Source organism: Butyricimonas sp. RTP31003st1_G1_RTP31003_210430, from assembly GCF_040920905.1.
GTDB classification, from domain to species: Bacteria; Bacteroidota; Bacteroidia; order Bacteroidales; family Marinifilaceae; genus Butyricimonas; species Butyricimonas paravirosa.
In genome coordinates this window covers 1-57671 of record NZ_JBCOSQ010000007.1, presented here as the reverse complement: position 1 = coordinate 57671, position 57671 = coordinate 1, and the positions used below count along the sequence as shown (strand labels likewise).

Annotated in this window: 46 protein-coding genes and 1 tRNA gene; 23 read left to right on the top strand and 24 right to left on the bottom strand. The window is 44.3% G+C overall.

Features of this window, described 5'->3' with window-relative positions:
* Positions 1 to 125: 125 nt before the first annotated feature.
* From AB5542_RS03695 to AB5542_RS03660, 8 genes are all read right to left on the bottom strand, one after another.
* Positions 126 to 734, bottom strand: a complete 609-nt coding sequence (locus AB5542_RS03695) for a response regulator transcription factor (RefSeq protein WP_087420514.1) — start codon at positions 732 to 734, stop codon at positions 126 to 128.
* Positions 721 to 1425 carry a hemerythrin domain-containing protein gene (locus AB5542_RS03690; protein ID WP_229128239.1) on the bottom strand — a complete coding sequence of 235 codons (705 nt, stop codon included), beginning with the start codon at positions 1423 to 1425 and terminating at the stop codon, positions 721 to 723. Before AB5542_RS03690 ends, AB5542_RS03695 begins: the two co-directional genes overlap by 14 nt.
* 201 nt (positions 1426 to 1626) lie before the next feature.
* Entirely contained in the window at positions 1627 to 3693 is a 2067-nt protein-coding gene (locus AB5542_RS03685) for a cation:proton antiporter (protein WP_410518804.1), read from the bottom strand.
* Between the two features lie 11 nt (positions 3694 to 3704).
* Entirely contained in the window at positions 3705 to 5609 is a 1905-nt protein-coding gene (locus AB5542_RS03680; RefSeq protein ID WP_279037474.1) for a dipeptidyl-peptidase 3 family protein, read from the bottom strand.
* Positions 5606 to 6463 carry a hypothetical protein gene (locus AB5542_RS03675; RefSeq protein ID WP_279037476.1) on the bottom strand — a complete coding sequence of 286 codons (858 nt, stop codon included), beginning with the start codon at positions 6461 to 6463 and terminating at the stop codon, positions 5606 to 5608. Before AB5542_RS03675 ends, AB5542_RS03680 begins: the two co-directional genes overlap by 4 nt.
* A gap of 3 nt (positions 6464 to 6466) precedes the next feature.
* A complete protein-coding gene (locus AB5542_RS03670; protein ID WP_279037478.1) occupies positions 6467 to 7141 on the bottom strand; it encodes a TrmH family RNA methyltransferase in 675 nt (224 codons plus the stop codon).
* Between the two features lie 184 nt (positions 7142 to 7325).
* Positions 7326 to 7595 (bottom strand): HU family DNA-binding protein, encoded by a 270-nt coding sequence (locus tag AB5542_RS03665; protein ID WP_027202174.1) that lies wholly within the window; start codon positions 7593 to 7595, stop codon positions 7326 to 7328.
* 145 nt (positions 7596 to 7740) lie between these two features.
* Entirely contained in the window at positions 7741 to 9285 is a 1545-nt protein-coding gene (locus AB5542_RS03660) for an NAD(P)/FAD-dependent oxidoreductase (RefSeq protein WP_279037479.1), read from the bottom strand.
* A 163-nt stretch (positions 9286 to 9448) separates the two neighbouring features.
* On the opposite strand from AB5542_RS03660, the gene AB5542_RS03655 reads away from it, so the two are divergent.
* The 3 genes from AB5542_RS03655 (at position 9449) to AB5542_RS03645 (ending at position 12464) form a co-directional block, all read left to right on the top strand.
* Positions 9449 to 10204, top strand: a complete 756-nt coding sequence (locus AB5542_RS03655) for an SDR family oxidoreductase (RefSeq protein WP_279037482.1) — start codon at positions 9449 to 9451, stop codon at positions 10202 to 10204.
* Between the two features lie 330 nt (positions 10205 to 10534).
* A complete protein-coding gene (locus AB5542_RS03650) occupies positions 10535 to 11704 on the top strand; it encodes an ATP-binding protein (protein WP_279037485.1) in 1170 nt (389 codons plus the stop codon).
* Positions 11705 to 11741: 37 nt separating this feature from the next.
* On the top strand, positions 11742 to 12464 hold the full coding sequence (locus AB5542_RS03645; RefSeq protein WP_270544857.1) for a hypothetical protein: 723 nt from the start codon (positions 11742 to 11744) through the stop codon (positions 12462 to 12464).
* A 221-nt stretch (positions 12465 to 12685) separates the two neighbouring features.
* Here the strand turns inward: AB5542_RS03645 and pbpC are convergent, their stop codons facing one another.
* The 14 genes from pbpC to AB5542_RS03575 form a co-directional block, all read right to left on the bottom strand.
* Positions 12686 to 15064, bottom strand: coding sequence for a penicillin-binding protein 1C (pbpC, locus tag AB5542_RS03640; protein WP_229128238.1), 2379 nt, complete (start codon positions 15062 to 15064; stop codon positions 12686 to 12688).
* Positions 15065 to 15074: 10 nt separating this feature from the next.
* Positions 15075 to 16031 (bottom strand): methionyl-tRNA formyltransferase, encoded by a 957-nt coding sequence (gene fmt, locus AB5542_RS03635; protein WP_087420524.1) that lies wholly within the window; start codon positions 16029 to 16031, stop codon positions 15075 to 15077.
* Positions 16024 to 17481 (bottom strand): LptF/LptG family permease, encoded by a 1458-nt coding sequence (locus tag AB5542_RS03630; RefSeq protein WP_118302109.1) that lies wholly within the window; start codon positions 17479 to 17481, stop codon positions 16024 to 16026. The genes fmt and AB5542_RS03630 overlap by 8 nt, the downstream gene beginning before the upstream one ends.
* A 77-nt stretch (positions 17482 to 17558) precedes the next feature.
* Complete coding sequence (locus AB5542_RS03625; RefSeq protein WP_118258286.1) at positions 17559 to 17936, bottom strand: START-like domain-containing protein; 378 nt, start codon at positions 17934 to 17936, stop codon at positions 17559 to 17561.
* Positions 17937 to 18021: 85 nt separating this feature from the next.
* Entirely contained in the window at positions 18022 to 19371 is a 1350-nt protein-coding gene (locus AB5542_RS03620; protein ID WP_087420527.1) for a YihY/virulence factor BrkB family protein, read from the bottom strand.
* A gap of 108 nt (positions 19372 to 19479) precedes the next feature.
* Positions 19480 to 21918 (bottom strand): TlpA family protein disulfide reductase, encoded by a 2439-nt coding sequence (locus AB5542_RS03615; protein WP_279037494.1) that lies wholly within the window; start codon positions 21916 to 21918, stop codon positions 19480 to 19482.
* Between the two features lie 11 nt (positions 21919 to 21929).
* Complete coding sequence (locus AB5542_RS03610) at positions 21930 to 23405, bottom strand: PKD-like family lipoprotein (RefSeq protein ID WP_279037496.1); 1476 nt, start codon at positions 23403 to 23405, stop codon at positions 21930 to 21932.
* Positions 23406 to 23438: 33 nt separating this feature from the next.
* A complete protein-coding gene (locus AB5542_RS03605) occupies positions 23439 to 24149 on the bottom strand; it encodes a DUF4843 domain-containing protein (protein ID WP_279037498.1) in 711 nt (236 codons plus the stop codon).
* Positions 24150 to 24158: 9 nt separating this feature from the next.
* Positions 24159 to 25565: a RagB/SusD family nutrient uptake outer membrane protein gene (locus AB5542_RS03600; protein ID WP_279037501.1), complete on the bottom strand. Its 1407-nt coding sequence runs from the start codon at positions 25563 to 25565 to the stop codon at positions 24159 to 24161.
* 28 nt (positions 25566 to 25593) lie between these two features.
* Entirely contained in the window at positions 25594 to 28926 is a 3333-nt protein-coding gene (locus tag AB5542_RS03595; RefSeq protein WP_279037503.1) for a SusC/RagA family TonB-linked outer membrane protein, read from the bottom strand.
* A gap of 122 nt (positions 28927 to 29048) precedes the next feature.
* Entirely contained in the window at positions 29049 to 30206 is a 1158-nt protein-coding gene (locus AB5542_RS03590) for a FecR domain-containing protein (RefSeq protein WP_279037506.1), read from the bottom strand.
* Between the two features lie 76 nt (positions 30207 to 30282).
* On the bottom strand, positions 30283 to 30852 hold the full coding sequence (locus AB5542_RS03585; protein ID WP_229128236.1) for an RNA polymerase sigma factor: 570 nt from the start codon (positions 30850 to 30852) through the stop codon (positions 30283 to 30285).
* Positions 30853 to 30971: 119 nt separating this feature from the next.
* Positions 30972 to 32252, bottom strand: coding sequence for a cysteate synthase (locus tag AB5542_RS03580; RefSeq protein WP_279037508.1), 1281 nt, complete (start codon positions 32250 to 32252; stop codon positions 30972 to 30974).
* Between the two features lie 183 nt (positions 32253 to 32435).
* Entirely contained in the window at positions 32436 to 33533 is a 1098-nt protein-coding gene (locus tag AB5542_RS03575; protein ID WP_279037511.1) for a hypothetical protein, read from the bottom strand.
* Positions 33534 to 34113: 580 nt separating this feature from the next.
* Between AB5542_RS03575 and AB5542_RS03570 the strand changes: the two genes are divergently transcribed.
* Positions 34114 to 34767, top strand: coding sequence for an ATP-binding protein (locus AB5542_RS03570; RefSeq protein ID WP_279037514.1), 654 nt, complete (start codon positions 34114 to 34116; stop codon positions 34765 to 34767).
* 11 nt (positions 34768 to 34778) lie between these two features.
* Positions 34779 to 35084: an STAS-like domain-containing protein gene (locus AB5542_RS03565; protein WP_124318322.1), complete on the top strand. Its 306-nt coding sequence runs from the start codon at positions 34779 to 34781 to the stop codon at positions 35082 to 35084.
* Between the two features lie 408 nt (positions 35085 to 35492).
* Here the strand turns inward: AB5542_RS03565 and AB5542_RS03560 are convergent.
* Positions 35493 to 35565, bottom strand: a tRNA-Arg gene (locus tag AB5542_RS03560).
* A gap of 186 nt (positions 35566 to 35751) precedes the next feature.
* On the opposite strand from AB5542_RS03560, the gene AB5542_RS03555 reads away from it, so the two are divergent.
* From AB5542_RS03555 to AB5542_RS03490, 14 genes are all read left to right on the top strand, one after another.
* Positions 35752 to 36540: a M48 family metallopeptidase gene (locus AB5542_RS03555; protein ID WP_118302100.1), complete on the top strand. Its 789-nt coding sequence runs from the start codon at positions 35752 to 35754 to the stop codon at positions 36538 to 36540.
* Positions 36541 to 36732: 192 nt separating this feature from the next.
* Entirely contained in the window at positions 36733 to 39504 is a 2772-nt protein-coding gene (locus tag AB5542_RS03550) for a TonB-dependent receptor (protein WP_279037521.1), read from the top strand.
* A gap of 18 nt (positions 39505 to 39522) precedes the next feature.
* Positions 39523 to 40722, top strand: a complete 1200-nt coding sequence (locus tag AB5542_RS03545) for a DUF4876 domain-containing protein (protein WP_279037524.1) — start codon at positions 39523 to 39525, stop codon at positions 40720 to 40722.
* Positions 40723 to 40746: 24 nt separating this feature from the next.
* On the top strand, positions 40747 to 41949 hold the full coding sequence (locus AB5542_RS03540) for a DUF4876 domain-containing protein (RefSeq protein ID WP_279037526.1): 1203 nt from the start codon (positions 40747 to 40749) through the stop codon (positions 41947 to 41949).
* A 19-nt stretch (positions 41950 to 41968) separates the two neighbouring features.
* Positions 41969 to 43489, top strand: coding sequence for a DUF6850 family outer membrane beta-barrel protein (locus tag AB5542_RS03535; protein WP_288215112.1), 1521 nt, complete (start codon positions 41969 to 41971; stop codon positions 43487 to 43489).
* Between the two features lie 19 nt (positions 43490 to 43508).
* Positions 43509 to 44393: an ABC transporter ATP-binding protein gene (locus AB5542_RS03530; protein WP_340279021.1), complete on the top strand. Its 885-nt coding sequence runs from the start codon at positions 43509 to 43511 to the stop codon at positions 44391 to 44393.
* Between the two features lie 20 nt (positions 44394 to 44413).
* Positions 44414 to 45082, top strand: a complete 669-nt coding sequence (locus tag AB5542_RS03525) for a hypothetical protein (RefSeq protein ID WP_288215114.1) — start codon at positions 44414 to 44416, stop codon at positions 45080 to 45082.
* 20 nt (positions 45083 to 45102) lie between these two features.
* Positions 45103 to 46305, top strand: a complete 1203-nt coding sequence (locus AB5542_RS03520; RefSeq protein ID WP_288215115.1) for a DUF4857 domain-containing protein — start codon at positions 45103 to 45105, stop codon at positions 46303 to 46305.
* Between the two features lie 20 nt (positions 46306 to 46325).
* On the top strand, positions 46326 to 46871 hold the full coding sequence (locus tag AB5542_RS03515) for a hypothetical protein (RefSeq protein WP_288215116.1): 546 nt from the start codon (positions 46326 to 46328) through the stop codon (positions 46869 to 46871).
* Between the two features lie 151 nt (positions 46872 to 47022).
* A complete protein-coding gene (gene nudC, locus AB5542_RS03510; RefSeq protein WP_288215117.1) occupies positions 47023 to 47856 on the top strand; it encodes an NAD(+) diphosphatase in 834 nt (277 codons plus the stop codon).
* 26 nt (positions 47857 to 47882) lie between these two features.
* Positions 47883 to 48734, top strand: a complete 852-nt coding sequence (locus tag AB5542_RS03505) for an urea transporter (protein ID WP_368242984.1) — start codon at positions 47883 to 47885, stop codon at positions 48732 to 48734.
* A gap of 283 nt (positions 48735 to 49017) precedes the next feature.
* Positions 49018 to 49794, top strand: a complete 777-nt coding sequence (locus AB5542_RS03500) for a class I SAM-dependent methyltransferase (protein ID WP_288215119.1) — start codon at positions 49018 to 49020, stop codon at positions 49792 to 49794.
* A gap of 549 nt (positions 49795 to 50343) precedes the next feature.
* Entirely contained in the window at positions 50344 to 50931 is a 588-nt protein-coding gene (locus tag AB5542_RS03495) for a phosphoglycerate mutase family protein (RefSeq protein WP_288215120.1), read from the top strand.
* A 25-nt stretch (positions 50932 to 50956) separates the two neighbouring features.
* Complete coding sequence (locus tag AB5542_RS03490) at positions 50957 to 51532, top strand: GrpB family protein (RefSeq protein WP_368242983.1); 576 nt, start codon at positions 50957 to 50959, stop codon at positions 51530 to 51532.
* On the opposite strand, the gene AB5542_RS03485 is transcribed toward AB5542_RS03490, so the two are convergent.
* Positions 51510 to 52118 carry a MarC family protein gene (locus AB5542_RS03485; RefSeq protein WP_087420553.1) on the bottom strand — a complete coding sequence of 203 codons (609 nt, stop codon included), beginning with the start codon at positions 52116 to 52118 and terminating at the stop codon, positions 51510 to 51512. The genes AB5542_RS03490 and AB5542_RS03485 overlap by 23 nt on opposite strands.
* 128 nt (positions 52119 to 52246) lie before the next feature.
* Here AB5542_RS03485 and AB5542_RS03480 point away from each other — a divergent pair, with 128 nt between their 5' ends.
* From AB5542_RS03480 to AB5542_RS03465, 4 genes are all read left to right on the top strand, one after another.
* On the top strand, positions 52247 to 52642 hold the full coding sequence (locus AB5542_RS03480) for a hypothetical protein (protein WP_118302087.1): 396 nt from the start codon (positions 52247 to 52249) through the stop codon (positions 52640 to 52642).
* A gap of 68 nt (positions 52643 to 52710) precedes the next feature.
* Positions 52711 to 53331, top strand: a complete 621-nt coding sequence (locus AB5542_RS03475; protein ID WP_288215122.1) for a DedA family protein — start codon at positions 52711 to 52713, stop codon at positions 53329 to 53331.
* A gap of 15 nt (positions 53332 to 53346) precedes the next feature.
* On the top strand, positions 53347 to 56283 hold the full coding sequence (locus AB5542_RS03470) for a calcium-translocating P-type ATPase, PMCA-type (RefSeq protein WP_288215123.1): 2937 nt from the start codon (positions 53347 to 53349) through the stop codon (positions 56281 to 56283).
* A 20-nt stretch (positions 56284 to 56303) separates the two neighbouring features.
* Positions 56304 to 57671, top strand: a 1368-nt coding sequence (locus tag AB5542_RS03465) for a cation:proton antiporter (RefSeq protein WP_368242982.1), incomplete at its 3' end; no start/stop codon positions are given.

Here is a 57671-nt window from a genome sequence, read left to right as displayed (position 1 = left end):
TTGGCAAAATTCTTTCAATGGCTTACGTTGAAAAGAAAAAAATCATATTATTATTAACATTACAAAGATCAACAATTCCACCCTTTCCCGCAATCCCTTATAATGGGGATATTTCAATCAAAATATCACTCCACCTCATTAATATCGATGAGATTGTTCAGAATAGCGTACACCGTAAGCCCGGAAACAGACTTTATCCCGGTTTTCCGGATGATATTTTTCCGGTGAGTAATCACGGTGTGTACCGATATATGATGCAAATCCGCAATCTCCTTGTTAATCTTCCCTTTCGCAAGGGAAATCAAAATCTCTTTCTCTCGTTCGGAGAGTTCATTCTTATCAAGCAAATCAGCCGGGGCACTTAACGCATCGATTGAATGTAGTAACTTCTGGGCAATCTTATCACCATCATCGGCAATATCAATCGTCGTGTGATATTGTTTCAGAATCTCAGGATCGATATACTGGTAAACTAACGCCACGAAAGCCGTATCCTTCACCCCTTCAAACAACTCTTCCAGATGCTGCCGTTTTTTCAGCTCCACGGCCGAGGGGTTAATGATGATAATATCCGGATTCAAATGATTAATCCTCTCCAGACAATGAAAACAATCGGCAATAACCGCTACCACCTCAAACTCATTCCTCATTTCGATCAACTTCCTCAGTCCGGTTGAAATAATCATTGACGGCTCAATAATAACAATCTTGTAACTTTTATTATTGTTTTGCATACCGTTGCTCTAATTTCATTACTAAAGGAATAAGTATTTTATCCTCAATCAAAGAATGTTTACTCAAATCCTCTTCCAAGGCAAAGATCCCGAATAACACCCGGATACGCATATCCGATAAAGTATCTCCCGGCAAATATTTCATGATGATATTCTTCAAGTCATTCAGTTTATCATCAATATTACTATGATTTTCCCGGAACACCCCGATCTCGTAATCTCCCGGACGAGCGCCCTTCACCATATTCGAGATATAAGGGAAGACCGTCACTTCCTCGTAATCAAAATGACGAATCACCTCATTCTTGTATTCATTGAAAAAAAGATTCAATATTTGCTGATGTTGTTGTTCGCACCCTTCAGAAATCTCTTTTAACTGCTCCTGTATAGAAAGCATCCGATTTTCCAAGTAATAAGAATGAGAATTTTTCAAGTAAGCAATCAACTGGTCCACGTTCCCCCCTATTCCCTCGATCTCTTTCTCCGTCGGCAAGTATTGCTCGTTGCTGTACACGTTACAAATCATCAGGAATAACGTACACGAAACATGATTCGCCTCGCAACATTCCCGGACTGTTTTATCCCCGAATCCCAGATTTATTCCAAACCGATGTAACAGTAACAACAGTGAATAATCGGCATGAATGACGTCCGCCAGTTTCATATCCGCGGAAAATAGATGTGAATTCATATCCTTATTTTTACCGCAAATATTGGAAATAATTGATTCAACACCAAGTTTATTCATTAGTTTATAGAATTATTTATGATATTTCAAGCTTTCAAAATTACAAATACATCCTGAAAACCCACATCCTCAAAATCGGGTAAAAACACGCAGTCCACTCCCCAATTATAGGGAGTGGACTGCGTGTTAAATTTTACTTTTCAACTATACCAAATACCGATTATTCGTCTCTCCCGCCTGTATCGGGTAAACCAACACGAAACTATTGGATTGGAAATACTTGTTCAAATAATTGGGAATCCTACTCATATTTGCATGATAAGACAGCCGCTCCCGACGACTCATCACCACCCACAACGTATCGTCACTCTTTATTTCCCGGGACATGATCAAGAAATCATCCCAATCATCAAAGGACGAAAATTCTGCCTCGATCGGCCTTTTTTTATACATCTCCTTCAAGTACACCATCGTGTCTTCTGATGCGTAGAACACGGCCTTCGCACCCGAATTATGGATAATATTCCATACCTTATTCACCCACATCGGGAATCCGACCTCTTTTTCCGCCCGGGCCGGAACCACCACCAGATGACGTTTCACCGTGGCAATAGGTTGTATGGGGCGATAAATTAATGTAGTCACGTTACTCTGCCCCAGAATCGCCTCGGTCATATTCCCCAAGAAGGAGGACACGACACCTTTTCCCTGATGTAATCCCAAAACCAAATCCGTAATACCCTGCTCTTTAATCACGCTGATAATAGCATTCGCCACGTTCAGATCGTACCGCAACAAATCCTGTAACACGTTATCCGTGGCCGAAGCCGTCGTGACGGCCATATTCAACACCTTCTTGGATTGCTTGAAGGCTTTATCGTCCGATGCCTGATTATTAATCACATTCAAGGCAAAAAGCCCGTTCTTATTCTTCTTCGACTTGATTGCCGTACTCAAATTCACCAGCTCGGTCACGTTCTTCTCGTAGGACACCGGAATCAGGATGCGTTCCTGATGTTCCCCGCTTCCCTCTTTCTCTTCCGACACGTCATTCATCGCGATATTATGCGCCCCTTTCTGCGCGGAGAAAGATGCCATCGTGCAAGTGACCAGAATCATCAAAATCGTACCGTTCAACACGCTCTCGTTCAACAGACGAATCGGTTCTCCCGCCGGGGTCTCTCCCAGAATCACGTTATACCCCACCATCACGGCTGCCAAAGTTGCCGCTGCCTGTGCATTACTCAATCCGAAAATCACCCGCCGCTGGTCCACCGACATCCGGAACGTCTTCTGCGTGAGCCAAGCCGCCACGAATTTAGCCACGGTAGCCACCACGATCATCACCGCCCCCACTTTAATCGTGTCCCAATTGGTAAAGAACGCCCGGTAGTCGATCAACATTCCCACCCCTATCAAAAAGAAAGGAATAAAGATCGCGTTCCCCACGAACTCCACCCGGTTCATCAAAGGAGAAGTCGAAGGAATCAGACGGTTCAACGCCATCCCCGCGAGGAAAGCCCCGATAATAGACTCCAGTCCGGCCAATTCCGCCAAGTAAGCCCCCAAGAAAACCATGACCAGCACGAATATATATTGTGACACGTTATCCTCACACCGTTTGAAAAACCAACGTCCCACGATCGGGAACACGATCATCACGAAAGCAAAAAAGAGGATAATTGCCGCCCCCAGCCTGTACCAAAACCAATCATCCACATCCCCCACGGCCATCTCCACGATCACCGTCAACACCAACAGCGCCAAAGTATCCGTGATCATCGTCCCTCCCACGGTAATTCCCACGGCCTTATCCTTCGTGATCCCCAGTTTACTGATAATCGGGTAAGCAATCAATGTATGGGAGGCAAACATACTCGCCAGCAATATAGAAGTCAACATGGAGAAATTCAACACGTAAAGCCCGACAAGCGTTCCCAAGGCCATCGGCACCAAAAAAGTGTACATCCCGAAGGTCAAACTCTTCCATTTATTCTTTTTAAAATCCCCCAGATCAATCTCCAGCCCCGCCAAGAACATGATATACAAAAGCCCGGCTGTTCCCGAAAGAATAATACTACTATCCCGCAACACCAAGTTAAAACCATTCGGCCCGATAATTGCCCCGGCAATAATCAATCCCAACAAATGGGGAATCCTCAACTTATTCAACAATAAAGGAGCCGCCAAGATAATTACCAAAATCAACAGGAACTTCAAAACCGGGTCCGTCAACGGCAGGGTTATCGCGGCCAGTGTTATTTGCAACATAAACATCATTATTATTTATTATCCCCGTATTCCAGCATCTGTGCCAGAAAATCTGTCGGGTATTCTATTTTCACATCAACCACTTTTCCTTCTTCCTCCACCAATCTATATTTCGGATTAACAAACCCGGCATATGGAGCCACGTTCAGTTTTTGATAACGTTCCAGCACTTCCTGATGCAACACGGGATCAATCCGTACCCCGTAATTCTCGATCAAATTTCTAGCCCCCTCGAAATCACCTTCCGATTTCACCCGTTGCACCTCGGCCAATAATCTCCCGAACAGTTTCCGCAAAGCCTCGTAATCCCGGATCGTGAAATACGTCTTTCCATCCCGACTTACCCGCTCGATCACGTTATCCGCTTTGCCTTTTTCGTAAACCCAAGAGGCTATTAGCTGGCGATTACGCATGTGCGACTCTTCCAAATTATTTCCGAACTTCACCCGGGTCAACTGAACCACCAAACCGTTGCGGATATAATTGCAATACTCGCTCTTTGCCACCTCCAACGAGGGAATTACCCCCAACTCCACCAGTTTCGGGTCCATCACGTAATACAACGCGAACAAGTCCGCACGGGCCTCTTCTATCGTGGAATAATAATTTTTCAACGCCTCCTGTCCCACGCCCGGTAGCATCTTTCCGGAACCGTGTCCCAGACATTCATGCAAATCGGTATGCACGTTTCCCCCGACATACCCGTACGTTCTCACCAATTCCTTCTCCTCGTCCGAATAGGCAAACTCGTCCAGTACCCCGGAATTCAGTGAAGCCCGGTCGTACGCGTACGTGATATTATCCAGTGTTACCGACTTACTGCCATAACGTTCCCGAATCCATTCGGCATTCGGCAAATTAATCCCGATCGGAGTTGCCGGATGGCAATCCCCTCCCAGCATGGCAGCCTGTACCACTCTCGCCGTAATACCTACCACCTCACTCTTCTTGAAACGCTCATCAATCGGTGCATTCCGTTCAAACCACATGGCATTATCCGCCAATTTACGTGTACGCTTGCAGGCCTCTTCGTCCATAATCTGAACCACGGATTCCCAACTGGCCTTGTATGCTAACGGATCTCCATACACTTCAATAAAACCGTTGATAAAATCTATCGGGGCTGCCACCTCCTTCACCCATTCAATAGAGTAGCGGTCAAACAAGGATAAATCACCCGTCTCGTAATACTGGATCAATAACTCGATCACCTCTTTCTGATGCTCGTTAGAAGCATATTCCGCGGCTTTCTTCAAATATTCCACGATACGACGAATCTCTTTCCCGTATTTTCCCCCGGCAAACCAAACCTGTTCTCGCAACTGGCCTTTTTCATCACGTACCAGCGTAGAATTTAATCCCCAAGAAAGCAACGCATCCTCTTTTTTCTTCTCCCCGTAGAATTTCTCCACTTCTTCTTGTGTCACCCCCTCGTAATAATGATTGGCAGACGCCTGCACCAGATCCTTCCCCTCGTCCAGTACCACCCGCTTTGCCATATATTTCGGATCAAAAATAACACGTTCCACTTCCTCGTACAACTGTTCCGCTCCCACTTCCCGAAGAAGTGACTTAAAATATTCGGGAGTAAACGAAGGGGTAAACTTTTCCATCGAGTAATGATGATGTACCCCGTTAGCAAAAAACACTTTTTTAGCGTACACCAAAAAAGCCTGAAACTCTTCCGTCTCCCGGTTTCCTTGATATGCCCGAAGAATACTTTCCAATGCCGCCCGGACCCGAAGATTGTATTTATTATTCTGATCCCAGAGAATATCTCTCCCGGCCAAAGCCGCCCGGCTCAAGTAAAAAACAAATAACTTTTCCCGCAAGGACAATCCCTCAAAAGCGGGGACATCGTAACGCAATATTTTTATATCATCAAACTGTTCCAATAAATACACTTGTTCTTTCATTCTGCACCTCCTGTTTCTGATGTTCCATGTCCGCTGATTTTCAACGAATCATATATTCGACGCACAACACCTCTGGCCGTGTCATCTCCTTTCTTATTACTCGAAATAAATTGATAAAGTTTCAATCCGGTCGTGTATAAAGTAATTTTAAATTCATATTCCGTCCCTCTCTGCACGTATGTTCCCTGCATAACGACCCCACTCAAATCACCCTCCTCCACGTAAGCAATATCATTTTTCAGATCGAACACACCCGGCTGACTTTTCAACTGATTCAATCCCCCGTTTACAGCCCCCTCCAAATCAACCTGCCCAACTTCAGGCGTGTACTCGGTATATAAATACATAAATTCCAGACCGTTGCCATTATAATTAAACGTCTGCATCTCTTTCACCAAAGGACGAACCTCTTCCGGCAACTTATTCATCACGTTCCCCACGGGCTTCATCGCCTTGGGCGTGGCAAGGGACACCCCTCCCGCGTATGTTCCCGTGTACCATTGCTGCTCCAACACCGGGGTATCATCATCTCCATACAACTCGTCATAACTATTCTTCATCCCGTTTATAACAAGCGCTACCATCAATATGACCAGTACTCCCCCGACGCACCCGGCAATCAAACCTTTCTTATTCCCTTTCTTCCCGGTCGGTTTCATCATATTTCCCTTCTTCACCTGTTCTTCAGTCAAACAAACCTCTCGCTGGAAATCCTCGAATGACTTCTCCGGGTGTTTCACTTTCCAATCCTTGTAATTATCCTCCAGTTTCCGGTTACACAAACCACATACCACCAAGTACTCGGACTTCACCTCGTTCAGGTGATTACAATGTTTACATTTCAAATAATACATCTCTCACTCGTTATGATTAAACCTTTCCAATATCTGAGCCGAAGCCTTGATCGAACGCTTGTACCAAGCAAATAACACTTCGTAACGTTCCTCCTCCGGTAAATGCCAGTCTATATCTGTTTGTCGCAAACGCTGTACCACGCTATACATCAGTAAAGCGGCACACACACTCACGTTATAACTCTCCGTAAAACCATACATGGGTACTTTCACGAACTCGTCGGCCCTCGACAACACGTCATCCGACAATCCCGTCAGCTCCGTTCCCATGAAAAAAGCCATCTTTCCCTTGTCAAGGTCAATATCATCAATAAAAGTATCTCGTTCATGCGGGGTTGTTGCCACGATCCGGTACCCCTGCGATTTCAACATCTCGATCGTCTCCACCGTGTTATTCTCTCTCTTCCGATGCCGATGAACGGTCAACCAGTCGGCAGCTCCCATCGAAATCTCAGAATTATCGGTGAAAGAATTCATATTTTCAATCACATGAACGTTCTGAATCCCGAAACAATCGCACGAACGCAACACGGCGCTACAATTATGTTGCTGGTAAAAATCCTCAAGTACCATCGTGACATAACTCGTTCGTTCCGCGATTAACCGACGAAACAAATCATTCTTATAATCCGTCACAAACTCACTCAGATACTCAACCTGCTCTCTTACAGTATGCATAATGCTATTTTAAGGTGACTTCGTCACGTTAAAAGTTACAAGTTCACAAGTTGCAGGTTACAAGTTCATTTCGCTCCGGTTTTCACAACCTGTAACTTGCAACTTGTTCATCACCAAATCAATTTGATGATGAACAAAAAAAGGGTGTCTCAAAACACCCCCTTTTAAATCTCTTAAATGGTAATTATAGTTGGCCTTCTAATTCAGCACCAGCTTTAAATCTCACCACCTTCTTAGCCGGAATTTGGATTGTTTTCCCGGTTTGCGGATTTCTACCTGCTCTTGCACTTCTTTCAGATACAGAGAAAGATCCGAAACCAACCAATGCTACTTTTTCATCTTTTTTCAAAGATTCTCCGATCGTAGCTACAAAAGCCTCTAATGCTTTTTTAGAATCTGCTTTTGTCAAACCAGCTTTTTCAGCAATCGCGTCAATTAATTGAGCTTTATTCATAATAGACAGTTTTAGGATTAGAACTAATAAATTCTTTATACATTCGCAAATGTAGATATTTTCTTGATGAATGCAAATTTTTTACCAAAAAAACGAAGTCACTTTAACACATTCGGTTATAACCAGTCCCTCCCCTTCTTGTTTCTTAACAAATAGCCTCTGCACAGCCTTCTCCATCCATCGCGGCCGAGACAATTCCCCCGGCATATCCGGCTCCTTCTCCACAGGGATATAACCCGACAATTTCCGGATGCATCATCTTTTCTGTTTCTCTTGGAATCCTCAATGGAGAAGAGGTTCGGCTCTCCACACCCAACAGAAGGGCATCCTCCGTGATAAACCCCCGGGCCTTTTTCCCGAACTGCTCCAATCCGGCACAAAGACGCTGGTAAACGACTTCGGGTAACCATTCCTGAAAAGAGGTTGCCCGTATTCCCGGTTTATAAGAACTTTTTGGTAAATTTTCACTTAAATGTCCTCTCAGAAAATGAGTTAATCGTTGAGCCGGAGCATACAAGTTCTTCCCTCCCTGTTCCCAAGACGCCCGCTCTAAATCCTCTTGAAATTCCAACCCGGCAAATAACCCCTTGTACCTCATTCCAGTCAATTCACTCTCCCCAATCGAGGTTACCATGGCCGAATTTGCCCATACCGTGTTTCTACCGGATGCAGACATACCATTCACCACTTGTTGTTCGGGTCCCGTGCAAGCCGGAACGACCACCCCTCCGGGACACATACAGAATGAGTATACCCCTCGCCCATCCACATTCGTCACGAAACTATACTCGGCAGCAGGTAGAAAATTTCCCCGCCCTTGCGGGTTATGGTACTGAATCCGGTCAATTAACTCTTGGGGATGTTCCAGTCGAAGCCCCACGGCAAAATCCTTCGGCAGCATCAACACGGATCGGGCCTGTAACATCCGGTACACGTCACGGGCCGAATGTCCCGTGGCAAGAATAACGTGTTCTGCCCGAATCTCCTCATCACCTGTCACAACTCCTTTCACCCGATTCTGCTCTATAATAATATCCCTCACCCGACTATTAAAACGTACTTCCCCACCATATTTCTCGATCGTCTTACGCATATTCACAATCACCTGAGGCAATTTATCCGTGCCGATATGTGGGTGAGCATCAATCAATATATTAGGATTCGCCCCATGATAGACCAGGATTTCCAAAATACGATCCACGTTTCCCCGCTTCTTCGAGCGGGTAAACAATTTACCATCCGAGAACGTCCCGGCCCCTCCTTCCCCGAAACCGTAATTCGAATCTTCATTCGCCACCCCGGTTTTGTACAAACGATTCAGATCCTGTTTCCGCTCTTCCACGCATTTCCCTCTCTCCAAAACTATCGGTCTTTTCCCCAACTCGATCAAGCGTAAAGCCGCGAACAAACCGGCCGGTCCGGCACCCACCACGACAACCGTCCCGGCAGACGAAACATCCCGGTATTGGGGAGTAAATACCCGTTCCTTCTGTTCCACCCGATCCAGATGAACACCAACTTTCAGTTGAATAACAACCCTACGCTGACGGGCATCTATTGATTTTCGCAAAATCTCCACATGCACGATCCTCTCCTGCCCCACGTGCAACATCCTTGCCAACAGTTCATTAACAATCTCTCGATCATGTGCCTCTTCCGGCGTAATCCTCAATTCTATTTCTTTATACATAAATATGGTGGCTTCGCCACGTTACAGGTTACAAGTTACAAGTTCAAAATTATTTGTTCGGTAATTAACCTGCAACTTGTAACCTGTAACTTGCAACTATTATTTCGTGCGAAAATAAGAAAAAAATCATACCTTCGCACGACAGATTTAAACAATAATTACTATGAACAAGATAGCGTTAATCACAGGAGCCACTTCCGGTATCGGAAAGGCAACAGCGACCAAATTGGCCGAAATCGGGTATAACCTCATTATCACCGGACGCCGGGGCGATCGTCTGACCGCACTGGAAGACGAATTAAAGGCAAAAGGCATCAAAGTACTAGCTCTTCAATTCGATGTTCGTAACCAACAGGAAGTTCACAACGCAATCAGCAACCTACCGGCAGAATGGCAAAATATAGATATTTTAGTCAATAATGCAGGTCTTGCCGTGGGAACTTCTCCTATCCAAGACGGGATTCTGGATGATTGGGAACGCATGATCGACACCAACGTGAAAGGCCTTCTTTACATCACCCACGAAGTAGTCCCCTTGATGATCAAAAATGAAAAAGGACATATCGTCAACATCGCCTCCGTGGCAGGTAAGGAAGTTTACCCCGGCGGGAACGTGTATTGTGCCACCAAACACGCCGTGGACGCCCTTTCCAAAGCCATGCGCATCGATATGTTGAAACACAACATCAAGGTAACCAACATCGCTCCGGGAATGGTTGAAACCGAATTCTCCGTAGTGCGCTACAAAGGTGACCAACAAGCCGCAGACAACGTGTACAAGGGGGTTACCCCCCTCACGGGAGAAGACATCGCCGACACGATCGTGTTTGCCGTAACCCGTCCGGCTCACATCTGTTTGAACGATATTCAGATTATGCCTACCGCTCAAGCTAGTTCTAGAGACGTGAACAGGAAATAATAGGAGTATTCAAAAGGGAAAATCGATTGGTAATCAGCTGAGGCTGTCCAAAAAGTCATTTTTCAAACTCCCTCCCGGCTTCGCCGTACTCCCTCTATAAACAGAGGGAGAGCTGAAATACTCTCTATATTCGGGAATAGTCACCAGCTCCTCCTCTGTTTATAGAGGAGGTGGCACGAAGTGACGGAGGAGTTTTTTGAAATAAAATAGACTTTTTGGACTGTCCCGTTGAGATCAAAAAAAGAAAATGCACTCTCACAGTGCAAAATTCAGATGAAAATGCACTCTTACAGTGCATTTTTTATTATCTTTGTGAAAAAGGAACGTGATATGGAAAAATTATTGGAACATTTTAACAAGCTACTTCAAGAAACAAAGACCGACTTCCACCGATACATTTATTCCAAAATAAATTGGAACAGCCGAATGATCGGTCTAACCGGACCAAGAGGTGTCGGCAAAACCACCCTAATACTCCAATACATTAAAGAGAACTTGAATCCGAACACGGCATTGTACGTCACGGCAGAAGATTTCTACTTTGCAGACCATAAACTCTTGGATTTGGCTGATTCATACACGAAAGTAGGCGGTAAACACCTATTTATCGATGAAATTCATAAATATAAAAACTGGTCGAAAGAATTAAAACTAATCTATGATTACCACCCGGAATTAAAAATCATATTCACCGGATCCTCGATACTAGACATCAATAAAGGAGTTTCCGATCTGAGTCGAAGAGCCATCATGTACCAAATGCAGGGACTTTCTTTCCGAGAATACTTACAACTATTCCATCAAATCTCGACCGACATCTACGATTTACAGGACATCATCACCCACAAGGTGGAAATTCCGGAATCAATACATCCCCTGCCCCTTTTTCAGGATTACCTGAAACGAGGTTACTACCCATTTGCCCTAGAAGACACATACGATCAGCGTTTACGACAGATCATCAACCAAACGCTGGAATCCGACATTCCCCTGTACGCGGATATGAATGTATCCACGGGCCGAAAACTAAAACAATTATTAGCGATCATAGCGAAAAGCGTCCCATTTAAACCCAACCTAAGTAGCATCGCGGAAATGTTGGGAGCCAGTCGTAATAATATAGCCGATTATTGCCTGTACATTGAAGAAGCCGGACTTATTTCACAACTACGTGATGCCACCGGCGGTGTTCGAGGATTAGGAAAAGTAAACAAAATTTACTTGGATAACACGAATTTAATTTACAATCTGGCACACGAGAATTCGAATATCGGCAATATTCGAGAAACATTCTTTTTTAATCAAACCAGAGTCATTGCTGATGTTATTGCATCCCCCGCATCCGACTTCCTGATCAATGACATCACGTTTGAAGTCGGGGGAAAGAACAAAAAGCAAAAACAAATTCAAAATATTGAAAACAGCTTTGTTGTAAAAGATGATATTGAATTCGGGTACATGAACATCCTTCCTCTCTGGCATTTTGGAATGACGTACTAAAATTTTACTATATTTGCTGTATTATAATCAAGTATGTATGAATACAAATTTGTTGACTACCATTACCTTATTGATATGTCTAGTAATAAGCTCTAGTTGCAATGACAACAAAGATGACGGCTCAAGAGGTTTCATGTGTGTTGCCACGATTATCGGGGACACGACAAACGGTTTCCATTGCTATCTGGATGGCGGGGGACTGGTAATCTCATACGATCAAAATCTCGCTGATGCGGAAAGAGGCTATTTCGGCTTTTATTATAACGAGGAAGACTGGGAAACCTCCGCAAACGGTGAAAAGTTTATCAACAATGCCCATGTCGTCACGTGGTCAAAATACGAGATAATTCACCCGATTAGCAAAGAGGAAGCCAATAATACAAACATAGCCGAGCATTGTCAATTACCATCATTCTTAGGTGTAGGTTACGGGTATCATGGTTATTTTGATCTACATGCAGGTTTCTCCACGGTAAACTCGGTAACCGGAGAGAAAATTCAAGGTAAAATCAATATCGTATATGATCCCCAAGAACAAACCCAAGATTCACTGAAATTGCAACTTTACTATAATCCGAATATTCCCGATGATTGGTCAAAAACTCTAACCGACCACGGAACCGTATCATGTGATATTTCATCACTTGTAAACCTTCAACAATGGAAAGATTCGGTAACCATCATCGTAAAATCCGGGGACAAAGAAAAACATCGCACCAAGATCAGCAAAAATGATTTTCTAAAACCCGACAAACATTAATTCGTTGGTAATCACATACTACTTTACAGCCCATTAAGATAATGCTTGTTTTCATATTCAAACTCCTCCGTCACTTCGTGCCACCTCCTCTATAAACAGAGGAGGAGCTGGTGACTCTTCCCGAAGAAAGGGAGTATTTCAACTCTCCCTCTGTTTATAGAGGGAGTACCCCGAAGGGGGGAGGGAGTTAGTTTACTGTAAACTCATATATAAGTTCCAATTCATTTATAATCCTTTTCCCCATCCACGACAACAAAACTCTGCCGTAGTGAATTCCCCTTCGCATCCACGAGATAAAGCGTATGTCGTCCGGGGGCCACGTTCACCTCTAATTGGTGATGATAACGGGTAGTTCCCAGAAATTGATCGTCGATATGCCAGTACACCAACGTGGAAGGCTCCCGATGAGCCATTTCAAACACAACACCACGCACCACTCCCCCTAAATCTTTGGGAATAAACACCCGCAATCCCCGCTGCGGGTAAATCATTTCCATCACGTCATCCTGCCCCCGCTGGCAATCGGCACGATAAGGTGGTAATTTCTTGTAATCCGAATGTGTGCGGGCATAATACCACTCCTGTACGGGAGACAGCACGAACCAAGGTTCAATCCTCATGCGTGACACGGACTCACATTCCGAATCCACCCGGAATTTACCCGTCCGATCAAGATTCACCAATCGATGGTAAGGACAAACCTCTGTTTTCTCCCCGGCACGGGCAATATAAACGGTATCTATTTCCGGGCATATTGAAGATGCCCGATACCCACTCTTACGACAAACGGCAACCGCAGACAACTCCTCCTTCGGCATATAGAAACGAGCATCTGTCCTCACCAAAGAGGCCACCTCAAACAAAATCGGTGCCGCGGCCCGTACCCCGATCAGCCCGGGACGTCCCTCGCCATCCGCATTTCCAACCCACACGCCAATCACGTACTCCGGATTCACCCCCACCGCCCAAGCATCCCGGAAACCGAAACTCGTTCCCGTCTTCCAAGAAAGATTCATCGAAGAGGCAAAATTCTTCCATCCCGACTCCAAATCCGGCCGTTCCACGTCCTGCAAAGCCTTGAGTGTAAGCCATACCGCCGCGGCATTGACCACGTTATTCTGCACCTCGACACTATCCACCTGTTCACCTGCCCAAAGTCGTAAACGTCGAAACTCGTGGTTAAAACTCGTCCCGTCACACTCGTTATAGTGCCTCAAAATGGAAGCCATCCCCCCGTACATATTACACAAATCCCACAACTTACACTCGGCTCCTCCCAAAATCAAACTTAACCCGTAATTCTCCGCCTTCCGATTTAACGTCGTGATCCCCATCTTTTTCAAATCATCATAGAAATGCTCCACCCCATACTCCCGCAACAAGCGCACGAAAGGAATATTCAAAGACATTGACAACGCCTTGTCGGCAGGGACAATACCTTGGAAATCCTTGTTAAAATTCGAGGGAACATATCCCCCGAAACGGGACGGCACGTCCGACACGATCGTCCCCGGCAAGATATACCCGGATTGCTGCATCAGCGCGTACAACGCCGGTTTCAAAATACTCCCCGAACTACGGTTCGACGTGATAATATCCACTTGATTTCCCCCATCATCACGCACCTTAGGCCCGTTTCCCACGTAAGCCCGTACCTGTCCGGTCGGGATATGCGCTACCAACACGGCAGCATTATAGATATGATTGTGTTTCAACACGTCAATATGCCGCCTCACAATCCCGTTCACCTGTTCCTGCAACCGGGAATCAATAAACGTCTGGCTGATCTTCCCCCGACGCTGCCCGTAAGCTCTTGCCAGCAAATGAGGTGCGATACACTCCGGACTATACACCTGTTCCGGTAAAGGTTCCGCCATCGCCATTTCTAAATCCCCTTGCTCAAAATATCCCTGTTCATAAAGTTCACGCAACAGAGCATCTCGCTTTCCTTTCAGACCGGGCATATTCTTTCCCGGGTACATCAAAGCCGGGGCATTGGGCAACACGGCAAGTAATGCCGCCTCAGCCCAGCTCAGTTCATCCGGCTGACGATTAAAATATTTCAACGAAGCCGCCTGTATTCCCACGATATTCCCACCAAAAGGGGCGTGATCCACGTACATATTCAGAATCTCCCATTTCGTGTAACTCTGTTCCAAACGAATCGCCAGCAACATTTCCAATATCTTCTCCGGAATCGTTCGGGGCGGGTTGTCACGTGACAGCCGAATTACCTGCATCGTCAACGTACTCCCGCCACTCACCACCGAACCCCTCCGCACGTTCAACCACAACGCCCGTCCCACCGCCAGCGGGTCCACCCCGGAGTGTGTCAAAAACCGCTTATCCTCGAAACATAGTAAGGCGGCCATATACTTCATGGAAAGGCACCCCCTGCCCGACACCCGGTACTGCCCGTCACTCGCCACCGTCATACCCATAATCTCCCCCTCCTTATCCAAAATCACCGTGGAATAAGGCACAGTAAACAACGGGGTTGGTAGAAAATACCACCACCCAATTACCAAGGCAAGCAACACACTCCCCCCGATCCCTAACCTTAGGATCAGTCTTCGCATAGTTTCTCGCCCGACACGCATAGTAAATTGATTACAAAGAGTAATCCTCTATATGAAATCCCCGCAGGAACTCTTCTGTCTTCATTCGCTTTTTCCCGGACAACTGTAACTCTTTTATCCGAATGACTCCCCCCTCTACCAACACGTCCAGGTAAGTTTTATTATCCGTTGATAAACCAACGTCTTTCCCATGATCTTTCACGATTCGCTCCGTCTCGAAAATCTTCAACGACACGACCTCCCCGTTCTTCTTGTTTCGGAATTCGGTCCACGCCGTCGGAAAAGGTGAAAGTCCTCGTATATGATTAAAAATAGCGTCCAAACCTAGTGACCAATCCACCTTCATATTCTCCTTGAATATTTTAGGTGCGTGTTTCGGTTCACGCCCGGCCAACAACCCGACCTGATCCTGCAACGGGTAATCTCCGGCAGCCATAGCCTCCACCGTTTTCACCAACAAATCGGCACCCGTGTACATCAATTGATCGTGCAACTCTCCGGCTGTCATGTTCGGTCCGATCTCCACCCGCTCCTGAAAAATCAAATTCCCGGTATCAATCTCGTGTTTTAAAAGAAAAGTCGTCACCCCGCTACAAGTCTCCCCGTTCATCACCGCCCAGTTGATCGGGGCCGCACCCCGGTAATCCGGCAACAGTGACGCGTGTAAATTTACCGTTCCCAACCGAGGCATATTCCAAACCACCTCCGGCAACATCTTGAATGCCACCACGAGCTGCAAATCCGCTTGAAAACCCCTCAACTCCTCCAAAAACCGTTCATCCCGAAAACGCTCCGGCTGCAACACGGGAATCCCCTTCTCCACGGCAAACTTCTTCACGGGAGACTCTTGAATCTTTTGTCCCCTTCCCGCCGGTTTATCCGGATTGGTCACGACAGCCACGACCTTGTGTCCGGCCTCCAGCAACTTCTGTAACGGATACACCGCAAAATCCGGTGTTCCCATGTACACGATTCTCAATTCACGCATTTTTATCTTTCTTTTTAAAGAAACCGATGATCTTCTTGATGAAATTAGTATACGATTCACTACTCATGACAGCCGAATCTGTCATGGCCGTGTAAGTCAACACTGCCCCCAACGGTAACAGAACCACGGAAGAAATCCACATTCCCTGCCAAGGCTCCAACACCCCTTCCCGGGCCGCTCGTTCCCCCATCATCCAGATAATATAATACACGATAAACAGGAAGATCGAAACCACCACCGGAGCCCCTAATCCTCCTTTACGGATAATCCCCCCCAGCGGGGCCCCGATAAAGAAGAAAATAAAACAGGCAAATGACAAAGTAAACTTTCTGTGCCATTCGATATTATATTTACGAACGGCCTCTTCGTCCCGTTTATTGATAGATAAATCATTCATGTGACTCGTTTGAGCCCCCCGGGCAAGCTGCACGGCCTGGTCAATCGTGTTTTTCCGTTCCTCCACGTCAAAAGTCTGGTAAAGACTATCCAGATTCCTGACAACCCCTCTCGTCTCTTCACGAATCACACTATCCCGCTTGGGGTTTCTCTCCTGTTTCCTCACGTAATTCTCCCGGAGCATATCATGCGCTTTTCTTTGTTTCCGGCTATCTAATCGTAGGGACAAGGCCGAAACCGTACTATCCAGCTGGGCAATATTTAACATCCCGTAGCTATTCTTGAACAAGTCTTCATCCGTACGCTGCAAATCCTTATCGCCTAAGGGGATAACAAAATACTGTTTGTCAAACTGCACTCGCCGGAAAGGATAGGTTTTATTATTATTCGACTTCAACCCCTCGTCCGTGTACGTGTAACCGTGATACAATTCCACCTCCATGAAACGCCCCGTCGGGTCTGCCTCCATGATACCGGAATCTGCAATTGTCATCTCATAATTACCCTTTCTATCCGTATGATTGTAAATCAACATATTGTACATCATACCCGACTTCTTGTCGATCTTATCCACCTTAATACTATACCCCTCTATATCATTGATAAACACTCCCTCCTTCAAGGATAATTCCGGTTTCTGTCGTTTTATATCGTACAATAAGCTACTCGCCTTCAAGTTAGCGTAAGGAAGAACATTGTTGGAAAAAAAGAATGCCGCAATCGTGAAAATAACGATCAGCACGATCAACGGTTTCATAATCCGGTACAGGGAAATACCTGCCGCTTTCAACGCCGTTAACTCGTAATTCTCCCCTAAACTACCAAATGTCATGATGGAGGCCAACAACACGGCCAATGGTAAACCCATCGGCACGAGTGTCAATGACACGTAAAAAAGTAATTCTGAAATAACATGACCTTCCAATCCTTTTCCCACCAGATCATCAATATATCGCCACAAGAACTGCATGATCAAAACGAACATACTGATAAAAAAGGTGGCCACGAAAGGACCGACAAAGCTTTTAAGCATAAACAGGTGGAGTTTCTTCATCTTTAGCACCTTATATTGGTTTTCTTATTTTTCTACTTTACTCGTGATAAACGAATTCACAAAGATAGAAAAAAACTTTATCCACCAACCGTGCGATGTAACATTTCGACCTGTTTATTCCATAATTCAATGGCATCCCCCTCTTCATCAGCATCCACAAAATCCGTGATGATCAAAGCGACCTCCTCCGTCAAAGGCTCTACGTGGAGCGAAAATTCAAAAAATTCTTCCTCATCGTCCGCATCCAGCCACTTGAAGCGCACGTAAGAATTTTTCTTCATATCCACTAACTCCGCTTCTTCACCAATACCATCCCACACAAACGTGAAGATATTTCCATCATGTTTCACATCATCGGAAAACCACTCCGCCAAACCGGGAGCAGAACTTAGACGGGAGAACAATATTGTTACCGACGATGAGAAAATGTACTCTAAATCGATTCTTTTCCTCATACTTCATTTCAATTTGCCCGACAATATATAAAAGTTTTACCGGATATACAAGAAAAAACGAGACTTTAAGATGAATACATTCCCGTTATTGCTGAACCTCAGAATCCTCAATCAACCGATCACCGGCAAAACCGGACAACACAGTTTCCTTGAATTGTTTTTTCCAGACTTCATCCCGGCTTTCATCCACCCGGGAAAAACGAATGATAATATCTCCCACCGACATCGTGTGCAAATCCGAGGCCGGGTAATAGAAATAATCGTCCTCTTCCTTCGCCTCTACCAGAATATGTAAATCCACCAGTTCTTGCAACACGATACGTAATTTCCCGGTATTAATCTTCAATTCCTTGTTAATCATCCCCAAACTCGGACCACCCCCTCCGTTCACGTACACCCGAGCCACGAACCTCATGATTTTCAATGCACATTCCAACGTCTCCATCCAAGCCGTATCCCCGAACAACTCGTTTTTATACATGAAATGCCTGTTCCGGAAAATATAGCACAATTCCGTCCCCCACAACACGACACTCCAGCTCAACTGCAACCACACCAATAACAACGGCAAGGCGGCCAGCGTACCGTATATGGCACTGTAAGAACTCATGCCGATCTGGAAACGGATGTAAAACCATTGAATGATCTGGTAAACCGTCCCGGCAATCATCGCCGCCACGAAAGCGTGCTTGAACTTCACCGGGGTCGCCGGCATGAACATATAGAGGAAGATAAACAGCATCCACACCAGCATATAAGGCAGCAACTTGATCACAATTTGGAGAAAGGAACTGATCAACGGAAAATTCTCCTGCCACCCGGAACTTGTCATGAACAAATTCAAGCTACTCACGAGAATCATCAGAATCGGGGCGATAAAGATAATTGAGAAATAATCCGTGAACATCCGCCGTAAACTCCTTCCCTTTCGCACCCCCCAGATACGATTCATCGTCATTTCAGTACTATTCAACACCTTGATCACCGACCAAAGCAAAATCACGATACCGACACCCGTGATCACCCCGCCCTTGGCATGATCAATCGCTTTCGTGACATACCCCAGCAACTGCCCGGCAAACTCTTGGTTATCGCCCAATTGCAACATAAACTCCTTCTCCAAAGCCTCGCGGGCACCAAACCCGGCAGCCAAAGCGAAAGCCAGCGCCATCAGCGGGATAAACGACAGGATCGAATAAAACGTGAGTGCTGACGCCGAAATCGTACACGCATCCTTGATAAAACGATTGAAAGAAACCACCACGATAGACAACGCCTTCTGCAAGAACTCCGTGATCACGAAACGATTCCCATAATCCCTGCGTAAAACCATGTAATGATAATCCAAATCCAACAGACAATCCATACGACGGAGCATCTCTTTTTTATATCGAAGCAACAGACTTATCCCCTTATGCTCTTTCAATCTATTCATATCCCTTTTCTTTGAAAATATTCGAGTTTCAAAGGTACGAAAAACCCCGCAACTTCCATTACGGGGTTTTTAATATATTTTATTATTTCCTTGTCCTTGGAGTTCTTTTTATTTCAACAACTTTTGCAACAAGCTCTTCAGTTCCGGACTTGAGGGACGGGGCGAATTAATCGTAACGACCTTTCCTTTTTTGTTAAATACCATAAACCGAGGTATCCCTTTAATTTTATAATCATTCATTATTTTATCCCTACCTTGCTTGTTCTTACCATTAGCAAATAGCTGAATACCTTCCAATCCTTCCTGTTCCAATGCCTCCAACCATTTTTTATAGTCTTTCTGTTCGTCGACAGATACTCCGATAAAGACCACGTCTTTTCCCCTCATCTCCTTTTCTAGTTTAAGCAAATGTGGGATTTCTGCCCGACAAGGCCCACACCATGTAGCCCAAACATCCACGACAACTACTTTTCCTCGAAAATCCGACAAGGAAACCAGTTTTCCATCCCGATCCGGGTAGGTAAAATCAGATGCTAATTTTCCGGCAGTACCCTTGTATAATTTAGCCGAAACATCATCAACTCGTTGTTGATGATTGGCTGTTGTCAAATAGTTCCCGTAAGTATCCAAAAGTTCGATATAATCTTCATACTTCCTACACTTTTCCATCTCCCAAAGAATCATTTCAGCTTTCAACGGATCGCTTGACAACCATTCCAAACGATTCTCCAAAGCAATCCGTTCTTTTTCTCCACCACAAGCAAAAGTCGTATAACGTTGTAAATAATCATAGCCATAAGGTTGCCTTAATATCGAAGCATCCGACAACTTTCCTTTTTTCACGATTGTCTTATAATATTCCGGATAATCTGCCGGTGTCGGACGACTTGGAATATGTGTCGGTCTGCCATCACGCATATAAACTTCTTTCGTCGCTTTTAAAGCATTCAATATTCTAAACGCAGCATAATCCAAATCATAATCAACCGTTTGCCTAACTAAAGCCGCGAAAGCCGCATCCCGGAAAGAGATTTCATCCTTAAACTTCTCCGCCTGTGGTAAAAAAGCCACGAAATAAGGATAAAAATCCCTGTAATCGAATAAAACATATTTCATATCATCCAACCTTTTCCTCACAGGTATCATCATTGATTCCCAACGAGCCAGTAAAAGATTTTCTGGAGTATTACGGTCAGTTATCATCAGCGTATCTTCTAAGATGTTCACCTCAGCCCGATCACCCGGCTCCAGATACAGACGTACACGATCTAAAATTTTCTCTCCTCCCACGGTATAAAATCCCTGATATGCAGGTTGAAAAGAAAAACCATAATGCCCATCTTCACTAATATGAGTTGTTGCCACCAAACGTTCCTTACCATCCACCACCTCATACAGATTTACATTCTCCATTTTATCCTTCGTCACCTTTCCTTTCAATTCGACATAAGTAGTACGATCTGTCAACTCTCCTTGCAATTTATCGAAAACTCTTTTTATAATCTCTTTCAATTGTGGAGTTTCAGCCTTATCCTCCGCCTCTCTTCCTAATTGAATATAACGCTCAACTTGACTGTTATCACCAAGATTCATGATAAAATTTAAGCCACCGAGCATATCAAACTCGACATAAGTCGGTAAATTTTCCTTATTCTTCTCCAAACATTGCAACACGTTCTCTACATCCCGGGTTTTCAAAGCAACAATATACTCCAACAGGCAACTAATCTTATCCTTTCCATCAAACTCAATCTTTCCCGATTGAGTTTTTATCAATCCATACATTTCAACCCACTCATCTCCCCGATCATGATGTAATCGTGTCAATGCATCCGAATACACGGAACAAATTCGCTCATCCACAACCGTACTTCCTATATTTTTATCAAAATCCGATTTATTACTCACCAAATAAACAAATCGTTCATCATCCGGTTGCATCGCCTGTTCAAAAAGATACCAGTTCTCCTTGCGACATTTTGTTTTATCATTCAATTTGCGAAACGTTTCCCGACAAAAGACTTCAATATCTTTATCACGCGAAGCGTCTCTCAAAGCATTTACATATGCGGCATATTCCTTTGTTGACAATTTACCGGACTGATTACGTCCTTCCAAATAAAATAATGAAGTCTTTTCATTCAACCCTCTCTCCACGCGCATTCGAAATCGCTCCCATGAACTCCCCCCACCCAATTTATGCTGCACAGAGCCATCCGGTCGTAATATAAAAAACGTTGGGACAGCCTTTATCTCAAAACGTTTCCGGAGTTCAATCCCCTCTCCCTTCTCTATATCATATTTCACACACACAAATGCCTCATTCATAAATTCTCCTGCTTCAGCTAATGTAAACACGTTATTCAACATATCTTTACATGGGCTACACCAACTAGTATAGCAATCCACAAACACCATTTTCCTCTCTTTTTGGGCTTGTTCTAACGCCTGCCGGAAAGTCAGATCACGAAATTCCACACCTTGAGCATTTGCACGAAAGATGGTACCGCACAAAAGTGCGGCCCATAATATCAATCTAATTTTCATCTTTTTAATCGTTATTTTTTATATTCGAAATCGACCACTTTCCCACATACATTTTTATAACGGGCAACTTCTTTTAACGAACCATCCGTACTCATCTCCAGCACCACGATAGAACCCGAGTTCTTTGCACCCGAACCATCACTGACACCAACCCACATTTGGTTGGTATTTCCAACCTGATCACATTCAATGTAATCAACATTTCCTCCTCCCACTTCATATTCCATCAACAAATTTCCCGTGTCAAAACTAACACAGGCAATCTTTCCGGCATAACCATAATACAGAAAATTAGCTTTCTGGGAAGTCGTAAAAGTATGTGCCTCTTTACCACCCGGATGAGACAACTGTCTCTTCCTTTTCGGAGAAAACTGAGGATTGTCGTCCTTATCTTTACCCACCTCAAAAGAAAGCATATAATGTTCGCCCGCATCATCAACCATAACAGCCCGTCCGCTACTCATAGAATACTCATTACCGAACAATCCTCCCCACACCATCTGCATTCCCACACTATTAGGATTAAACTCTCCCGTTAGATCATCCGGTAAAGTAATAATTTCATCATATTGCAAAGGACATTTCATAGAAATAAAACGCTCTTTTCCTTGATCATAAAAATAAGCCCTGTAATTAACCATAGAGAAAAAGAAATCAAACGGGGCTATCTTCTCGTAGTCTCCTTTCACGGCAACCCCATACTTCGGATAACCGTTTTCCCGATTTTCTCTCCGGTAAAGAAGTCCATTATTGTTCACATATTCATAAAAAGTAATGCTATGCGTACCAAAAGACTGTGGTTTGACAATCTCCGGCTGAAAATAAAACATATCTTTAAAATCCATCACATACGACATATCCAAAGGTTTTATCACGACACCACCTCGTTCATCATCCGTCATGATCACCACCATCTTTTCCGCTCCAGCAATCATGCTTGTTATATAACGAGCCCCGATCGGGTTCTTGCCGGCTACTTCCCCGTTCACTTTCTGGTAGGCATCCTCCACCACCGAACCGACAACATTCACAAAAGTCACGTTAGCCTCCCCGTTCACGTTACTCAATGCCATCATCCCTTTTGAATAGGAATTGACCACCGTAACGTATGTCAACCGATCAGGAACATACTGTATTCCCGTTTTCTTATCCGTCATCTCGAAAACGAGCGAGTATTCCTCCGGTATACTTGTAATTTCCACATCCAAATCCTTCTCGAAAGATAGGGTATCTGACTTCGTGGGATTATTGGAACCGTAAGTAATATACATATGCCACAAATAAGTATAATTTTCCGGATTAAAATCTCCATCACTTACAGTAATCTCCGGTGTAATCTGCAAACGCGTGAATTGCTCCACTGTTGTGTCCTTCATTCTTTCGATAGTAACATCGTTTAATTCCCTGTATACATCATTTCCCTTATCCTCCAAACAGGCATAAAAGGCACAGACAATAAACCCTAACAAACAATATATTTTTTTCATTTATGTTTTTCATTTACTAAGTTACACAATAAATCACCAAGGTTCTATAATAGCGTTGTTCTCATCCCTTATCGGGTAATTTTCCTCGAAATAATTACTCATATAGGCTCCATACACTTGCCACATCGTGCGTTCATTGGAATACTCGCTCGCTTCTACCGGAAAATCCCGTTTCAATTCAATCATACACAACTCATGTTTCCGCCGGGAATAATCACCGAAATCATACTTGATTGTCTGCTCCCAGTAAATCGGTTTACCCAACATATTAGAAACAAGCAGCCTGCAACTTAAACGTTCGGTAATTCCCAATTCCAGTGCCTCCGAAGGTTTCAAGGCAAGCGCAATGACAACCTGTTTGTTTTCCAAAGCCTCATCCTTATTATAAATAACTACGGGAATATTCACGTATACCGAATCACGGGGCAACTCGTACTCTGCCTGTAAAGCCTCATAGTGTAAACCTACTTTCGCAGTCGTCCTTTCCTCATCCACCACGACAATCACCGGACGCCCTTCTGCCGCAACCTCCCCGGCCAAATTCACCCGCACCCACAATGTATCTTGATCAACTCCCTTACCGGCAAAAGAATAAACAATACTGTCCAAGGTCTTTGTCCAATAATAACTTTCCGTCTGCAACTGGAAATAAACGGCATCCTTCCCTGTAAAAGGATAGTCTGCATTATCCTTACAACTTCCAAAAGCTATCAACAACAAAAAAATATAATATAACTTCTTCATAATTCCGCTTTATTTAATATCACCAAACTCCATTTCATCATCCGGCATCGGGAACACATAATTGCCGGTCATCGCAATACCCATATCAGGTAAAGTTTTATAATCAAGTCGCTTATAATAATAGAACAATTGCCCTTCCGCCATAAACTCTTTCCGATACTCGGCCTCGATTTCCGCAGCTAGATCACAATTCTCCTCCAACGGGTAATTCACGTATCCCCGATGATCACGCAAGGTTTGTAAATAACTTTTATCACCCGAAGCCTCTGCGGCAATCAAGTACATCTCCGACAATTTCAATAAAGGAATCCTGTTCACGCCCCGGTATTTTCCAATATATGTTTTAGCTTCCCCGGTTTTCAAAAAAAACGTATTCTGATTCCGCCAATCTATATCCACGCCGGGAGTTCCGAACACGCTGGCACGACGAGTATCAGAAATATGACACTGCACGGAACTCTCTTCGCCGAAAAACACGTCCGACCGTCCCTCTTCCATATTGTATACATACAAGGAAGAGATGTACTCGTTTTCACTGCACAAACTTCCCCATGTTCTGTCCTTCACCAATTGTGATTCCTCCAACAAAGTGAACTTTTCAGCATCAATAACTTCTTTTGCACATTCCAGAGCTTTTGTCTTGTCTCCTTTGTATAGATATACTCGTGCCAATAAAGCCGTCATTCCGTAATAATTCAAACGGGACTTCCTATACAACCAGAAACCGTCACCCTGAATATAATCCTCCGTCTCGTAGCCTTGCTCTGTATACGAATCAAATGACGGTCCGATCGGATCTACTTCCTTGATCAATTTTCGTGCTGTCTCCACGTCACTAATCACCTTATCGATCACCTCTGCTACTGTCAACTGGGCTACCGGTTCATTAGTCACCTTTTCCACGTAAGGAATAGCGGCCTCATTCGCTCCCCGCAAATACGATGGGGCAAATCCCCGCAACACATCGAAATGCAGGAATCCTCGCAACGCCATGGCCTCGGCCTTCACAGTCTCGTACACACCGCTACTGAAAATACCTTTCTTTTCATCGATATTATCAAGAATATGATTACAATTTGCTATCGCATTATAATTTCCCCTCCAGATTGAATCAATACATTCTTCAACCTTGGTTGCCTCATAATCATACTTAAGAGCATCCGCATAATTAATTGCCACTTCCGTGTACACCTGTCCGACCATATCTAAAAAGCCCATCATCTCGTTTCCGCCATACATCCCCGTTCGCGCCATAACCGTGTACACACCGGTCAATGCATCCCGGAAACCAGCCTCCGACTCGAACAAAGCTTCCTGTTTTATCTGCGACTTCGGATCCACGTTCAACCAATCACTGCAACCTCCCGACAGAAGGATACCTGCCAACCCAATATATTTTATTATTCTATATTTCATAATTCAGACCTATTAATTTCGTAAACAACTAAAACCGGGCTTGTAAGCCAACACTAAAATTACGGGCAAACGGGTAATCGATACCTCTCTCTTGTTTCACCGTTGAAACCCGGAATACATCATTCATATAGAACAAAGCTTTCAATCGCTTTAGCCCTATTTTTTTCATCCAAGGCATCTTAAACTCATACGACACGTTCAAGGTGGACAACTCCAACCAATTATTATCCTCGACAAAACGAGAAGTGGGCTTTGTTACACTTGTCACGTTAGCGGTAGCACCACCGATAAGTCTCGTGAACATCACTTTGTCTCCCGGTTTTTGCCAACGATCCTCAAATACACGCCGATCTACATTCTCCCGCAAATCCGCATCCTGCACCTTGTCCACTAAAGTCTGGTTGTAAATCTGTCCTCCATAATTGTAACGGAAAATCGCATTCAACTGGAATCCTTTCCATGCCAAATTAGTCCCGAACGTACCTTCCATATCCGAATCTGTACACCCGCCAATCACGTAATTATCCGTACTCCAAGTTGTCACAATATCCCCGTTTACAGCTTGAAACAACTCGTATCCGGTAGCCGGGTCAACCCCTAATGACTGATTCACCCAAATGGAATTCATGGATTTACCTTCAATATAACGTACTTTAGGACGATTCGACTCTTTACTCTTGGACCCAGACATCGTGTCTTCATCCTGATTGTCATTATACGCACGTAAAGCATTCGAAATTTTCAACAATTTATTCTTATTATGCAAGGCCGTCACGTTCACGCTCCAGTACAACTGTTTAGAAGGATTCTTCAGCAACGCCACGCGCAGGCTCAACTCATACCCATAATTCTTTACCTCCCCCAAATTATCCATATACGAGCTAAAACCCAAAGAAGGTGGCAAGGTCACGGAAGTCAATACATCTTTGGATAATTTTATATAATAGTTACCTGTAAAATTAATCCGTTCATCCCACAAATCGAGATCTAATCCATAGTTTTGCTGCAAAGTACGCTGCCATCCCAGTTTCTCATTTCCCAAAGCCATCACCTCGGCTCCTACCGTATGGTGATAACGCTCACCTGTCAAATACTTGTAAGTAGTCATCGCTTGGTAAGGATTGTAATTCTGGCTACCAGTCAAACCGTATGAACCTCGTATCTTCAATCGGTTGATGAAAGCCACATTTTTTAAAAATCCCTCGTTATGCAAATTCCACCCTAAACCAACAGACCAGAACGGCGCCCATCGCTTGTCAGAACCGAAACGTGAAGACGCATCCTCGCGAAAAGAAAGATCCAACAAATAACGTTCATCGTAACTGTAATTCAAATTCCCCAAAAAACCCACCAGACGGGAAGTGTACTCATCCCCGGAGGGCGAACCAGCCTTCTCGTACTGCGTCGCAAAACTGATATAGTCCAGATTCTCGTTTGGGAACCCTTCCGTCTTTACCGTGAATTCCCTTGTCACGCTCTCTTGAAGATTCCAACCTAAATTCGCATTTATCACATGCTTGTCCAACTGGTAGAAATAAGTCATTACCAAACTGGCATCATAACTATACTTCTCCCCACGAGTCCCGACATAAGACCCCCGACGGTCAAAATCATCATCCCCGTAAACAGCAAAATCCGTATGCTTGGCCGGTTTAAAATTATCCTTATATGTATTCTGGTGGGTAAACGAAAAACTCCCCTTCAATCGCACCCCATCCGTGATACTCCAATCCATCCCAAAATTATTCGTCACGTCATTATATTTTTCCTCATCAATCGTATTTAATGTCGTATTATACAACGGATTGTAGTAATCCTTTCCTAACCCGCCACCGCCAATCGGGATATACTTGTCAACCTTATAAATATAATTGCCGTCGTCATCCTTATACCGCACGTAAGGATTACGTTTCGCATAAGTACTGAACGACCCGTAAGGAGAATTTGTCGCCTTTACATTCGAATAAGTCAAATTATTCCTGAAAGTTAAATTTTTGTAAATATACTGTAACTCCATCCCCAAAGCCAAACGACGACGCCCGGATTCTTTCATTACCCCCGGCGTGTTGCTATATCCCAAATCGATACCATACCGGATATTATCATTACCGCCATCTAAACGCAATGAATGTTTATTAGCCACGGCTACGGCATCCAACGGCTTATCCAACCAGTACGTGTCATATCCTCTCTCGATATTCGCCAACTTCTCGTTATACCACTTATTCAACGTGAGCTGGTAATTCACCATCGTAGACGTATACATCCCCGCTAACTTTTCAATTTCTAACTTCTCGACCGCATTACACACGTTATAATCACTCAGATCGGCAATATAAAACGAGGCGTCCATGTTATAGCTCACCTGCATCTTACCGTTTGCCGGGGCATTAGTCGTGATCACCACGACTCCATTGGAGGCTCGCGATCCATAAATTGCCGTGGCAGCCGCATCCTTCAGTAAAGTAATAGAAGCCACCCGGTAAGGGTCCATGTCATACACCTTCTCTGCCGTAGTTTCGAACCCGTCAACGATAAATACCGGCGTGTTCGGATTTCCCTCATATTCACTCTCGATCCCGGAAATACTCCCGGCTCCCCGGATCTGGAATTCAGGAACCACGTTCGGGTTCGAACCAGCCAAATTATTATCTATTTTCATGAAAGAAGGATCAACATTTTGCAAAGCCGTCAGGATATTTTGATTTCCCCCCATCTGCAACTCCTCTGCCGTGATGGTCCGGGCAGCCCCGGTAAAACTATTTTTCGCCTGCGTATAGTACCCGGTAACCACGACATCCTCTAACTCACTTATCTCCTCCTCCATCACCACGTCAATCTGTGTACGTTTTCCAATCACCTCTTCTTTTTGTTTCATCCCGATCATTGAAAACACCAGGGCATTATTTCCTACCGGAACCGCCAAGGTATACTTCCCGTCCACGTCCGTCACGGTGCCTAACTTCGTGCCTTTGATAATCACGGTCACGCCCGGTAAAGGTTCCTTCTTTTCATCCGTTACCTTACCCGTAATCCGATTCTCTTTCTTCTCTTGATCGGTAGTCTTTTTTTGAATAATAATCACGTTCTCCTTAAACAAAAATGACAACCCGGTATTTTCCAAACATTTCTCCAGAACATCCCGCACCATAGTTTGACGTACATCCACATTGATATGCTGGATAGATTGCACGTCTTCGGATTTATAAATAAACATATATTCTGTCAACTGTTCTATATTTCTGAACACTTGACTTAACGTCGCATCAGACATTTTCAAGTCGATACGAGCCTCCTGAGCGCTAATGGTAGCGTGACAGGTACAAAAACCCAAAAGCATAAATAACGCAAGTAATTTCATTTTTCTCAACGTTTGTTGAAATTTCCGTTTTTTTCTCATAACTTTGTTTAGCTTATTATTAAATTAATACAGTGTTAGCTGAGGGGCTAACAGGTAAGGGGATGTGAGGGCATCTCCTTATTTTATTGACTCACGTAAATTGTTTTTTCAGCATAAGTGAAATGAATCCCTTTCGTTGTTTGGAGATATTCCAGAATTGTATGTACTTCCGCATACCGGTTAGAATGAAGATAAAAGCGGACATCTTTCAGTGAGGGCTGAGTGTATACCACCTTAAAATCATACCAACGGGATAATTGCCGGAAAATATCTTCCAAACGTTCGTTATTCGCAATAATTTTACCTTCTTTCCAAGCGAGGGCAGCTTGTACGTCGGTTTGTTTCGTTTCTAACTTTCCGGTAACACGGTCGAATATCGATTGACGTGAGGGCGTCAACGTGACATCCTTACCTACTTCCGGGAATTCCTGTCTGATTTTCCCGGACACGAGAGTGGTAATAACCGCGCTTTCGTCATCATAAGCCTTTATATTAAAACTCGTCCCAAGTACGCGCAAATCCATGGACCTCGTGTTCACGATAAAAGGGGCATTCCCATCATGTTCCACTTCGAAATAAGCCTCCCCTTCCAAATAAACCCGTCGTTCACCATTCGAAAAAGTTTCAGGATACTTCAACGAACTCCCCGCATTCAACCACACCCGACTCCCATCTGCCAAGACGAGGTTAAACTCACATCCCCGGGGAATAACGAGAGTATTGTATTCCACCTGCCCTACCATCGAATCCGATTTTGCCACGTATTCCAATCTCCCCGAATCAGCCAATTGAATATCAACCCTCCGGGAGGAACGAATAATCTCCATGTTTCGAGAGGAAATCGGGATCTCTTCTCCATCAGCCAATTTTAGGATCGGTACATTGGTCAAGGGAACAGAAACGGTAGCCAAAGTGGCAGGTTCCACCGACCGGTATTTCCAATTCCAAACCATTACCCCGGACACCAGTATCACGGCAATCACGGCAGCATACCTTACAATTCCTATCTTCAAGCGATAACGACGCACCCGGTCTACCACCTGTTTTCGAGCGACCTCGTCATCTATATATTCCCACCGCTTTGCCCAACGGATCAAATCATACTGTTTCACCCTCTCCTTAAAAATTTGTTGAGCCTCCACGTCACCGACAAGCCACTCATTGAACTCCCGTTCTTCCTTCTCGCCTAATTCTCCCGAAAGATACTCCCGGATTCGTGTCTCTTTTTCATTCTTATCCATCATCTCGTATTTGTATTCATATTTTATAAGACAAACACGAGAATTAAAAAATGGGTGAATAACTTTCGAGAGTTTTTTAAAAATTATTTTTCTCCAAAATGAAAAATAGCAAAAGGGCATCGGAAAATTGCTGGCGTAATTGTTTCAAACCACCACTCAATAAAGTCTTCACGGTATTCACGGACACTCCCAATTCCTCAGCCGTCTCCTTGTATTTTTTCCCTTCAACGACAACAGACATTACCACCATTCGAGTCTTCCGCGGCAATTCCTCGATCGCTTTCCGAATAGCCTCGATCAATTCCAGAGAAACAGTCATCGCCTCTTCCTCCACGGCATCATACCGCAATAATTCCGCTTGTGCAAATTCCCTCTGATCCCGAATCTTGTTCAAACAAGCGTTTTTCACGCAACGGAACAGATAAGTACTCAAGGCTTCCGGAGACAACTGTCGATAAACATTATTCTTGATAAAATGGTAAAACACCTCCTGTACAATATCTTCCGGGAAAGTGCAATCATTAAGCATTGACCCGGAGAATAACACCAACGGCTTATAATAACGTTGGAAGAGTAATTTTCCCCCCTCGTTCATATCCTTTTGAAAAGCTGTTAATATCTCCAAATCCGGCACACCCATTTTCATCCAAATTTCCATTTATCAAGACAAACATAATGAAAAATCGAATCTTTTCACGCTGATTCAATAAAAAAATCATAACGAAAAACCCCGTGACCAAAGTCACGGGGTTTTTATAGCGTTTGTTATTTTCCGATCAACTCTCTCACCTTCGCCTTCACCATCTCCGGGTCCGGGTTTACCGGGAATACCAGATCAGGTTTCTGCATCACCGGGTTAAACTCTTTCTTGTAACGAGCCACACCGCCACCCGTGATATTCAACATGATCACGGCATCCTCCTCCACTCGCTGTTCTTTAACAGCTTGCATCAACGAGGCCAAGGCAACCCCTGCCGCCGGTTCTATATCAATTCCTTCCAATTTTTCGAATAACTTCTGTGCTTCCATCGCCTCCTCGTTCGTCACCAACAACATATCGCCACCCGTTGCCACTAGCGCATCATACAATCCGCCTTTCAAAGAATACGGCGGCTTACGATTGGACAACACCTTGGCACACATCTCTTTCACCTGTTCCCGGGCAACATCCTCGTCCAAAGGCAACAAGGCACGAGAACCTGCCTTCCACGCGTCGTACATCAACGAGAAAGGAGCATTTTGTGAAACCATCAATTTCATCAAATGCGAACCGAAACGCCCGTCAGCAACAAAACGTTTGTTTGCCTCCCAAGCGGCAATAGCCCCGGTTCCGCTCCCCACAGCCTGGAAATAGTAATCCGGGATACGCCCGATCTTCTCCACGGCTGACAACACCGTTGTTCCCATCCCGTCACGACGAGCCACGTTCTTGGCCCCTCCCTCCGGGTAGAAAAACTCCATCTCGCATATAATATTAGAAAGATGAATCGCATCAAAATAATCACACCCGGAAGCCGAGCAAACCAGTTTCACGCAATCATTCCACGGCCCATCCGCCCAAATTGCCTCCAAATTATCTTCCGGAATACATAACAACAACGGGATATGATTCTCCGAACACACACGTCCGAAAGCCCGCGCCGTGTTACCGGCAGAAGCCACCACCATGATCTTGTCATTGAAAGCATTCGTCCGCGCACACACGGTAAACGCCTCACATTCCTTGAACGACCCGGTTTTCATCATGGCATTCCGTTCCGGCCAATAGCCATTAAACGTGATGTACAAATTAGACAGCCCTAAATATTCAGCCAGCCCCTCGCTCTTGTAAGTCACGGGAGCACCGGAACCTTCCAGCGTCCGGCAAATAGGCATCCAGTTAGCATACCTGTAAATACCGGGCAGATCATTTCTCACTTCGAATTGACGTTTTGCATAATTTGCATAGATCAAAGCCGCACCATCCTTATGGGGACATTCCAACTCCCACTCTTTATCCTCAAAAGTAGTCCCGCAACATGCTGACTCTAAATGATAACTTGTCATAAATTCTTTCCTTGAATTGTACATTTCTTTATATGTACAAAAATAAAGTATTCAGACCTACCATAATAGAGTATAAATACCACTTTTAAGATAAAAGTTAAAAAATAAAAGATAAAAGTTACAAGTATCTCCCAATCTCCCGCTCTTCTCAACTTTTATCTTTTAACTTTTAGTTTTTATCTTTTAGTTTTTAGTTTTCTCCTTCACGTATTCCGGCACAGTCAGTCTCATGATGTCCCGCTCCGATATCCGGCTCCCGAAGAAATTACAATAACGCTCCGCTTCGGCCTCCACGTTCGGAGTATTCGGATAAAGAACAACTTGTATCTCCGCATCGGGACGAATCATCCGTGCCAGCAACTGCCTGATCTCGAAATCGGCAGCAGGTAAAGAATAACCGATAAACACGATTCTCGTCGCCTCCGACAGCTCGATCGCCGCATTCTGCCATACCAGCTTGATCTGGATATTACTCAAGTTCTTTAAATACGTCGGTAGCAACAAATTACTCTGCAACTTGATCGAGTTAATCTCCGACATCCCATAATTTTTCCGGCAATGCCGACAATAGGCAGCCTTCATGATCTCGATCTCCTCGCCGAATCGCACATACATACGCTGGCACATGGGACATTGAAACCAGTTCATCGACCCGTGTAACTTCAACAACTTAATATTATATCCCCCATACCCCACGGCAAGCAATCCCGGTTTGATTGTATCATCATTCGCCTCCCAAGAACTCACGTAGCAACAATAATCCACCACGCTCAACTTTTCCGGATGCCCGTTTTCGATGGCCCGTTTCAAGGCATGGTCGAACATCACATCCCAGTTCGTCGTGATCACCGATACCCGGTCCACGCCATCCTCCATGCGCCGCCGTGCAACTTGATTAATATACTCGGCAAACTCATCGATATAATCACAACAAGCCCTATTCTTCTGAAAACTGTAATTTACCGCCGCCCCCATCAGTGCGTTAAACTCCTCCCGCAGTTCCACCAACCCCCGCGCACTATACCGCCCGATAGAAAGCCCGTCCCAGACACAACGATCAATCGGCGTGAAAATATCTTCCAACTGCACGTTACAATAATGGTCCTCGTAAATATGCAATTCCTCCTTCAAGAACCCGATAAAATTATCTTTGGCCTTGATCAGACGCTCGTTTCCCCGCGTAAAATCTTCATCCAGAATAGTCTTGATAATCTCGTTCTGGACCAATCCCCCGGCCTCCTTAGAAAAACCCGACCCCAAAAAATAAACCGTCTTCTCCATTTATCGCATTTTGTTTTTACATCTTCACAAAAATAACATTTATCAGTTTCAAAAATATGACATCCCGGTTTAATTTCTTTTCTTTTTACAAGCACGGGAATCATAGGATTTAATAAGGTTTTCCAACCCTGACCCCTGCCTGTTATCCGGTCGTTACCTGACTGTTAGGCGGCAATTAGGCGCCATCGCCCGATTGTCGCCCGATTATCGCCCGATCATAGCCGCCATTTTAACAAACAATAAGCAAAAATAACATCGACCATATTCCCATGCCAACAAGCAACAGGCAAACTACAAGCCTCCACCAATACACCCACCCCCATGCATTGCCCCGTATCGTCCCTAGCATAAGGTATGATTCACGTAACAACAACTTTCCCTGTTTCATTATTTCGGAAACAATACGATTAAACCAATAAATTACTTTTATACATGATCAAGAGACTTTTCACTGATAGCTATCAAAATTATATTAGTGAAAATTTAACAAACAAACACATCATTCTTTAACGATTACCATTCAGTAAATCGAAGAAATAAATTACCTTTGTAATATAGGTATAAATTAAACCCGTAAAGAATGAATATAGATAGTCTTTTAAATTACTATTTTAAGGATTGTAATGCACAACCCTTGATTGAAGTATTCGATACGGAGAATATTTATAATGTATACTCGGATATTGTAAAATCACTCACGAACTATCCCGATATAGAACTGAGTGTAATGCAAGCATTAAGCTATTGTTTCTACGAAGTATTGGATAATGTATTAACCCACTCAGGAAAGACGTGTGGTACGGCCATTTCATTATACAGCCCCACCAAGTCTATGATTCAGATATTGGTAGCTGATGATGGGATGGGAATCCAGCAATCATTGGCACAAAATCCACTATATGCACAACTTTCGGAACCGGAAGCTATAGAGAAAAGTATTCAGGACACTGTGACTGATGGGAAAGGAATGGGATTCGGACTTTATTCAACGTCTCGGCTTATAAAAAACGTGGGAATACGATTGGAAATTCATTCGGGTCTTCACATATTGGTGTATGATGGTAAAGAGACTCATGTACATCCATCATCGTCATGGCAAGGTACGATTGTCTATTTTGACATCCACTCAAACCGCGAGATTGATCCCAACGAGATAGTAGATAACCGAACAGATTGTGAGTCTTTGTATAACGAGACGTTTACACCAATTGATGACCTGGAACAACTATGGTAATATAAAGGAATATGATAACATTCAAATTTGTCACGATAAACGAGAACTTAGGTACCCGACAACTGGGAGAAAAAGTTCGTTTCCAATTGTTAGATCTTATGCAGGAAAATGATAAGGTCGTGCTGGATTTTAGCGGGGTGAACGTCGTATCCAACTCCTTTGCAGATGAGTGTCTTGCCAAACTTCTTCTTATTATGCCTTTGGAAGAGTTAAAACAACGCACCACTTTCAGAGGATTAAATGAATTTGCACGCAAGAATATAGCCATCGCATTCCGCCGCCGGTTGAACGCCATGAAAGCTGTTAAACGAGTTTAATTCAATATTCAACAAGAGCTATCCTGTCGCAATCCAATATAATATCCTCGACTTTTCTGTAAAATATTTCCTAATTTCTTCATTTTATCCAATACCATACGGCAAAGGGAGAAATGAAGAAACTGGAACAAAATTATCCCCCCATAAGTTCATTTTCTTTATCTCCCCCCTTTCTCATAATGATTACACTATAAATGCCAATGATCGTGAAAAACGAAACCTTGACAAAGGCAAACGTTGAATATGACGTACAAATCAACGATCAATTTTTAGATAACTTATCCCGTGATCAAGTCATAGAAATACAACATATAATTGACGGATTCTTACAGGCAAGAGTTTAGCAACACGTCAATCATATAAAAAACCTTGCAAATCAATCGATTTACAAGGTTTTCATTTTTTCGGTGAACTCGGCGGGAGTCGAACCCACAACCTCTTGGGCCGTAACCAAGTGCTCTATCCATTAAGCTACGAGTCCTTTTCATTTGAGCGATGCAAAGGTAATATAATTTTCTTCACTTGCTCACTTCTCGTGAGAATATTTTTAAATAATTCTTTCCTGTTGAAGATATAAGAGAAATGCTTACTTTTGCGCCATGTATTATAGTATCGGACGATAAATAAGGAAATATTTAATAATCAAACATTAAAATTCATTACAACGATGAGAAAACTATTCATGTGCGTATTATTACTTGCCGGAACCTTAACTTTACAAGCGCAAATAAAAATCGGCAAAATGAAAATCGACACGAAAAAAGCTATTCAAGCCGGAAAGGATGCGGCCGGGGCGATCACTCTTTCCGACGAGGACATTGCTAACATGAGCCAGGAATACATACAATGGATGGACACACATAATAAAGTGGCGGCACCGGATAGTGAATTAGGAAAACGCTTGGCCAAGATCACGGCAAACTTCCCCAAAATTGAAGGACTGAAACTGAATTTTGCTATATATGAAGTGGTTGATGTTAACGCTTTTGCCTGCGGAGACGGGAGCATTCGTATCTTTGCCGGACTGATGGAATTAATGACTGACGACGAGGTGCTGGCTGTTATCGGTCATGAGATCGGACACGTGGTACACCAAGACACTAAACACGCCATGAAAAACGCCTATCTTCGCTCGGCCGCCAAGAACGTGGCAGGTGCGGTAAGTGAAACAGCGTCGAAATTGACCGATTCCCAACTGGGAGCGTTGGCAGAGGCTTTCATGGGGGCACAATTCTCACAAAAGCAAGAATTCGCCGCTGATGATTACGCTTTTGATTTCTGCCTTCAACAAAAGGTTGACCCCTACGCCATGTCAAAAGCATTGACAAAACTGGTAGAACTCTCCAATGCCGGGGGTGAAAAAGCCTCTCGCATACAACAGATGTTTTCTACCCACCCGGATAGCGAGGCTCGTGCAGCAAGATTAAAAGAAAGAGCCGATAAATTACAGAAATAAAATACCAGAAAGTCATTGGGTTTATAACCTTATAAACAAAAGAATACGTCAAACGACTTTTGACGTATTCTTTTTTTATCCCCACAAACGGGGATACATTTCCTCCAAACAACACCCCCAATATCCTTACTTTTGGTGATGGATTCATATTATCCTACCCTATAACTTTGCGTCGACAAAAAGAAGTAAGTGATGAAATGCAGATTTGGGATTATTGAGATTCTTTGTTTATTGGGTTATCTATCTATCGCGCTACCGATTCAAGCGCAAAGTCAAATACAATTTCACCTGCAAGGGAATATAAAAGACGCCAAGACGAACGAATTACTGGAATTCGCAACCGTATTATTAAAGAATGATTCCGTGCAACTTCACGCGATCAGTGATACGAAAGGAAGTTTCAGCATAAAAAACGTTCCAACCGGGACCTACTCTCTTAGCATCTCTTTTATCGGATATACCCCAATGCATCAATCCCTGTCCATCCACCGGGATACGACAATTGCAATCGCCTTGCAACCGGACAATATCACGCTAAAAGACATTATTGTCACCGCATCCGAATCCAGAGGCCTTACAACCTCTTCCAAGATTAACCGCAAGGCCATGGAACTCCTGCAACCGTCAAGTTTCACGGATATACTGGCATTACTGCCGGGCGGAAGAACGAAAGATCCCGCCCTCGGTGGCGTAAACCAAGCCCGTTTGCGGGAAGTTGGTGTTTCCAGCGACGATTACGATATTTCATCCTTAGGTACCTCTTTTCTTGTCAACGGGGTTCCGATCAACACGGATGCCAACATGCAACACGTGCTGGGAGCCAGTCAAAGCGATCACGATTACTACCGGAACAGCACGGGCAAAGGGGTTGATATGCGTATGCTGTCAACTGATTTCATCGAAAGCGTGGAAGTGATCCGGGGAATACCTTCCGTTGAATACGGTGAACTGACCAGCGGAGTAATCAAAATCCAACGAAAAGCAGGAGCCCATCCGTGGGAAGCCCGCATAAAATCAGACCCAGAAAGTAAACTCGTGTACCTAGGTAAAGGATTCGCGACAAACAAAGGATGGATATTCAACTTCGGGTTCGATTACTTGGATGCAGAGATCGATCCCCGCAACAATCTGGAAAACTACAAGCGTCTCTCCGCAACCACCCATGTGGCACGAGAATGGAAAACAAGCACCCGGTCATTATCATGGGATTTGGACTTGGACTACGGGCAATCCATTGATGATGAGAAAAGCGATCCGGACATAAGCTACAAAAAGATAGACAAATACAAATCCAGCTATCACCGGATGTCCGTGTCAAACAGGCTGAACTGGGTATTCACCCAATCCCGGCACTGGCAATACGTCAACTTAACCGCCGCCGTGGACTACTCGCTCAACAAAATCAAACAGACTAAATTTATCTCGCTGGATAAAGATACCCCCATTCCCGACAACACGGAAGAAGGCGAACACGACGGGATTTTTCTCCCATATCGCTATACGGCACATTTAAAAGTGGATGGCAAACCCATCAATGCTTACGTGAAGACGATGAGCGAATTTCACTTCGATCTTTTCAACACCACGAATAAATTGAAAGCGGGAGTTGAATGGCGAATGAGTAAAAACCTAGGGGAAGGTCAGGTGTACGACCTGACACGGCCTCTTTATCCCTCGACTTCCTATCGCCCCAGACCGTATGACGAGATTCCGGCAGATCACCTGTTATCGTTTTTCATCGAGGACCGGATTGATATTCCTATCGACCGGCATCGGCTGATCGTGGCCGGGGGTATACGTGCCTTCTCCCCGCTCAACTTGAATGCGGATTACCGGATGCAGGGTAAAATATACTTTGATCCCCGGGTAAACGCACAATGGAAATTCCCGACCTTGTTTCTCTTCGACCGACAATTAAACATCCAACTTGTCGGCGGGATCGGCTGGCAAAGGAAAATGCCCGTGATGTCACAACTCTACCCGGAGAAGATCTATTACGACCTGACTCAATTGAACTATTATCACACGAACGCTGACTTCCGGCGTTTAAACATGATGACCTACATTATTGACCCGACGAATTACGATCTGGAACCCGCCCGTAACAAGAAATGGGAAGTACGTCTGGATTTCGATTATGACAAACACCTGTTCTCCGTGAATTATTTCTACGAGAAAATGACTGACGGTTTCAGAACAACCAATTACTACCGGTCTTTCCAGTATAAAAAATATGACGCCTCAACCATTGACCACACCTCATTACAGGGACCACCGGAATTAAGTGACCTGACTTACACGAACGACACGGTGATCAGCACGTACGGGATAAACACGAACGGTAGCATGATTATCAAAAAAGGAGTTGAGTTTCAATACTCGTCCAACCGTATCGAATCCATACACACCCGTCTCACGGTCACCGGGGCATGGTTCAAATCGACCTACCACAACAGCCAGCCGGTGTACAGGAAACCCAGCGTGATATTGAACGGGAAGGAATTAAAATACATCGGGTTATATCTGGACGACGACGGGTACATTCGGGAACAATTCAACACGAACTTCATGTTCGACACGTACCTGCAAAAACTCGGACTGAATTTCGCCACTTCGGTACAATGCATGTGGTTTACCGCACAGGAGAGCATGAGAAAGAACGGGGTTCCGATCAAGTACGTGGACATCAAAGGCGAAGAACACGATTACACGGCTGCCGATCAAACCGACATGGAACGCCAGCATCTGGTAGTGAACTATAACGAGGCCGCTTTCAAACGGACAACGGTTCCCGTATCCATCAACATCAATTTCTCGGCGACCAAGTATTTCAATCAAAAGATAGGACTCTCCCTGTTCGTGAACAACATACTGGACTACAATCCCAGCTACGAGGCCAACGGGGCGAAAATCAGAAGGAAAGCAGTCCCCTATTTCGGCATGGAATTGAACATCAAATTATAACACCAATATATCATGAATATGAAAAACAATTTTATCATTTTCTGTTCGCTGATCGTGACGATCTTTAGCGTGCTGTCTTGTACGGACGATAACAAAACGGTTAACACAACCGAATTTACATTAAACACAACACTCCCGGAAGGATTTGAAGAACCTAGTATATCCAATATGGTAGTAAAGTTCACCAACGTGAATACCGGACGAGTGACAAATAACACGACGTTCGAGAATAATCAAATCCACGTAACCCTTCCGGAAGGAATGTATCATATCATCATGGAAGGTTTTATTCAATACAAACGAGAGGGAGAAAGCCATGAAGGACTAATCCGGGGATATGAAGAATCGGTCAACATATCGGGAACGACCGCCTCTTTAGCAACCGAATTATTCATTAGCCAGACATCTTCCGACTTCATTATCGCCGAGATATTTTACACGGGAACGGTGACGGAAGAAGGACAACAATATAATGGAGACAAATACATTAAAATCTACAATAACACGGATAAGGTGCTGTATGCCGATGGATTATCTATTCTGGGATCAGCATTCCAAACCGTGGACAAGCAGGATTATACCCCGGACATCATGAAAGAGGCGATGGCTGTAAGCGCAATTCTTACCATACCGGGTAATGGAACCGAACACCCGGTTAATCCCGGAGAATATATAATCATTGCAGATAACGGGATAAATCATCAAGCTCAAAACTCAAACTCCATAGATTTGAGTAAAGCGGATTTCGAAATCTTCTATGAAGATAGTGACGATATTGATAACCACGAAGTTCCCAACATACTGACCCCGTACGGCAAATTTGTATTCCACAATCGCGGTTTCAATAGCTACGCGATAGCTAGACTGGGAGATATCGAAAAGTTTTTACAAGACTATACTTATGATTACGAGTGGATGTTTGTCTTTGAAGAATTCGAGATTCCCTGCGAGGAAAGTTGTTACAAAGTACCGAACGAAATGATTGTAGACGCTGTCAATTTAAGTGTCAAATCAGAATTCCAATGGATTGTAACCTCGCCCACGATAGATATGGGTTGGACCTACTGCGGGGTGATTGACGGGGATGAAAACCGATATGGAAAGAGCGTTCTCCGGAAAACCTTCACGACCACGGAAGACGGAAGGGAAATTCTGCAAGACACCAACAATTCAACCGAGGATTTTACCCCGGAAGCTACACCATCATTGAAGAAATAAACACTTTATAAAAACAAAAACAACATGGTCAACAAAATTTCTTACGTATTAGTATTTATGTTATTCATCTGTGCAGGATTTATTGCCTGCACGGATGATGACAAAGTAAAAATCACAGAGTTTACTTTAACACTCACGGAACCGGAAGACTTGAATGTAACAAGCATATCCGACCTGCACGTCACGTTCAAGAACGTGAACACCGGAAAACTGACAACAAACACAATGACCGGAACCACAGGGAAAATCACGCTCAACGAAGGCCTTTACAATATCACCGTGGAGGGGAAAATGAATTATGTCGTTGATGAGAAAACCGTTGAAGGGCAGGTAAAAGGATATAAAGAATCCGTAAATCTTGTCGGAACAACAAGCGCTGATAATATTAAATTATTCCTTTTCAACTCGAAAGCGGATTTCGTTATTGAAGAGGTCTATTTCGCCGGAAGCACGACACCGGAAGGGAAACAATATCTTGCAGATCAATATATTAAAATATACAACAATTCCGATTCCGTTTTATATGCAGATGGACTTGTTATTCTAGAATCCGCTTTTAAAACCTCCCAAAAATACGACTACACACCGGATGTCATGTCACAAGCAATGGTTGTTCAAAGCGTGTATGCCATTCCCGGAAACGGGAAAGACTACCCGATACAGCCCGGTGAATCCCTCTTGATTTGTGATAAGGCAATAGACCACAGAGAAGCAAACAGCAATTCTTTCGACCTAAGTAATGCAGACTTCGAATGGTATGATGACAGTGACAAAAATCCAGATATAGACAATCCACAAGTAACCAATTTGGATAAAATATATAGCAGTTCTCTAACCACTTGGAGTTTGCATAACCAAGGCCTTTGTGCATACGCTATTGCCCGACTACAAGTGAATAAAGAAACCTTTCTTAAAGATTACAGGTACCATGCCGATTATATTTTTATCAATCCTATGACAATAGATCGATATAAAGTTCCCAACTCATGGATCATTGATGCCGTCAACATAAGCAACAAAGCACAATATGCTTGGAATGTCGTTGACGCATCCCTCGACACGGGATTCACCTACTGCGGGGAAGTCGCAAGCGACAAAAACCGATACAACAAAAGTGTCCGCCGGAAAGTACTTTCCACCACTCCTGACGGACGCAAGATACTGAAAGACACGAATAACTCCACGGAAGACTTCGAGGCCAAGGCCACTCCGTCTTTAAAACAATAATTATTAAACCGACAAAATCATGACTTTTCGTTTCATTCTGATTTTTAGTCTTCTTTTCCAGACCTTCGGAACATGGGCACAGGATAGCATTCCGGCAAACACCCGCACACGGATCTACTTCTCCCCGACGGAGAGTTTCGTGTCGCAAATCTATGATAACCCGGCTATAAATTACTATGCTCACACGTTCTCCATATCGGAACTACAAATCGGTTGGGAACAACAGAATGCAAACAAGGCATTTTTGCCCCAATTAGGCTCGGAAGTTAGTAATTTCTCCTTCCACGCATTTTCTTATATGCCATTAGGAGAAAACAGCAAGACATGGGGAAACGCCTATTTTAAAAAAGGGAAAAGGGAAAAAGTAGAATGGAACGAAACGTCCGATTATTTGATGGTATATCCTTACGTGGTCGCGGACTCGGTTGGTGGGGACATGGACTTTGAAGAATATTATTTTGCCGGGGGATACGCGCAGGAACATAAACGTTTCACTTGGGGGATATATGCCAATTACCGGGCCCTTATCGAGTACCGGAAGATCGATCCCCGCCCCAGAAATATCGTCTCGGACCTGAAAGCCTCCATCGGCATATCGGCCAAGTTGAACAAGCTATACTCCACGGGAATCGCCTTCCATGCCGGAAAATACAAGCAAACCAACGACGTGAAGTTTTATAGTGAACTGGGTTCCGCCATTACCTATAATCTCAGCGGTCTGGGCATGGACTACGTCCGGTTTCGCAGAGGGGCCACTTCCCTCTTCTACGACGGTCATCGCTACGGGGCAAGCATTGAAATTTTCCCCCGCGACAAACAAGGTTTCTCCGGCTCCTTCGGGTATGAAAGATTCTCTTTCGAGAAGATTATTTCAGACCTGAACGACCTGCCCTTGAACACGTTGAATCAGGACGAGATGAAAGCCGAAATCGCTTACACTTCTTTCCGGAACAAGCACCAGTGGGGAGTCCGGACACGGGCAACCTACCAAGATCGTCAAGGGATTGAATCTCTTATCGGAAGTGCCACAACCAACGTGTACGAAAAAACGGGCGAGGCCGAACAGTTATCCGTGAAAAAAGCAGATATTTCCGTTTCGGGAGTATACGGGCAAACCAAGGGAGACCGTTTTACATGGTACCTGTCACCAAGAGCCGGGTTCAACTCGTTCAAGATGGAATATCTTGACCCTGCCCGCCTCATGAAAGTAAACTATTTATCCGGCGGGATGAACTTCTTTGCCGCAACCGGCTACAAAAAGCACTCTTTCCAGTTCGTTCTGGACGGGGTGTATCGTAAGAATTCAACCGCCGATCTGCAGCTCACGGAAATCGACCAAGAGCAAATCGCCCTAGCCGCGGTTTACAAGGCTTACGACAATCTCTCCGCGGACAACTGGACCACGAATATAGAACTCCGCTGGAATTATTCCCTGCCTAAAAACAGGGGTATCTTTATCAAATTAAACTGGCAACATGACTCCTGCCAAAACGACTTGCACCGGGAACCCCTGCAAGCACATTGCGGCATTGTTTTTTAAACCATAATATCTTTTATACATGGAAAAAGTAATCGAGTGTAAAAATATAACGCACTATTACGGAGAAAAATTAATTTACGAGAACCTGAACTTCGAAGTAGAAAAAGGTAAAGTACTCGGGTTACTCGGAAAAAACGGAACGGGAAAAACCACCATCATCAACATATTGAACGGTTATTTAAAACCCCGTTCCGGAGAGTGTTACCTTCTCGGCGAGAACATGAATCACCTCACTCCCACCACGAAAGCCAAGATCGGCTTATTACTGGAAGGTCACGTGCAACACACCTATTTCACGATCGAGCAAATCGAAAAGTATTACCAGGCCTTTTTCCCGAACTGGAAACGAGACGCGTTCTACGGTTTGATGGAAAAACTAAAAGTTGTTCCTCATCAAAAAATCAATCATATGTCATGCGGTCAGCGTTCTCAAGTCGCCCTTGGGTTACTATTTGCCCAAGACCCGGAATTGCTGATCCTTGACGATTTCTCCATGGGACTGGACCCCGGCTATCGCCGTCTGTTCGTGGAATACTTGCGAGATTTTGCCGCCGGAGGGGATAAAACGATATTCCTGACCTCCCACATCATCCAAGACATGGAATTGCTGATTGACGATTGTATGATTCTGGATTACGGACGCTTGCTGATTCACAAACCGACCCGGGAAATCATGGAAAACTTCCACCGTTTCCGTTTCTCCTTGAACGAGGGGCAAGTTCCCACGGAACATGAAAAACTATGGAACACCGAAAAAAATAACGGTCAATGGATTACCTACTCTTTCGAACCACTCGAAACCGTCCGGCAACTATTGGAAGCAAAAGGTGTACAAGTGGCAGATTTAAAGGAGGAAACTTTATCCCTTGAAGACGCTTTTATCGGGTTAACCGGAAAATATTAATCAAAAACAACACTAAAACGATGAACAAAGCACTACTATTCAAAGAATGGATTAAAACCCGTTGGATGTTTCTCCTGATGTTCGTGGTATTTATCCTCGCCATGGGTTACATTGCACTTCGCATTTCAAGTGCCGCCCGTAACGTGGGAATGCCACACTTATGGGAAGTATTTATCCTAAAAAACGTGGTTTTGCTGGACCAGATAAAAGTCTTACCGCTACTTGCCGGAATCATCATGGGAATTACCCAGTTTATTCCGGAAATGACGAAGAAACGTTTCAAACTGACACTGCATCTCCCGCTTGGAGAGAACCGGATCGTGTTCCTGATGCTAAGTTACGGGATTGTATGCCTATTACTCCTTTTCACGGTCAGCTATGGTGGTTTTCTGTGGGGACTATCCGTGGATTTCCCGAGAGAAGTGGTCGGTGCATGGTTCGCCACGATACTCCCGCAAGTATTATGCGGTTTCGCATCCTATCTACTTACGGCGTGGATTATTCTGGAACCCGTGTGGAGCCAGCGAATCTATAATGCCGTGATCGGGTTATTGATCCTGTCATTATTCATGGTACAAGGCGTACCGAGTAGCTACATTTACATGCTCCCCTTCCTGTTCGGGACACTTATACTTTTAGCCCTATACCCCAAAATCTCCATTCGTCACTTTAAAGAAGGAATGCAGTAATATCATTAAATTTCAAGCAGATGAAAATAAAGATTCTATATATCGGATTATCCATTTTCCTATTATCATGGATTATCCCGTCACTCGTTCAATTAACCATGGATTCCTCTCCCCGGTACCCGTTCACCTATTACAGTTCTGTCATTAACCAATTCTGTTATTTGGATCAGGACAATGATAACGTGAGAGGAAAAGACATGAGCGGGAAAGTTTACTCGGACGCGGAATTCGACCGGGTGTTACCCATGTTCTACTATCGTCAGTTAGCCATGGAAAACGCCATCCCGGATTCCATCCAAGGGGTCCCGGTTGACCGGCAAACCATAGCCCGGAATAACTTTTTCTTCTGGTACAAACCCAAAGATAAAAATACCCCGGTCATAGAACTCTACCCCATGTTCGAATCCTGTTCGGGAAAAGTAGACCTTGAAAACCCCAGCGATATGTTCCGACTGAAAGAGAACATCGAATTCATCGACATGGCCACAAACCGGGTAGACGAACAGAAATCCGCCCGTTTCCAGCAAGCAATGGAGAAGGCCGGTTTCACGTTCCCAGCGCTGTGGGTCACCGGGATTCCCACGAGCCAGAAATCATACGATGAAGGATATTTCGCTCTGGATAGCAAGGGACATCTTTTCCATATAAAAATGACAAACGGGAAACCTTTTGTCAAGGACACGAAGGCAAGTAACATCTCCTGTATGTTCCCGATGGAAATTGACAATCGGAGCCTGTATGGATTCCTGTTCGACACGAATCACACGCTTTACTATCTTTCCACGGACGGGTACCGGCTCGTGAAAGTGTTGGAAGACGTGAATCCCGATAAAGACCGGGTTTCCATCATGGCCAATATGTTCTACTGGACGGTAGCCAAGATTTCCTCGGACGGGGAACATACCTACGCCTTAGAGAATAAAAGTATGCGTCAAGTGGACAGCCTGTTCCGCCCGGCACCGGAATCCACGTGGGACAAAACACTACCTTACTTGTTCCCGTTCACGGTGACCTTTCAAGATAGCACGAACAGTTACATCTACCCCCGGGTTTCGGGTTATTATTTCCCGTCTCTTTTGTTGAATATTATACTGACAATAGTTACTTTTGTCGTGTATCGTAAAGAAAAATCATACGGGAAATATCTTGTGGGAATCATCACCTTATTCACGGGAATTGCCGGATTTATTACTGTATGCCTTTTTGCCAGAATAAGAAAATAACATTAAATAAATATATCGTCATGAAAAGAAGTACATTCATTTTTATTATTGCTTGTATCGCAACTCTTTCCATCGTGGGATGCAAAAACACGAACAAGAAAACACAGCAGGAGAATACCACTGAAATATCTTTGGCCTCCAAAGCCTTGGACGTTAACGGTCTTCTGAACGTGGCCGAAGAACAACTGAATGATACGGTCGTTCTGAAAGGCGTCGTGAAACACACTTGCTCTCACTCCGGACGTCGCTGTTTTATCGCAGACTCCACGGGTAAACTTACAATCCGTGTTGAAGCTGGCGGTAACATACAATCTTTCAACAAAGAGCTGGTTAACTCCGAAATCGTCGTGACCGGGGTGTTACAGGAACAACGCTTATCACAGGAATACATCGACAATTGGGAAAAAGAAGTCGCAGAAGAAGAGGCTAAAGGAGACAAGGATGCCGACCACTGCGACTCTGAAAAGAACAGTATTCAACAAATGCGGGAATGGATGAAAAACCATAATAAAAACTTCTATTCTATCTACTATGTAAACGGTATCGATTACGAGATGGTAAAATAGGAGCCAATTACCCTTAATTACAAAGTTTTTATTCTTAAATTCCGTGATTCATCCATATATGGAATCACGGAATTTTCATTTAAAAAACTAGCGTCATATCCAACAATTTAATACCTTTGACGCCCGAATTCACAGGCAAAATAAATAAGGAATGATACAAGATATAGCGCCCCATATATTTTCAAATGCTTACGCCCCCAAACGTCCGGAGGCAACAAGCTACGCGCTTTATTTCGACGGGCATATGGTTCTGGCAAGTAAAGCTTCAGCAACCCTACGTTTTCCCCGTTTTGCAGAATTAAACGGAATCGAAGAAAGTGTTTACGAGAAAGCCATTTATTTATTCGCCATTGACAACGACTGTTTTTACCTGGTACATCAAGTCCCGGAAGGACAACCGGAATTCGAGCTAAAAGACATCGGGCTTTTCCGGACAAGCGAGCCGAGACACCTGGCATTTGCAGGTATCACGGGATACAGCCTCTACAAATGGTACGACAACCACCAGTTTTGTAGTCATTGCGGGGCAAAACTCGTTCCCCATGAAAAGGAACGGATGTTACATTGCCTGACTTGTAATAACACGGAATACCCGAAAATTATGCCAGCCGTGATTATCGCCGTCACGAACGGGAATAAAATTCTGTTATCCAAATACGCCAACCGGGAATATACCCGCTACGCCTTACTCGCCGGATTTACCGAGATCGGGGAAAGCGTCGAAGAAACCGTGAAACGGGAAGTCATGGAGGAAGTCGGATTACACGTTAAAAACCTCAGATACTACAAAAGTCAACCGTGGTCATTCTCCGACACGCTTTTAATGGGCTTTTTTGCCGAAGTGGAAGGAGACGACAGCATCACGCTTGACCGGGAGGAACTGGCCTTGGCCGAATGGTTTGAGCGGGAAAACATTCCGGTTTCTGAATCTGACATTAGTCTTACCAGTGAAATGATAGAGTATTTTAGAAATCATCAAGAGTAGTTTATATCACCTCAGTTAGTTACACGATGAAAGAAGGACTATTTATCATAGCCCGGGGCATTGGGCAAGTGATGTTCCAGAATAACGCCTTGTCGGGACTTCTTATGTTAGCCGGAATTGCCTGCAATTCTTGGATACTGGCATTACTCGCTTTAGCAGGAAATATAGTTAGCACATTAACAGCCTGCCTGTGTAAATACTCACGGGAAGACATTCGGAACGGCCTCTACGGTTTTAATGGAACATTAGTTGGTATCGCCATCGGGGTATTCATGGAAATAAACATTAGTTCCATGTTCTTATTACTATTCGGCTCTGCCCTTTCCTCCTGGATCTCCCGGTTATTCAATGGCCAAAAAACAGTTCCGGGTTTCACGGCACCATTTATCATTACGGTATGGATTCTATTATTGGGGAACCTTTACCTTTTCCCCACTCTCCTATTGCCCGCAACACCCCATGTTTCCGAGGCTGTAGCTCATCTGCCGAAAGCATTCTGCCTGAACATCGGGCAGGTCATGTTTCAAGGAGGAAATATTTTTGCCGGCTTACTTTTTTTGATCGGTATCCTTGTCAATTCCCGGATACAAACAGTTTACACGGTTTGGGGAGCCCTTTTGCCTTTGCTGGTAGCCTTGCCGTTGACAACAGATTTTTCGACATTCAATGCCGAATTACTCGGATATAACGGAGTACTTTGCAGTATAGCCCTTGGAAACCGAACCTTCAAAAGTATGGTTTGGGCCACCTTGTCCATACTCCTGTCAACAGGAATACAAATTATGGGAATATACGCAGGAATCACGACATTAACTGCCCCATTCGTGGTTGCCGTTTGGATCACGATGGGTTTGCAATACTTGTCCTCTAAAAAATAAATCAAATTAATAATCTGTTTATTTTCAAGAGAATAATCTATCTTTGTCCCGACAAACAAAATATCGCTTTTTGAAAACAACAAATTCTAAGAAGATAAATGCGTAACTAACAGCCTGAATTCTTTCAGGCTGGATTTCCCTACCCGGGTTTCTTACTCGGAAATTATTTCTATTGACTTTATTTTTGATTTTCAAGTACCTACTGGTACTCCAAAATTTTTATCCGAATCTTTATGTCTAAAGCATGGGATTCACCATATAATCACATATATTTATCACAATTATGGAACAGGAATTACAATTAGTAGCAGACTTCGACTTTGACATGATCGTAGACTTTTTTTCACGTCTAAACCGTCAAGGTCCCGGAAGTCAACAAGTCACCCGACAAGCCTTGAGCTTTATCGGGGAGTTATCGGATAACGCCAAAATTGCCGATATCGGTTGCGGCAGCGGTGGACAAACCATCACGCTTGCCGAGAACACGAAAGGACAGATCACGGCGATCGATTTATTCCCGAAGATGATCACACTTTTAAAGGAACGTGCCATTCGTCATGGACTCAGCGACCGGATTTCCGGCATTGCAGTTTCCATGGAGAACCTACCTTTTGAACCCGGAGAACTAAATTTAATCTGGGCGGAAGGCTCCATCTATAACATCGGATTCGAAAGAGGCCTAAGGGAATGGAAACAATTCCTGAAACCGGAAGGAATGATCGCTGTCTCGGAAGTTTCTTGGCTCACGGATACCCGACCGGATGAGATTGAACAATTCTGGAACTTCAATTATGCCGAAATTGACACCATTTCCAATAAAATCAAGAAAATGGAAGAAGCCGGATACACCCCGGTAGCCCATTTCATTTTACCTGAATATTGTTGGCTGGACTGTTTTTACAAACCCATGCAAGAAAACATACCTCTCTTCTTGGAAAAATATAAAAACAGTACACCTGCCCAGCAATTAGTACAACGGGAATTAGATGAAATCGACTATTACCGGAAATACAAAAGTTACTACGGTTACGTCTTTTATATCGGGATGAAAAATAAATAAAAAAGAAGATACAAGTAAAAGGAGCCGTCCAAAAAGTCCTGCTTGTATTTGCCAACTACCCCCTCCAGCTCCCCCTTACACAGGGGGAGAGCTGATTACCAAGCGGTTTCTCCCCTTGTGTAAGGGGGAGTTAGTGGGGGTAGTTGTTTAAAATTGACTTTTTGGACAGCTCCTTTTCTTTTTTCACGTGCATATTACCCCCGCTTGAATGATTCAATAAACCTTCAATAATGCTTAAAGGCACCTTAACTGTAAGTTTACATTTTTTGGGGAAAATTACCGGATTGTGAGTAACAAGTGTTCGACTTATATCGAAGACTTATCGAACACTTGTCGAAGACTTATCGAACACTTACAAAAGGTGTCGTTAATGAACCCCGAAGATCCCCAGCATCTTACATACCTCCCGCCCCTTTCCCGGCAGGAAAAAGGGGAAAACACGGAAGTACATTGTTAATTTAAGCCAATTTTACGTTAAAAAATAAATTTATTCTTCTCACCCACTTTCCAAGAGTTTATTGTTATTTTCGCATTCTCAATCACGAACACATGGAAACGATGTTACAACTTGCAGCTCGCAATACAGAACGAGCCAAACAGATAGTCCAAGCAACTGACATTATCAATATCTGGAAATCCATCGGGGCGGAAATCAATCTTGTCGGGTCATTAAAAATGGGATTGATGATGAAACACCGGGATATAGATTTCCACGTCTATACCCCGCAATTAACCCCGGCTATCAGTTTCCAAGCAATCACGCAACTGGCCGCAAACCCAGCGATCAAACGAATCGAATACAAAAACCTGATCGACACGGACGAACATTGTATAGAATGGCACGCGTGGTACGAGGATTCCGATTACGAATTGTGGCAAATCGACATGATTCACATCCTGAAAGGTTCCTACTATGACGGCTATTTCGAGCAAGTGGCCGAACGAATCTTAGCGGTATTGACACCCGAAATCCGGGAAACCATATTGAAACTAAAGTACGAGACTCCCGACGGCGAAGAAATCATGGGAATCGAGTATTATCAAGCCGTCATTCAAGACGGGATAAAAGATTATTCCGCTTTTCAAAACTGGCGGAAAGTACACCCTGCAAATGGAATTATAGACTGGATACCTTAAAACAATGAGCACCCCCTTACAAGAAATGACAAACGAAGAGCTTTGGGTTCTATTTCCGATCATCCTAAGCGAACATCGTGCAGAATGGACAAAGTTTTACGAACAAGAAAAAGACTCCATCATTTCAGCTCTTGGGACAAAAAACATCAGCAGAATCAATCATATCGGCAGTACATCCGTCCCCGGTCTAATAGCCAAACCAACCATAGACATTCTATTGGAAATCCCCACTGACGCAGACATCCCGTCTCTCACCGCAGCCCTGATCTCCGCGGGATATATTTGCAACATGCAGCCTAATAACCCAGCCCCTCACCTCATGTTCATGAAAGGATATACCCCTCAAGGTTTCCGAGGCCAAGCCGTTCATCTTCACGTGAGATTCCCGGGGGATTGGGACGAACTCTATTTTCGGGATTACCTGCGTTCCCACCCGGAAACGGCAAAATCATACGGCAAACTGAAACAAAACCTTCAACTCCGCTATGAACATGATCGGGATGCCTACACCGAGGCCAAAACCGACTTTATCCATGAGGCCACTCGTCTGGCCAGAAAGGAAATGGGAAACAAATACACTACACCGTCAACGACTTTATAAACAGCGTGATTCCGTCAAATATCATCTGTAACCCGATCGTGGCAACAATCAACCCGATAATCCGGATCAACGGGTTCATGAAATTGTATTTAATCAAGAAATTCCCGATTCGCCGGGCCTGTAACATACAAAACAGATTTACCACCAAAGCGATCAAGATGGCTATAATCGTGATCTCACGCCCGTATTGAACGGGAAACGTAACGGCTGCCGTAATGGTTGCCGGGCCCGCGATCATTGGAATGGCGATAGGTACCGTGGTCAGATCGGCTAATTTGATATGCTCGTCCACTTTCAGGAAAAAACCTTTCAACAAACCGGATAGACCGTTATACATCAACACGGCCCCACAAGTGATTTGAAAAGAATACAACTCGACATGAAACACGTAACTGAAAGTTACCTCTCCCAAAAAAAGAAAAAAGATCAGAATCAACGCGGCTGTAATAGATGATTTAATGGATATATACCGCAATTCTTTAGGACTGAACCTCTCCTGCAACGAAGTAACAATTAAAACTTTTTGTACCGGGTTTACTAACGCCAAGAGAGCCACGATACAAGCTAATATCATTTTTACCGTCATGATCCGAATATTTCTGATTCCCCGCAAAGGTACGTAATAAAACGGATTTATTGATAAGAAAAAGCGTAAACGAGACTGGATATATATCCAAAAAATATATTACTTTTGAGCCTGTAAATAATTTTATAATGAAAAGGCTGTTTTTTGTATATATATCTATCTTTATTTTTTCTTTACTACTCATAGTCAATGGACTACAGACAGAGGGAAACGAGGACGAGATAGCATTGCCTACACAAACAGAACAACTATCCGAACCGGACGAGATTGCCCATCATTATGACACCCTCTCACGAGGTCTTCATTTAGGCTCCGACGAAGGAATCGCAACCTCTCACGGGCGACGTTTCGGACTCAACAAAACTCCTAAAACAAACGTGTATTCGCATCACAATATGCAGAGTGGAAAAAATATTCCGATAAAATTGTCTTTCGCTAAAAAAGAACGGCACTTTATCCAATATCTGACCACCCGACATAGTCAAGGTTTTTATATCTACTCGCTGAAAGTATTGCTGTTATGACAAAACCATAACGATAATTATAACAAGTGAGAGCAAATAAAAACATTAAAAAAATTTAGAAACAACATATGATCGATTGGCTTCAATCTATTCTCGATTGGTATATGCAGAACGTGAACTACTGGAGTGTTCTCGTATGTATGACCATTGAGAGTTCCATCATTCCCTTTCCGGCGGAATTGATCGTGCCTCCTGCAGCCTGGAAAGCTGCAAACGGGGATCTCAATTTCCTGTTGGTAGTTATTTTCAGCACAATCGGATCGGTTCTAGGCGCCCTCTTCAACTACGTGTTAGCATACACGTTAGGGCGTAAATTCATTTATTCTTTCGCGGAATCACGCTGGGGAAAGATTTTGCGGATGTCAAAAGAAAAAGTAGAAAAATCCGAACAATATTTTTTGAAATACGGCAAAAGTTCCACGCTGATCGGAAGGCTTACCCCGGGGATAAGAAGCTTTATTTCCCTTCCGGCCGGATTGGTCAAAATGCCTTTAAACAGCTTTATATTTTACACGGCTGCCGGAAGTGGTATCTGGAACTTGATACTGGCTATCGTCGGCTATTTTTTATATTCCCGAAAAGAGTTACTGGAAAAGTATTTCACCGAGATTTCCATCGTCATGTTAATCGTTGGAATTGGCTTTTTCACGTATCTTATTATTCGGTCAACACGTAAAAAAAATAATTAAATCTTAAATTATAACATGGAATCACGTAAACACTACACAGGCCTCACGGATAAACAAGTGCTGGAAAGTCGTGAAAAACACGGGGCCAACGTGTTAACTCCCCCTAAAAGGGATTCTTTATGGCAGATTTTTATCGGGAACTTTGAAGATCCCGTCATTCGCATATTAATGGTCGCGGTATTTCTTTCGGGAGGTATCGCCATATCCATGTATTTCTCGGAAGGAATCATCGAGATCGCGGAAACCATCGGTATTGCCGTGGCCATATTACTTGCAACCGGGGTTGCCACCTGGTTTGTATGGGATGCAAACAAGAAATTCGACGTGCTGAATCAAGTGAATGACGACACGTTGATCAAAGTTATCCGTAACGGTAATGTACACGAAGTCCCTAAAAAGGACATTGTTGTAGATGACATCGTGCTATTGGAGCAAGGAGAAGAGATCCCCGCCGACGGGGTACTTCTAGAGGCAATCTCGTTACAGGTGAACGAGTCCAGTTTAACCGGAGAACCGATCGCCAATAAAACCGTGATCGAATCCGAGTTCAACCTGGAAGCCACCTATCCTTCCAATCACGTGATGAGAGGAACAACCGTTTCCGACGGTCACGGAATCATGCAGGTACTTGCCGTGGGAGACTCCACGGAATTTGGAAAAGTGGCAGAAAAATCTTCGGAAAAAAGCGAAGAACCTACCCCACTCGACAAGCAGCTGGATTCGCTGGCAAAATTCATCGGGGTCGTAGGATTCTGCGGTGCCGCAGTCACGTTCACCATCCTATTCATTAAAGCCATCTTCTTTAATCCCGCATCCCCTACCCCGGAATTAGGACAACTCGGACTGATCGGGGCTTTGATTATCGCGGCGATCATCATGCTCGCTAAAGTATGGGTGCCTGTCATATACGATGTTCATGCCCTACGGGGAAAAGAAAAAGAACTCCCCAAGAGTATAGAGCAAGGAAGTTGGATACGTTGGATTCTATACGGATTAGGAGCATTGGTTATCATGCTCGCCATCGGTTTGGCCTTCGGGGTTAAACCTTGGGACCCGCAAGCGTGGATCTCGCTAAGTCTGGGAAAGAAAATCCTGTCGGCATTCATGGCTTCCGTTACCCTGATCGTGGTGACTGTTCCGGAAGGTCTTCCGATGAGCGTCACTTTGAGTTTGGCCCTCAGTATGCGTAAAATGCTAAAATCCAATAACCTCGTTCGCAAAATGCACGCTTGCGAAACGATGGGTGCTACAACCGTTATTTGTACGGATAAAACGGGAACCCTGACCCAAAACCAGATGACCGTGTACAAAACAAACTTCTACGGTCTGAAAGATCAACAACTAACTGATAATGAAAACTCCCGACTGATAAAAGAGGGTATTGCCGTGAATACAACCGCGTTCCTTGACTTTTCCGATCCGGGCAAAGTGAAAACTTTAGGTAACCCGACCGAGGCTGCCTTGTTACTCTGGTTAAACGGACAACAGGCTAATTACCAAGAACTCCGGGAAAATGCCACGGTGATCGACCAATTAACCTTTTCCACGGAACGGAAATACATGGCCACATTGGTTGACTCTCCCGCTATGGGAAAAAAGATCCTATACGTGAAAGGGGCTCCCGAAATCATCTTCGCTCAATGTAAGAACGCGTTAATCGACGGGGAAGGGCAACCGATCGCCAATTACAAAACGACCGTGGAGAACCAATTGCAGGAATACCAAAATCAAGCCATGCGGACACTGGGTTTTGCTTACCAAGTCATCGAGGACAATGAATCGCATTTTAAAGACGGACGCTTATACAACGTGGAATTAACATTCCTCGGGATCGTGGCTATTTCAGACCCGATCCGTCCGGACGTGCCGGACGCGGTAAAACGCTGTTTTGATGCCGGAATACAAGTGAAAATGGTGACCGGAGATACACCGGGTACGGCAAAAGAGATCGGAAGACAAATCGGTCTGTGGACGGAAAAAGATACCGATCGGAACGTGATCACGGGAGTTGAATTCGCACAATTAACCGATAAAGAGGCCTTGGATCGGGTACTGGATTTAAAAATCATGTCCCGTGCCCGCCCGATGGACAAACAACGCCTCGTTCAATTGCTACAACAGAAACAAGCCATCGTGGCCGTTACCGGAGACGGAACGAACGACGCCCCCGCCTTGAATCATGCACACGTGGGTCTATCTATGGGTAGCGGAACCTCCGTGGCTAAAGAGGCCAGTGACATTACCTTGTTAGATGACTCGTTCAGTAGCATCACCTCTGCCGTGATGTGGGGACGATCTGTGTATCAGAATATTCAACGGTTTATCCTGTTCCAGCTTACCATTAACGTGGCAGCCTTGATTATTGTATTACTAGGCTCTTTGTTCGGTTCGGAACTCCCCATCACGGTGACACAGATGTTGTGGGTAAATCTCATAATGGACACGTTTGCCGCCGGGGCTTTAGCCTCGCTCCCGCCTAGCCCGGAAGTGATGAAACGGAAGCCGAGAAACTCGAATGCCTTTATCATCGTCCCGCAAATGCAGCGACTGATATTAGCCACCGGAATCACGTTCGTGGTTATCCTACTCGGCTTGCTATATGTACTCTCCAACTATGCCGGAGGTATTGAGGCCGGAACACCGGAAGGACTTCGTAACCTGACGATCTTCTTCACGGTATTCGTGATGTTACAGTTCTGGAATATGTTCAACGCGAAGACTTTCGGAACAAATGATTCCGCCTTTAAGGATATATTCAAAAGCGAAGGTTTCCTTACCGTGGGAATGGCCATTATCGTGGGACAGGTACTCGTGGTCAACTTCGGTGGTTCCGTTTTCAGAACCATCCCGTTGACGTGGACCGAATGGATCTGGATCACGCTTGCCACGTCCCTCGTACTTTGGGTGGGAGAAATATTCAGGGCGTTCAAACGAATGAAAAACAGAAAGTAGTGTAAAAATCATCGGGGATCATGAAAAGGAATAACACAAACTACTGGATATATCTCGGCATGATGACCGTCTTCTGTGCTTTGATTTACTTTGCACTTTGCACGGGTCAACATATCGATCATTCAGAAGTCAGTAGTACGGTAAACACGGAAATGAGTTCATTTGAACTATTCAAACGAATCATTTCCGACAATCTGGCAAACTCACTAACGATTTTGTTGTTACAAATCATCGTGATTTTGATCACCGTCCGTATATTCTCGTTCCTTTTCAAATACATCGGGCAACCCGGTGTTATGGGTGAAATCGTGGCCGGGATCGTCTTGGGACCTTCGTTGCTGGGATATTTCTTTCCGGAATTCTCTGCCGCACTATTCCCTCCCGAATCACTGATGAACTTGAACCTGTTAAGCCAAATCGGGTTAGTTCTGTTTATGTTTGTCATCGGACTGGAATTAGATTTCAGTGTCATAAAAGACAAACTAAACGAAACACTGGTCATCAGTCATGCTGGAATCGTGGTTCCCTTTTTTCTAGGAGTGGTAGCTGCCATCTGGGTATACGCAGACTACGGGGCACAGCAAGCGGAATTTTTACCTTTTGCCATGTTCATCGGGATAAGCATGAGTATCACGGCCTTCCCCGTGTTGGCCCGGATCGTGCAGGAACGTAATATGACAAAAAGCCCTGTCGGGATGTTATCCATAGCCTCGGCAGCCAATGATGACGTCACCGCATGGTGTTTACTGGCCATCGTGATTGCCTTAGCTAAAGCGGGTAGTTTCGTCAGCGCCCTCTACACCATTGCCTTAACGCTCGTCTATATCGCCTTCATGTTTATGGTCATGCGCCCGTTTCTGCGTAAAATCGGGGATATTTATGCCAACTCGGAAGTCATCAACAAGACCTTCGTGGGATTCATATTCCTCTTCCTCGTACTTTCGTCGGTAGCGACAGAAATCATCGGTATTCATGCCCTTTTCGGGGCATTTATCGCCGGGGTGGTCATGCCCACGAACATCGGGTTCCGTAAAGTCATGATGGAAAAGGTGGAAGACATTTCTTTAGTATTCTTCCTTCCCCTATTCTTTGCCTTTTCGGGATTACACACGGAAATCGGTTTGATTAACACACCGGAGCTATGGGGCGTGTGCTTACTGTTCATCGTGGTAGCCATTGCCGGGAAGTTTGGGGGGTGTACGCTGGCTGCACGGGCTGTGGGCGAAAACTGGAAAGATAGTCTTATCGTCGGTACACTGATGAACACACGGGGACTTATGCAACTCGTGGCCCTGAACATCGGGTTCGAGATGGGAATCCTTTCTGCCCAAATGTTCGTGGTGTTATTGATCATGTCTTTATTGACCACGTTCATGGCAACCCCCATG

Bases quoted from the DNA above. Each gene is read 5' to 3' on its own strand.
- AB5542_RS03485 (WP_087420553.1), bottom strand. From the start codon at position 52,118: ATGACGGTAAAAATGATATTAGCTTGTATCGTGGCTCTCTTGGCGTTA.
- AB5542_RS03540 (WP_279037526.1), top strand. From the start codon at position 40,747: ATGGTCAACAAAATTTCTTACGTATTAGTATTTATGTTATTCATCTGT.
- AB5542_RS03490 (WP_368242983.1), top strand. From the start codon at position 50,957: ATGACAAACGAAGAGCTTTGGGTTCTATTTCCGATCATCCTAAGCGAA.
- AB5542_RS03605 (WP_279037498.1), bottom strand. From the start codon at position 24,149: ATGAAGAAGTTATATTATATTTTTTTGTTGTTGATAGCTTTTGGAAGT.
- AB5542_RS03535 (WP_288215112.1), top strand. From the start codon at position 41,969: ATGACTTTTCGTTTCATTCTGATTTTTAGTCTTCTTTTCCAGACCTTC.
- AB5542_RS03625 (WP_118258286.1), bottom strand. From the start codon at position 17,936: ATGAGGAAAAGAATCGATTTAGAGTACATTTTCTCATCGTCGGTAACA.
- AB5542_RS03555 (WP_118302100.1), top strand. From the start codon at position 35,752: ATGAGAAAACTATTCATGTGCGTATTATTACTTGCCGGAACCTTAACT.
- AB5542_RS03590 (WP_279037506.1), bottom strand. From the start codon at position 30,206: ATGGATAAGAATGAAAAAGAGACACGAATCCGGGAGTATCTTTCGGGA.
- AB5542_RS03580 (WP_279037508.1), bottom strand. From the start codon at position 32,252: ATGACAAGTTATCATTTAGAGTCAGCATGTTGCGGGACTACTTTTGAG.
- AB5542_RS03645 (WP_270544857.1), top strand. From the start codon at position 11,742: ATGAATACAAATTTGTTGACTACCATTACCTTATTGATATGTCTAGTA.
- AB5542_RS03655 (WP_279037482.1), top strand. From the start codon at position 9,449: ATGAACAAGATAGCGTTAATCACAGGAGCCACTTCCGGTATCGGAAAG.
- AB5542_RS03675 (WP_279037476.1), bottom strand. From the start codon at position 6,463: ATGTATTATTTGAAATGTAAACATTGTAATCACCTGAACGAGGTGAAG.
- AB5542_RS03530 (WP_340279021.1), top strand. From the start codon at position 43,509: ATGGAAAAAGTAATCGAGTGTAAAAATATAACGCACTATTACGGAGAA.
- AB5542_RS03570 (WP_279037514.1), top strand. From the start codon at position 34,114: ATGAATATAGATAGTCTTTTAAATTACTATTTTAAGGATTGTAATGCA.
- AB5542_RS03695 (WP_087420514.1), bottom strand. From the start codon at position 734: ATGCAAAACAATAATAAAAGTTACAAGATTGTTATTATTGAGCCGTCA.
- AB5542_RS03690 (WP_229128239.1), bottom strand. From the start codon at position 1,425: ATGAATTCACATCTATTTTCCGCGGATATGAAACTGGCGGACGTCATT.
- pbpC (WP_229128238.1), bottom strand. From the start codon at position 15,064: ATGCGTGTCGGGCGAGAAACTATGCGAAGACTGATCCTAAGGTTAGGG.
- AB5542_RS03520 (WP_288215115.1), top strand. From the start codon at position 45,103: ATGAAAATAAAGATTCTATATATCGGATTATCCATTTTCCTATTATCA.
- AB5542_RS03505 (WP_368242984.1), top strand. From the start codon at position 47,883: ATGAAAGAAGGACTATTTATCATAGCCCGGGGCATTGGGCAAGTGATG.
- AB5542_RS03600 (WP_279037501.1), bottom strand. From the start codon at position 25,565: ATGAAATATAGAATAATAAAATATATTGGGTTGGCAGGTATCCTTCTG.
- AB5542_RS03615 (WP_279037494.1), bottom strand. From the start codon at position 21,918: ATGAAAATTAGATTGATATTATGGGCCGCACTTTTGTGCGGTACCATC.
- AB5542_RS03595 (WP_279037503.1), bottom strand. From the start codon at position 28,926: ATGAAATTACTTGCGTTATTTATGCTTTTGGGTTTTTGTACCTGTCAC.
- AB5542_RS03585 (WP_229128236.1), bottom strand. From the start codon at position 30,852: ATGAAAATGGGTGTGCCGGATTTGGAGATATTAACAGCTTTTCAAAAG.
- AB5542_RS03545 (WP_279037524.1), top strand. From the start codon at position 39,523: ATGAAAAACAATTTTATCATTTTCTGTTCGCTGATCGTGACGATCTTT.
- AB5542_RS03665 (WP_027202174.1), bottom strand. From the start codon at position 7,595: ATGAATAAAGCTCAATTAATTGACGCGATTGCTGAAAAAGCTGGTTTG.
- AB5542_RS03495 (WP_288215120.1), top strand. From the start codon at position 50,344: ATGGAAACGATGTTACAACTTGCAGCTCGCAATACAGAACGAGCCAAA.
- AB5542_RS03550 (WP_279037521.1), top strand. From the start codon at position 36,733: ATGAAATGCAGATTTGGGATTATTGAGATTCTTTGTTTATTGGGTTAT.
- AB5542_RS03475 (WP_288215122.1), top strand. From the start codon at position 52,711: ATGATCGATTGGCTTCAATCTATTCTCGATTGGTATATGCAGAACGTG.
- AB5542_RS03685 (WP_410518804.1), bottom strand. From the start codon at position 3,693: ATGTTGCAAATAACACTGGCCGCGATAACCCTGCCGTTGACGGACCCG.
- AB5542_RS03500 (WP_288215119.1), top strand. From the start codon at position 49,018: ATGGAACAGGAATTACAATTAGTAGCAGACTTCGACTTTGACATGATC.
- AB5542_RS03680 (WP_279037474.1), bottom strand. From the start codon at position 5,609: ATGAAAGAACAAGTGTATTTATTGGAACAGTTTGATGATATAAAAATA.
- AB5542_RS03630 (WP_118302109.1), bottom strand. From the start codon at position 17,481: ATGAAGAAACTCCACCTGTTTATGCTTAAAAGCTTTGTCGGTCCTTTC.
- AB5542_RS03575 (WP_279037511.1), bottom strand. From the start codon at position 33,533: ATGGAGAAGACGGTTTATTTTTTGGGGTCGGGTTTTTCTAAGGAGGCC.
- AB5542_RS03515 (WP_288215116.1), top strand. From the start codon at position 46,326: ATGAAAAGAAGTACATTCATTTTTATTATTGCTTGTATCGCAACTCTT.
- AB5542_RS03670 (WP_279037478.1), bottom strand. From the start codon at position 7,141: ATGCATACTGTAAGAGAGCAGGTTGAGTATCTGAGTGAGTTTGTGACG.
- AB5542_RS03650 (WP_279037485.1), top strand. From the start codon at position 10,535: ATGGAAAAATTATTGGAACATTTTAACAAGCTACTTCAAGAAACAAAG.
- AB5542_RS03660 (WP_279037479.1), bottom strand. From the start codon at position 9,285: ATGTATAAAGAAATAGAATTGAGGATTACGCCGGAAGAGGCACATGAT.
- nudC (WP_288215117.1), top strand. From the start codon at position 47,023: ATGATACAAGATATAGCGCCCCATATATTTTCAAATGCTTACGCCCCC.
- AB5542_RS03565 (WP_124318322.1), top strand. From the start codon at position 34,779: ATGATAACATTCAAATTTGTCACGATAAACGAGAACTTAGGTACCCGA.
- AB5542_RS03470 (WP_288215123.1), top strand. From the start codon at position 53,347: ATGGAATCACGTAAACACTACACAGGCCTCACGGATAAACAAGTGCTG.
- AB5542_RS03620 (WP_087420527.1), bottom strand. From the start codon at position 19,371: ATGAATAGATTGAAAGAGCATAAGGGGATAAGTCTGTTGCTTCGATAT.
- AB5542_RS03525 (WP_288215114.1), top strand. From the start codon at position 44,414: ATGAACAAAGCACTACTATTCAAAGAATGGATTAAAACCCGTTGGATG.
- fmt (WP_087420524.1), bottom strand. From the start codon at position 16,031: ATGCGTGAATTGAGAATCGTGTACATGGGAACACCGGATTTTGCGGTG.
- AB5542_RS03480 (WP_118302087.1), top strand. From the start codon at position 52,247: ATGAAAAGGCTGTTTTTTGTATATATATCTATCTTTATTTTTTCTTTA.
- AB5542_RS03610 (WP_279037496.1), bottom strand. From the start codon at position 23,405: ATGAAAAAAATATATTGTTTGTTAGGGTTTATTGTCTGTGCCTTTTAT.